The following is a 57671-nucleotide window of genomic DNA, read 5'->3' as shown; positions in this document are numbered from 1 at the left end:
TCGGAGTAATTATGGGGAAAAATCTGAACAAACACAAATGTCCGTTTAAATACCGTGTGAAGCAGATTACATCCATACTCTCTCTGCTGTTATCCGGAGAGGGAAGACAGGTGATTAAGATGTTTGGATGTATAAGCGGGATAGATAAAAAATTATTAAAGGACAGTGGGAAGAATTATCAGGGAGAGATTACGTTTTTTGCTGTTGATGCTGAATTTCGGGGCCGTGGAGTCGGAAAAGTATTGTTCCAAAATATAAAAACCTATATGAAACATGAAGAAATTCAAAGTTATTATTTGTTTACAGACACAAGCTGTAATTTCGGATTTTATGAACATCAGGGTATGAACCAGTGCAGGGAACATACCCATATTTTCACTGTCCGCAGCAGGCCTGCCAAAATGAAATTCTTTTTATTTGAACAGGAAGACAAACGCATGGTCTGAACTCTAATTGTCCATACATTCCTCAAACATCCGGTAGATTTTTGGATGTTCTTTCTTTACATTGACCGGCACCAGGTCTTTGCTGACCATCCCGTGAGAAGTGGTGCCGGTGGCGATCAGGGCACGGGGATTTTCCCGGATGACTTCATAGGAGAATTCCAGGCGCACCGGTGTAAGCCTTGTCAGTTTTATATGGATGGAAAGTTCGTCTTCATAAAAAGCGGCCTGTTTATACCTGACCGTAAGGCCGGTAAGTGGAGTGATAATGCCGGCTTTTTCCACGTCTGAATAGCTGATTCCTGAGGCCTTAATAAAATCAGTTCTTGCTACCTCAAACCAGACAGGATAGTTGCTGTGATGGGCAATCCCCATCTGATCAGTTTCCGCGTATCTTACAACGATTTTTGATGTGTACATAAAATCATCCTTTCTTAGCTTTGTCAATTCTATCAGTATATAATAAAACATCCTGACATGTCTAACCCATCTTTGCGGGAATCGTTGAATTTCTTAGATTTATATTGTATCATAAAAGAAACAGAAAGCAGAAAAGAAAGCAGGGAGAGCTTCTATGAAAAACAGGCTGAGAGACAACAGAGGATATACATTGGTAGAGCTGATGGCGGTGCTGGTTATTTTCGCCATTCTTCTGGCTATCGCCGGAGGAGGGATTGCAGCCTATCAGAAGCACTCTGCGTTCAAAAAGAACAATGAATATGCACAGACGATTTTCACGGCACTTCAGTCTTCCATGGCCCATGCAAAAGCAGGCGGAAGTCTGGATGAACTGTCCAAAGAACTTTCGGGTTCAGAGTATAAAGATAACCGCCTGAATGGGAAAATGATCGACGAAGGCGCTCCGGTTCCCGACGATGCTGAGGGCATGTATTATTTTTTCTTTCAAAAAGGCGAAAAAAGGACGGATTACGAAGGGGCTAAAAAGACGGTATATGAGATGATTGCGCCGTATATATATGACGCAGATGTATTAAATGCGTCTTTTTGCGTCGAGTTTGACCCCGACGAAGGGACGGCTCTGGGAGTCTGTTATTCAGACAAAGCAAAGAGTTTTTACTACGGAAATACCCAGTCCAAAGGCGGTGAGGGAAGCGCGGATATCAGCGGCAGGAGCAGAAATGACCGTTATGACCGGCTCGTAGGCTACTACGGAGTGGATTCTGTCTCTTCCACGCCGGAGCCGATGGAGGGGTCAGTTTTCAAAAGCCTTGAGCTGGTCAACAAAGAGACGCTTTCTATCCGATGGGAGTTGGAAGACGCATATCAGGCTTCTGCACTGGGCCTTGCATATGACATAAAACTTTACGATGCAGCGGACAACCGGCTTGTGTGTTCCTTCAAGATCAACGATCTCGATAAGGCGGAGACCATTCTGAAGGAAGAAGGCAGGGATAAAGAGCTTACATTGACCAGTGATGTTTCATTTTATGATGAAGACGAGAAGGTTACAGAGACAAAAAAAGATTTGAAATTTATGGGTTATATCTCAAAGAAAGGGAAGATGATCCTCGTTCTGGATGCAGCAGATTTAGAAGCCGCATCTCAGGTAAACGAGAAATCGCCGGATTATGACGGCACATACAGCATACGCAGACTGGGATTTTCAGCGGGTCCCATGTATGCAAGAATGCAGGCCTCAGGAACCGGATACCGGCCCAGCCAGTGGGAGCAGACCAATACAGAACACTCATATTTTGCCAAAGAAGAGGCAAAGAAGGACGGCACAAAAATTTATGACCTTAAAAACCCAAGGCATCTTTTCAATCTTAGGTTTGAGGAGAAAGATGCGCCGGATGATACGGTTTTATACCGCCAGACAGGCGGCATCTTCTGGAACGGAGAGAAAGGCATGGCGGCAGGAGGTTTCCTTTTTGAGAAGACGAAACAGCTGTCAGAGACGGAGGAGGGGATCCCTTTTCCTTCGGCAAGTAAACTGAATAAGAAACATACCTTGCAGGGGATGGATGAAAATGACCAGTCCTATGCTGTTCAGTCATTTAAATTCGGAGCGAAGGACCAGAAAACTCCGGCCGGATTATTTGAAGTCAATGAAGGTACGATAAGGAATATGTTACTGAAACAGATATCTTCCCAGGGAACTGACTATGTGGGAACAGTCTGCGGAGTCAACTACGGGACACTGAAAAATATTTCTGTGGATAAAAAGAGCACGGTCAAAGGGAAAAAATTTGTAGGGGGCATCACAGGAAGTGATATCACAGGGAAACCCCTGGATACAGGAACGGAGAAGCTGATCTTAGTAGGTACCATGAGGACTTACGATTCTCTGAAAAACAGCGCCAGGGTTGAAGGAGAAAAGTTTGTGGGAGGCGTTGTCGGATATTTAAACGGCATCTGTATAGAAGATCCGTCTAAACCGGAGGACGTGCAGAGTATTTCTGTCAAAGAGTGCGAAAATTATGGCTATGTGACGGGAACCGGACAGTGTATCGGCGGAATTGTCGGATACAACAGGCTGTCATCCATTGAGAAGTGCTTAAGTGTTCCTGTTTTGACAAAAGAGGAGGAAGAAAAGCTTAGAGAAGCGGCGAAAAATTATCAGCTGAAGGGCGACTTCGTAGGAGGAATCGTCGGTCTCAATGATGACGGCATCATCACGAAATGCAGCACCGGAAAAGAGGATGAAAAGTCCTTTGTGGCAGGCAGGAGATACGTGGGAGGCATCTCCGGATTCCATATGAAGATCGAGAATTCAGGTGCCATAGATACAGAGCTTGTTATGGACGGAGACGGCTCTGCAAACTTCGCAAATGTGATCGGAAGCCAGTATGTGGGAGGAATCACAGGGGTGAACGGCAGCGTGCAGGGGAAAATCTCGGATATACTCAATCAGGATGTTAATCTTAACAATTTTATTGTCAATAAAGAAGAATACACGTCAAAAGCGGTTCTCAAAAACTGGACGAACAAGGGACTTGTGACGGCGAATGAGCTCTTTGCAGGAGGAATTACCGGTCTGAATACCGGGAAAATACAAAACTGTACGTCTCAGATGCAGACAGAGGAAAAAGACAAAGAGAAGATACAAAAACTTCTGCTGGAATATGGAGCATTAGGTATCCAGATCGGCGGTATTGCAGGCTACAATAACGGGCTGATTGAAAATGACAAGAGGACAGAAGTTACGGCATATGTAGCCGGGGATACCTATATCGGTGGGATTACAGGCTACAATGAACAGAAAGGAAAGATCCGAAATTTCTCTGAAATCAAAGGATTTATTTATGGAAAAGACTGTGTCGGAGGAGTTGCCGGAGCCCAGAAAGGCGGGGAAGATCTGAAAGGATTTGAAAACCAGGCGGATATTACGGCAGACTTCGGGGATGCCGGAGGAATCTGCGGACAGATGTCAGAAGGAACAACGGTTATAGACAGCGGCAACACTGGCAACATCAGTTCCGAATACGGAAATGCCGGAGGAATCTGCGGCAGTGGTGAAGATTTGGTCATCGAGGGAGCTTATGTAAAAGACTGCACAATTACTTCTGAGAGAAATACAGCAGGGGGAGTCATCGGCAGGATTTCAAAAGAGGGGCTGATCAGAATTTCATCTGTGAGGCCCGGAGTTGTGATTCAAAGCCCGAAAGAGACGGCAGGAGGCATGATCGGACTGGCAGAAAAGACCAAAGAAAATGGAAAGCTGGAGATTTTCGGGTGTAACAGCGCCGCCGCATTGGAGTCAGGCAGGGCAGGAGGCATAATAGGAGAGTCAGACCTTACATCGGGCAGCATGGAAATAATACAGTGCAGAAACTATGGCTTTCCGATCGGCAAAACGAAAATGTCCGGACTGATCGGCTCTAAGAAGGGTTCGGCTGAGAATTTAAAACTTTATCAATGCTTCGGTGTTTCTGATTTGGAATATCCTCTGGCCGGCGAACCGTTTGAACAGGCAGAAATATCCAAATGTTATTATTTTATTGCTGGGGATCAGACAGAAGGCAATGTGGGAATCGGTATTCCTCTGATGGTGGAAAAACAAGGAACCCAGTATTACAGGGCATCGGGAACCGAAGAAGGCAAAAAGGTTACGATCAGCAACTTTACCGTAGATCCGACGCTGCTTTCGGAAGCAAATCTAAAAGATTTTTATGCTAAGATCGAGCGCACAATCAATGGTTATTATAACGGCTTGAACTAAGAGGATGAAGAACTATGGAAAGACTCAGAAAAAGAAATGAAGGAAGTGCATTGATCTTTGTCATGTGTATCCTCTGTGTATTTATGGCGGCGGCATTGATTATGATTCTCGTGTCTTATCAGGTACTGACAAATGCCCAGCAGTCGGCAGTCAAAGACCAATGCAGGATTTCCGCGGTTTCGTTTAATAAACTGCTGGAAAAAGAGATTACTGCCCCGGAAGGACAGGGAATCAGAGATGACAACATCCGGTATTTTCTTTACGACCAGATAAAAAACGATAAGTGGGTCTACTACAATGAGAAAGAGGAAGGTCATGGCGAAAATGAAGCTTTCCGCACTCTGGACATTGAGATGATCCAGTCGGCGAAAGATACACTGGGAGACATCAAGGTTACGGTTTACTGGGAATCCCAAAAAGATGATCCCCTTGACAAGGCTGTACTTGTGACTAAAGTAAGCGCGGGTTCCAGAAAACAGGAATATCATATAACGACCAGGTATTCTTTAAAGGTAAACACAGGCGAGCCGGAACAGTGGATCTGGGCTACAAATTGGCAGGAGTGATTACATGAGAAAAATACGGATCAAGCATATTTTAAAAGGGCGAGACGGAATGACTCTGGTGGAAGTCCTGGCTGCATTTGCCATTCTGCTGATGGGCATCGCTTTTCTCTACAAAAGTACGGTGATGTCGTTAAACCAGATCAGGAAAGCGAGGGAAGTGCAGGAGCAGGCAGACCGGGCGGTTTCTGAATTTTATGAGAAGAAGGCAGAGGAGTCTTCGGAGAAACAGACCGTCGTGCTCACCGTAAAAAAACAGGACTCCGACACTGCTGTGTCCCAATGGGGTATGGAAGTGAAGGTTGGAGAAGCCAAGAGCAGCGATGGATATTTTATCTATTTCTTCGGGCAGGAAGGAAGTGAGAAATGATACGCCGGCGGATCAGGAGTAAATTACAAAAAGTACTTTTGCATGACAAGTCAGGAATGACCCTTGTGGAATTGATGGTTACCTTTCTGCTGCTGGGCATATTGATGGCAGCGGCCATCGCCACACTGTCTCCGGCGATGAATGTCATGGCGAGGATATCGAACATGAGCCGGGCCCAGGGGGTGGCAGATATTCTGATGGAAAAAGTCTGCGGGGAAGTGGGAAGCTCCACGGGCCAGGTACAGATCGACAGCGGAAATGAAAAGATTTCTTATACCGACAAGAAGGGGCGCTCGGTCATCATGTACGCAAAGGAGACAGACGGAGAAAAGAGGCTGGTGCTTCACTATCAGGCATCTTCGATAGCCGAGGGAGGAGCGGCAGCGACAAAGGGAGTTGACTGGACCTTTTCCAAGAAGATGTATATGAACCAGGAAATTAAGGAACTGAAGTTTGAACGGAAGGAAGATACCAATCTTGTAAAGATCACGCTGACGGTCCGGAATGTAAAGACAGGGCAGACGTATAGACGGACAAAAATCGTGGAGTGCTATAAGCTGGATGACACGGGTTTTATCGATGATACGGAATTCCCGCAGGAGGTTTAAATAAGGCAGAAAATGCCGCTGTTTTAAATCTCGATATTGTTTGACAAGTATAGGGATTCAGCATATAATTTAAATATGCATTTTGGCTAAATCAAAGGATAGGAAGGGAAAATTATGAAGAAAAAATTAAGTGATTTCAGACAAAAAATGAGGAAGGATAAAAAAGGGTTTACTCTTGTAGAATTGATCGTTGTGTTGGTTATTCTGGCAATCTTGATTGCATTGTTGGTTCCTACTTTGACTGGATATATTGATAATGCGAATAAGAAAAAAGTTGCATCAGAGGGAAGACAGATTCTAATGGCAGCTAAAACTATTGCGGCGGATGATTACAACAGTGATGAAGCTACAAAAAACTTGTGCGGTAAAACAATTACTACTTTAAATGTTTCTGCTGCTGGTGCAGCTACTGATGACCCCACGATTGAGAAACTTTCAGAAGTAAAGAACAGCAAATATACAAGTGTTTCTATTACATTTGATGCTGATGGAACGGTATCAAGGTTGGTTTACACAGGTAAAAAATTTACGGCAACATTCGATGGATCTGCATGGAGTACAACTAAGAACTAAGAATCGCTGAGATAGCATTTTTTGGAAAGCGGACGGTATAACTTGGTAACAAGAAGAAGGTTTAAAAATCACAAGTTTATAGAATATACAGAATGGATTTTGCTTCTGGTGCTGTTGTCTGTATTGTTCCTTGGAGTCATTCCTCGTGTCAAGACATCATTCCAGCGCCAAAAGGCCCGTGAAATCTTAAGAAACGCCAAAGATGTCCGTGTCTCAGCACAGATTTATTTCTACGATACATATGCAAAAGGAGAAGAAGTCCCTGTCGCAGGAAAACGCCAGGTGCTCTCCGGGGATGTGGAAAAGGACATTTTAAAAACTGCCAGGAGTCATGGAAGGATTGACACCATTGCCTATGACAGACGGGATGTAAAAGTGACGGACCTTGTCTATATTGAGGATGGCTACATCGTAAGCTACAAAGAAGTGAAGGGAAAACCAGTCTGGAAAGTGTACCGATTGAGCCGGATGATAGGGGATTCATAAGAGATTTAAGTAAAAGGGTGTCCCAAAAGTATTTTTACTTCTGGGGTATCCTTTTCTTTCGCAAAAGGGGGAAACATGGGACTTATCTATTTTATATTCTTCTGGATCGGAGCATCCGTCTTTTCCTTTGTGAATGTCTTAATTTACAGGGTGCCGAAGAAGATTTCTTTTGTCGGCGGCAGAAGCTTTTGTCCGTCCTGTAAAACCAGTTTAAAACCATACGATATGATACCGGTCTTCAGCTACATTCTCCTGAAAGGCAGATGCAGAAAGTGTAGCTCAAAGATCCCGGTCCGCTACATCTTTGTAGAATTACTTGGAGGAATTTTAGCTGTCCAGTGTGCGGCATCTGTTCCTCTGGATGAGTCGGGAGCGGGCATTTATCTTTTAAAAACAGTATTTTTATTAATAACAGGGGCTCTTTTGACTGCAGTGACATTTGTAGATATTGACACAATGGAAATTCCCAATGGCTTTGTACTGGCGTTAGCGTGTCTTGGAGCCGTGTCTCTTTTTTTGTTTCCGGAAATATCTCTGCCTATGAGAGTGATCGGCTGCTTTGCGGTCAGTGTTCCGATGCTGCTGCTTACGGTGCTGATCCCCGGGGCTTTCGGAGGCGGTGATATTAAGCTGATGGCCGCAGCGGGAATTCTGCTGGGGGCAAAGCTTACCGGAGCCGCATTTTTCTTTTCTGTGTTAGCCGGAGGGGTGTACGGAATCTATCTGCTGGCCGGAAAGAAAAAAGGAGGCAAAGACCATTTTGCGTTCGGACCATTTTTATGTCTGGGCATCTGGGCGGCCATTTGTTGGGGAAATGAGATCATCGGCTGGTATCTTGGCCTTTTGCCGTGAGATGATGCCTGAGGAGGGAAATCAAATATGCCGAAATATAAATATAAAGCGAAAGACAGTAGTGGAAAGTTGTCAAAGGGTGTCCTGGAGGCTGCCGATGAGCTGGCCTTATACCAGGCTCTGAGAACAGACGGAAAATATCTGGTTTCCAGCAAAGACTTAGAGGAAGGAAAATTAAAGTCCAAAAGAAAGATGAAGGCATCTGTGCTTGCAGATTTCTGCAGACAGCTGGGGACGCTCTTAAAAGCAGGCGTTTCCTTGGTCCGCTCCCTGAATATCATCGCCAACGAGATCGGAGTCAGAAGCACCGACAAAGAGACGTATCAGAATCTTTTAAATTCCATCCGCCAGGGAATTCCTCTCTCAGAAGCTATGGACGAACAGGGCAGGACGTTTCCGGTGCTTTTGGTCAGTATGATGCGCTCTGCGGAGGCCAACGGAAACCTGGACCAGACCTCACTGCGCATGGCGGAGCATTATGAGAAAGAAAACAGGCTCAACGGAAAAGTCAGGAATGCTATGATTTATCCGATCGTTCTGTCTGTACTGCTTGTAGGTGTGATCATTTTCATACTGTCATATCTTGTACCGCAGTTTCAGGATATTTTTGATACGATGGAATCCCTGCCGCTGCCCACTGTGATTTTGCTGGGACTGAGCGGAGGAATTCGGAAGTACTGGCCGTTTATTCTGCTGATTTTGGCGGCTGTGATCTTCGGAATCCGTCTCATACTCCGCATCCCAAAGGTGCGCTGGAAGAAAGACCAGCTGAAACTGAGGCTTCCGGTGATCGGAAAGCTCTTAAGAAAGATTTACACCGCAAGGTTCGCAAGAACGCTGTGTTCCCTGTATTCCAGCGGGATACCGATCATACAGGCAATGCAGATCGGAAGCTCAACGGTGGGAAACCGTTATATAGAAGAACAGTTCGGTCAGGCTGTCGACTCTATCCGCAGAGGAGAGTCCTTATCAGTTTCCCTGATGGAAATTGACGGGTTTCAAAAGAAACTTTCTTCGGCTATTCAGGTAGGGGAAGAAACAGGAAGTCTGGACGAAATGCTGGATTCCATAGCAGAAAGCCTTGAATTTGAGGCGGAGAGAGCTTTAGAGCGTCTTGTGACACTTTTGGAGCCGGTTTTGATTATCCTGATGGCAGTGATCATAGGATTTGTAGTGGTGGCAGTCATACTGCCGATTTATGAATCTTACTCTACGATTGACCAGGGATATTAAGGGGGGGCTTTTATGAAGACAACAGTATATTTATCGAATCACAGAGTGCAGATCGCTGTGGGGGAGGCAAAGAAGAGCAAAATAAAGATTCAGAACCTGGTACAGTTTGATCTCCGGGAAGGAAGTCTGATCAACGGAGTCATCACATCGGAAGACGGGCTGAAACATCAGCTGGAAAAAGCCTGGGAGAGCCACGGCATATCAAAGAAGATAAGTCTCGTCATAGACAGCACGCAGATTGCCGCAAAGCTCATGACGATTCCGAAGATGAATAAGAAAAAGACACTGGAAACAGTAAGAAAAGAATTGTCAAGCATTGAGAATCCGGAAAAGTATGTTTACGATTACCGCGTCTGCGGCATGGATAAAAAAAGCGGTATGGCAACAGTGCTTGGGGCGGCAGTACAGGAATCAATGTTAAAGAGTTATCTGGATGTATTTGCGGCCATGGGCGTGGAAGTAGAATCGGTGGATATTGCCCTGAATGCCCAGCTGAAAGCTTTTGACCGTATACAATCTTTGAAAAACGAGACCTTTATATTCTCAAAGCTCGATGCGGAGATCCTGATCAGCACCTTATTTGTGCAGGGTGCCTATAAATATCTGAACCGCACAAGGATTTTTGCAGAGCATGGAACCGACGGGATTGCCACAGAAGTCGGGAATACGACAAGTTCTATGATCCAGTTCCTTGCCACAGAGCAAAAAGGAGAAAAAATTAAAAGCATTTATTTGGGAGGCTTCCCGGAAGAAGACAGAAGAATCCTTACAGCACCTCTAAAGGATCTGGGTCTTCAGGTCGGACAGTCTTTTCCGCTGACGGGATTTGACATGCCCGACCAAAAGGAATTTTTAAATTTTATTTTTCCAATCGGTGCTTTTCTTTCAAAGAAAGGTCAGGACATCGACTTTGCCCAGAAGATCAGGGCCAGAGAGGATAACAAAACGTCTTCCAAAGTATATCCGGGTGTGTTTGCAGCGGCGGGTGCTCTGGTTTTGTGTATTGCCGTGTCAGCCGTCCTATTTGCCATGAATACGGTTAACAAGTCAAAGATCAGTGAAATGGACGCTTATATTGAAGACTCTAAAAATGAGGCAGACTACACCAATGCCAAAAATCTGGATCTGGAATTGGCAAACAAGCAGACAGGAAAAGAGCAGTTTGCAGTCGTAAAACAAGTTTTGGAATCTTATCCCCAGGCGAATTCAAGGGTGGAGAAGATGGTCAGAAACAGCGCCGGGACAACGGTTTCCATCACTGTAGACCGGTACGATTCCTCCACGGGAATGTACGAATTTGTCGCCATGGCTCCGAAAGTTACGAGTATTTATGATTTTATCAACCGTCTGAAAAAGTCTGAACTGTTTGCGGATCTAAAATACTCGGGCTACAATTATACAGAAGAAACAAGACAGTACGATATTCATATCAGCACTTATCTAAGTGAAAATGCAGGAAAGTAGGTGGATCAGCTATGGAAATAACGAGTCGTGACAAAAAAATATTAAGTGTGCTTTCCGTCGTGCTGATCCTCGTGGTCTTCGGAAACTTTGTGATCCGCCCGCTCCTTGCACAGCGCAGTGAGCTGGCTGAGGAATTCAAGGAAAAGCAGCAGACAAAAGAGACAATGGAGACGGCCATAGCCTCCATTCCCCAGAAGGAGGCCCGGCTGAAAGCTTCCAGGGCAGACTTTGAAAAGGAGACAAAGGATATTTATCCGATGATGGAGTCCCATAAAGTGGAGCGTATGATCACGAAGCTGATCTTAAACTGCGGACTTTCCTCCAGAGATTTTGAGATCTCTGCAAGGCCGTCTGTCAGCGTTCTCACGCCTTACATCGAGTCTTCTCTGGCAAAGAGCCTGGGAGTGAAAAGCAGCGGCGACAGCACAGCGGAGGACAGCAGCAAGACCGCTATTTCACAAAATGTACTCTATTCCTATCCTGTATCTGTCAATATTCTCGGTACAAAGGCGAATGCCAAAAAATTGATCGATAAAATATATGCGGATTATCCTTCCATTCGTATTGTGAGTTATGGAATGAGTTCAGAGACGGCGTTGACCACATCTAATAAAGTGATCGATGCGTCGACTCTGTCCTTGGTGCTGGAAGTCTATATGTGCAGGAAGTAATATCTGGAAAGCGGGGGAGATTATGAAGAATATTCCAATTGGAGAAGTTTTGCTGCAGTATGGATATATAACCAAAGAGCAGATTGACCAGGCGCTGGATTATCAGAAGGAACATCCGGGCAAGCGGCTGGGCACCATTTTGATGGAACTTCAGTTTATTACAGAACAGCAGATGCTGGAGGCTTTGGGGCAGAGGCTGTCACTCAGCCACATCAGTCTGGGAAGCTACCCGGTGAACAGCGAGGCGGTGGAAAAAATACCGCGGCAGCTGGCTTTTAAATACAACATTCTGGCTGTAGATATGAAGGATCATCAATTATACATTGCCGTGAATGATCCGCTGAATTTTTATGCTATGGAGGATATCCGCCAGCTGACCGGCATGCAGCTGAAAGTATTTCTGGCAGAACTCAGCCCTCTGAAAAAGGCCCTGGAATATTTTTACGCGGAAGTATCCGCAAGGCAGGCGGCCAGACAGGCTAATGAGACGACCCAGGAGGCAGAGGACATCTCCTTTTTGGACGACATGGATGAGGAGGCTGACAGCGATGCGCCAATCATCAAACTGTTGAATACTCTGGTGCTCCGGGCGTACAATACCAATGCCAGCGATATTCACATCGAGCCTTTTGAGAAAGAAACTGTGGTCAGGATGAGGATTGACGGAACCATCGTAGATTATGTGACGCTGAAGCGTTCCCTTCACGCATCTTTGACGGCCAGAATCAAGATCATGGGCGGCATGGACATAGCGGAGAAAAGGATTCCCCAGGACGGACATTTTAAAATGCGTCTGGAGGAAGACAACATCAACATGCGTGTATCCGTTATACCAACGGTTTACGGAGAAAAATCAGTGCTGCGGCTCCTGAGCAACCGGACGCCGATCGATCATAAAGAGCATTTCGGCATGAACAGCGAAAATTATGAGAAATTCCAGTCGCTTCTGAAATCTCCCAACGGTATTTTATATATAACAGGACCGACGGGAAGCGGAAAATCTACGACCCTTTATATGGTTTTAGAATATCTGTCCAAGAGAAATGCAAATATTTCCACGATCGAAGACCCGGTGGAAAAAAATATCGCAAGGGTCAATCAGATGCAGGTAAATAACACTTCCGGATTGACATTTGAAACGGGGCTTCGGGCGTTGCTCAGACAGGACCCGGATATTATCATGGTAGGGGAGACAAGGGATGCGGAGACTGCTTCGATTTCTGTCAGAGCCGCTATTACAGGACATTTCGTCCTTTCTTCCCTGCATACGAATAATGCAGTATCCTCTATTGTCCGTCTGGTCGACATGGGAGTGGAGCCGTATCTGGTTGCCAATTCCCTGATTGGATTGGTGGCTCAGAGACTGGTCCGGAAAGTGTGTCCGGACTGTGCCAAAAAAGTGAGGACCACAGAAGAGGATAGGAAGATTCTCGGAGAGGACATTGAGTATGTGAAAGAGGCAGTGGGATGTTCTAAATGCAGCCATACCGGATATCAGGGCCGTATCGCAGTCCACGAGATCGCGGTGATCGATCAGGGCATACGAAAAATGATTTCTGAGGGCAGACAGGTGGATGAAATCCAGGACTATGTGACGAGGGAGCAGGGCATGAAGACGCTGAAGGAAAGTGCCGCAGATCTCGTAAAAGAGGGGATCACTACAATGGAAGAATTCTGGAAGATTGCTTATTATGTATAGGAGGCGTTTATGACAATAGAAGAAATGATCGGCATGGCCAGACAAAGGGATGTATCGGATATTCATTTGTCTGAAGGGATGCCCGTTGCTTTTCGCAGCTGCGGACGCCTTGTGGACAGCAGAATCGAACTATCTGACGATGAGATCAGACAGATGATCTTAGGACTCCTGCCGGTGGGACAGAGAGAATTATTTGACCAGGGGGAGGATGCGGACTTTGCGCTCCAGACCCCTGATAAAAACCGGCAGAGGATCAATGTTTTCCGCCAGCAGGGAAAGATTGCGGCGACGATCCGTCTGCTCAATGATCATATTCCCACACTCAGTGAGCTGAAGCTTCCGAAGTGCTTAAAAGATCTGGCTGACCAGCCGAGAGGCCTGATTCTGGTCACCGGTCCCACGGGAAGCGGAAAGTCTACCACACTGGCAGCTATGATCGACTATATCAACAACAGCCGGGCGGAGCATATCATAACGATTGAGGACCCGATCGAATATGTCTATGACAGGCAAAAATCAATTATTCATCAGAGAGAGACCGGTGTTGATGTGAAGGATTTTGCCTCTGCGCTCAGATCTTCTCTGAGAGAGGACCCGGATGTGATTCTGGTAGGAGAAATGAGGGATTACGAGACGATCTCAGCGGCTCTGACAGCGGCAGAGACCGGACATCTGGTTATGTCGACTCTTCACACTACAGGGGCTGCTCAGACTATCGACAGGATCATCGATGCCTGTCCCGGAGAAAGTCAGAGCCAGATACGGACACAGCTTGCTGGAGTGCTGGCCGGAGTTGTGACCCAGTGTCTGATCCCGACACTGAGCGGGATGGAGAGAATCGCCGCGACGGAAGTGCTGATCGGCACAGACGCGGCGCTGAATCTGATCCGGGAAAATAAATGTCATCAGCTGAATACGATCATGCAGTCCGGAATGGCACATGGAATGCACACGCTGAACCGGGATCTTTCAAGACTGGTGGCGGAAGGTACTATATCGAGAGAATCGGCAAAGAAGTATACGAATGATATTCAGGACCTGGAACAATATCTGTGACATTTTCTATATGATTCCCGTTCGGCTCTTAGAATGCCTCTCTACAATCATATAGAAATGGATATAATGTCTGCAGGATAGAGAAATCATTCCGGAATGATTTCTTCTTTCTGCCGGCAGATAATCGGCGAAAATGTCCTGAAATTTGAAAAATATGATTGCAAATAATCTTGAATTGTTGTAATATATAACACGGACATTTAAATTACCGCTTTGCATCAGTAACTCAGTGGATAGAGTGACAGCCTCCGAAGTTGTTGGTCGCAGGTTCGACTCCTGCCTGGTGCATTTTGGAAACCGCGTATTTACGCGGTTTTTTCTATGTCCAAAAGTTTTGAGTGATATTTCGTGTGATACTTTTACTATACGGCATCATCCATGGAGTTCAAATTTGCAATCTGAGCTTCAAAAAAAGTATCCACTTTGGTGTCCGCTTCCTGGCGGTTTTTTGAAAATGTATGTCTGTACACCTTCTTCATAACCTTATCTGTTTTCCATCCCCCTCTCTCCAAAAAGTATTTTTCTGGAATACCAAGTAGATGCATGACAGATGCATTGATATGCCGCAGTCCATGGAACGTGATCTTTGGTAGCCCACTTTTTTGTATCATATAAGCAAAGCGGGAGGAAAGTGCCCTGGCACTTAATGATACAAGGATATCTCCGTGAACTTCATCCACTAATTTTTTAATATAGGGTGGCATTTTATGCCTCCGGAGACTAGTTTCCTCCTTTGCATCCGTTTTACGGACATCTTCCCGGTCCAGGGATACGACTACCTCCCTAATGGTGATATAGCCCTTATAGATGGATTTTGACTTCGTCAAACCCCGGATCTCTGACATCGTAAAACTAAACCACATGGTCAAAATGATATTGTATAAATAAAGTTGACACTCCATTCTCAAGGATTTGGTATATAAATAAAAGAATAAGGAGTGGACAAAAATGGCAGAAAATAGGCAATATGATCACGAGTACAAAGTACAGGCAGTCAAACTCCCAAAAGAAATTGGACAAGCGAAAGCTGCCAAAGAGCTAGGGATCCCCAAGAATACAATGTATGGCTGGATGAGGGCCAACCGTCTCGGCAATCTCGATCTTGGAGCAGGCTCACAGACCCCTCAAAGCGCTATGACGCTTAACGAAGAGCTCATCCGGCTCCGTCAGCAGGTTAAGGAACAGGACAAAGAAATCCGCCGCTTAAAGAAAGAAAATGACTTTTTGGAGAAAGCCAGTGCTTTTTTCGCCGCGAGCCGTCTGAAGTCAGCAAAAACGAAAGAATGAAGTTGATTGCTTTTTCAAAAAAAGACGGCGGATTGAAAGGAGAAATCGCTTTTTATTGCAGGATGCTGCATGTCAGCAGACAGGGATTTTATCAATATCTTGTTAATAAAGACCGTCCTTGGAAGTATCAGCCTCTGGCAGATGTTATGATGGAGATCCATGCGGAAGACGAATGTAATGACACCTAGGGGCGGATTCGTATGTATCAGGCGTTGATCCTTAAACAGCCTGAAAATATTGATATACCAAGTGAACGTACGATGGAAGCTGCATAGGTACAGAATCCTTGTGGAAAATGTGTCAACTAATCTTGACAAAATCATAATGTGAACTGTCCTCTCATTCCATGCAAATACAGAGAAAATTCGGGACTAGATGACCCTACGGGTAAAAGTGATACTGAGTTCAAAAAAAACAATACATCCCATTCATGCTAAAATTCTTGATTTAGAAGAAAAAGTAAAGAAAAAAGATTTCTGTAACTAAAAATGCCACTAATTTAGCTCGCACAAACTATATGGTTTGTGCGGGCTTTTTAATGCCTTTCCCTTTTTAAAAATGGTATAAGCGTATATTTACGTTTATATATTTCAGCCAATAGCAGAAAGGAGTTTCCCATAGTTAAAGATATCGTACCTGCGCTTACATTACTTGCAAATTATAGATCCTGAAGGTAAAATGCCATGAAAAGCTGATTTCATACAAATTCAATAAGGGTGCCTATAACGAAGTGGAATCTATCTATATAGAGAGGAAGTTGAAAATGAAATATGCGATTGGCCGCAGACTGATTGCTTTTACCTTGAAATCCCTGCTGATGCGGCACTGTCCGCAGAGCGTTTGGATGTTGGATTCTGGACAGACAAAGGAGCCTGTGACGACACTGCGGCTGCGTTTCTTGTAAAGATGCAAGGCAAGGAAGTATTCCTCTTTGGTGCCGCTGGTTTTGGAGGAGAAGCTGCCTATTTTGAAAAAATACTGAAAAACACTCTACACAAACTAAACAGTAGCAACACCATTGTCTGCACTCATATGTGTCAGGGGAAAATGCCTATGTCTGTGCGAGAGCGCTATGAGAAAATGCTCTCCGCGCCCATTCATGCTCCCAATTTAGAAGGAATGATTGAAAACTTTGATAAGGCTTTTTCTCACCCTGACGAGACAGATTTGATCGAGCTGAAAAATGCTGCATCAAAGTAAATTGCAAGAAAAAAGCAAGAATATAAACATAGCATTTTCATGGCACTATGTTAAAATATACTTACTTATACTTATAAAGGAGGGAATGTCTCGTGTCAAAAGCAACACTATTTGACAGTCGTATCAAAAAATACGCTTACCGTGAGGCATCAGAAATATATCGAGACATTGGCGCATCTCCGGATGGTCTACCCATTGAGCAAATCGAGGCGATGCGCGAGAAATATGGAGTGAACGGCTTCACTGAGCGAAAAAACGATACGACGATGCAACGATTGCGACGGGCATTTATTAACCCGTTTAATGTGATTCTTTTTGTTCTGGGCATTGTTTCTCTCGTTACGGATGTTTTCGTAGCCTCCAATTTTGCGAGAAATGCCACCACCGCCATTATCATCTTTTCCATGATCCTAATTAGCGGTGTAATTCGTCTGATTCAGGAGCTGCGGGCAAAGAGCGCTGCTGCTCAGATTGACCGCCTGATTCATGAAAGCGTCACGGTGAGGCGCGATGGGGAGTTAATGGAGATTCCCACCGAAGAATTAGTGGTCGGGGATCTTGTTCTATTCTCCGCAGGTGATCGTGTTCCGGCGGATATCAGATTGACGAAGATCACGGATCTCTTTATCTCCCAGGCTGCCATCACCGGCGAGAGCGCCATCCTTGAAAAGAGCTGCCGCAAACTCAGCTACGGCGAGCAGGAGACGCTGACACAGCTTGAAAACCTCGCTTTTATGGCAACAACTGTCATCAGTGGCAAAGGCGAAGGAATTGTGCTGGCCGTCGGCAAAGACACGCTGTATGGTAGCTTTACAAAGCCCGATTCTGACGACAAAAATTCCTTTCAAAAGGGTGCCAATTCCATTGCCTGGGTCATGCTCCGCTTCATGGCAGTGCTGGTGCCGATTGTGTTTGTGCTTCTCGGTATCACAGGCGGAAAATTGCTGGAGTCCTTTGCTTTTGCTCTGTCGGTGGCCGTCGGACTGATGCCCGAAATGCTGCCCATGGTTATTACAGCCTGCCTTGCCAAGGGCAGCCTTGCCATAAGTAAAAAGCAGACGATCATCAAAGACATCAATGCCATGCAGGGCTTTGGAAGTATGGATGTGCTTTGCATGGACAAGACTGGCACGCTAACCAATGAAAGTATCCTGCTGGAATATTACATGGATATTCTCGGCAATGAAAATACGGAAGTTCTCGATCTGGCATATCTGAACAGCTCCTATCATTCCGGCGTTCGCAACACTATTGACAACGCAATTCTTGCCTGTAAGACTATGCCGGGTTGTGAAACCCATTATACTGACCTTTTGGCCCAGTATCAAAAGGCGGACGAAATTCCCTTTGACTATGCCCGCAAGTTTGTCAGCACCCTTGTGCGAGATAGCGATGGTGAGTGTCAGCTCATTATGAAAGGTGACATTGGGCATATCGTTTCCCGTTGCAGCCATGTGGAATATCGGGGTGAAATTCTGCCGATTGAAAAGGATGGGATGCAGAGCGTATCTTCTGTGGTAGATGATATGCTCCAGGATGGTATGAAGGTCATTGCTATCGCACGGAAAAATGTAGGCCATCAAAGCAAAATTACACCCGTTGACGAATTTAATATGACTCTGGTGGGCTATCTGTCTTTCTTTGATGCGCCCAAGCAAACTGCAAAAGAATCCGTGGCAGCCCTCAAGAGGTTAAAAGTAACCCCTAAAATTCTGACGGGAGATCAGGCGGCCATTGCGGTGTCTGTCTGCCGCCGGGTGGGAATCTCCGCCGAGGAAATACTGACAGGTGCGGAGCTGGATGAAATGACGGACAGTGAGCTTAGCACGGCGGTTGAGAAAATCCATGTTTTTGCAGAGCTTACTCCCGGACAGAAAGTGCGTCTGGTTTCCGCTCTGCAGGAAAACGGCCATTCGGTGGGCTTCATGGGCGACGGCATCAACGATATTCCGGCGATGAACGAAGCGGATGTCGGTATCTCTGTGGATACCGCTGTTGACGCCGCCAAGGATGCAGCGGATGTAGTTTTGCTGCAAAAGGATCTCAATGTGCTAGAGCAGGGCATTCTGGAAGGGAGAAAGACATTTACCAATATGCTCAAATATATCAAGATCACCGCCAGCTCCAACTTTGGTAATATTTTCGCCATCGTATGCGCCAGCGCATTTTTGCCGTTTCTGCCCATGACATCCATCCAGATTCTGCTTCTGAATCTGCTGTACGATATTTTGTGTATTGTTCTGCCTTGGGACAATGTGGACGAGGAAGAAATCCTGTCTCCGAGAGATTGGTCGGGCAAAACTTTGGGACGGTTTATGATGTCATTCGGGCCGATCAGCTCTCTATTTGATATTGCGACCTTCTTGTTCCTGTATTATTTCCTGTGTCCCATGCTGTGTGGAGGAGCAACTTATCTGAATATTACCGATCCTTCTTTGCAGCTTCAGTATGTGTCACTGTTCCAGACGGGGTGGTTTTTGGAATCCATGTGGACACAGGTGCTGATCTTGCATTTTCTGCGAACACCCAAAGTTCCTTTTATGCAGAGCAGGTCATCTACACCTGTGATTTGCATAACGCTTGCCGGAATCGTTGCCTTTACAGCTATTACCTTTACCAGCGGTGCGTCGCTGTTCGGCCTGACGAAGCTGCCACTTTGGTATTTTGCATTTTTGCTGATCGTAGCGCTTGTGTATATGCTGCTGACTACGGTAGCCAAATATTTCTATAAGAAAAAGTACCATGAGTTGATTTGAAAGGAGGAATTCATCGTGAAAAAGAATATCAGTTTTATCCCTATGGATTCCGCCCTTGAAATTTGGATGCTGGAAAAGCTGATTAAAGAGCCGCCGAAAAGTGACTGTGCAGAAGATTTACTGTCTGGCATCCGGGATATGATCAGCGGGGAGGTATCTTCTTTGCTTTTGGGAGCATCAGAAGAAACAGAGCTACCTGCCGGTATTCTGTCGGACGGGATTCTAATTGGAGAATTGGAGATTCATCCGAAAAGTAGAAAGGTTCTGCTGAAAGGTTCAGAAATCAGCTTGACCCCAAAAGAGTTTGACATTCTGTATTTTCTTTCCCAGAATCGGGGCGAGGTCTTTACTAAAGAGCAGATTTATCGTGCAGTCTGGGAAGAGGATTATCTGCTGGATGACAGCAACATCATGGCATTTATCCGAAAACTGAGAAAGAAGATTGAGCCTGATCCAGATGCGCCGAAGTATATTTTGACTATCTGGGGCATCGGGTACAAATTTAATGACCAACTATAACATAGGCGGACTGAGACCACTTTCGGTTTCAGCCCGCCTAAATTCTTGTCAAATCGCAAGGAAATCGCAAGGTTTTCGCCATGGGAGTCACCTTGCGATTGTTGTATTATTAAGCCTGTGCCTGTTGCAAGGTATTGTTCCGCGGCTTCAGCCGGTATACATCTCAAACATGTATGAAGAGAATAAAGCCCAAAGACATTTTGAGAGCGGCATTGGACCGCTTTGCCATGATTATCAAAAAGAATTATAAAAGAAGGAGGTATTAAAGTGGAGAGTAAATCGAATCCCGATAATGCCGCACAAAAGACTGCAATGCACGTTTCCAGTATCAGTATCATTGTAAATCTCCTTTTGTCTTTATTTAAATTGATTGCCGGAATCATCGCAAGATCTGACGCCATGATCTCCGATGCAGTTCATTCAGCGTCCGATGTGCTTAGCACAATTGTGGTTATCGTTGGAGCAAAAATGTCGAGCAAGGAATCCGATGCAGAGCATCCTTACGGACATGAGCGTATTGAATGCGTATCATCCATTATCCTCTCGGGTGTGTTGCTGGTAACGGGAATTGGAATCGGAATTGTTGGGTTGAAAAAGATTATTGCCGGCAGCACTGGGGATGATTTGACAGTTCCGGGAATATTGGCGCTTATGGCCGCCGTAGTATCCATTATTGTAAAGGAGTGGATGTACTGGTTCACCAGATCGGCCGCAAAGAAGATTAATTCCGGCTCTCTGATGGCAGATGCGTGGCATCACCGTTCAGATGCCCTATCTTCTATTGGTTCGTTTGCGGGGATTCTGGGGGCAAGGCTTGGCTATCCTATTTTAGATTCAATTGCCAGTGTTATCATTTGTGTGGTGATTGTGAAGGTGTCCATGGATATTTTCCGTGATGCTATCAATAAAATGGTAGATCATTCCTGCAATGATGCTACTGAAGATAAACTACGAAGTCTGATTGCCGCAATCCCTGAAATAAGGCGTATTGACCTGCTACAGACCCGCCTGTTTGGTATGAAAATATATGTGGATATTGAGATTGCCGTAGATGAAAACCTACGGTTAAAAGAAGCGCATTATATTGCTGAGCAGGTTCATTACTCAATAGAAAATTCCTTTCCAGAAGTAAAACACTGCATGGTTCATGTAAACCCAGCAAGCACTGTATCCGATGGCAGTACAAAGTAGAACATAGCAATCTATGAACTATTATCAACGTATTATTCTTTAAAATCTTGCCAAATCGCAAGGAAATCGCAAGGTTTTCGCCATGTGATTCTCCTTGCGGTTTTTATATACTGTTCGTGGTCGAAGGGAGGCGATTCGCATGTTTTACACCGATTTTGTTTTAAGAAACTCCCTCTCCTTGGCGCTTGGCTTTCTGATTGAATTGGAACGGCAGCTAACCGGCCATCCGGCAGGTATTCGTATCAATGTTCTGATTTGCATGGGAACCAGCTTCTTTACCTTGTTTCCAATGCTCTATGGCCCGGATCAGGTATTTCGTGTCGGGAGCAGTATTATATCCGGTGTTGGCTTTTTATGCAGCGGTGTGATTTTCAAGGACAGCGGAACAGTGCGTGGAATGAATACTGCGGCAACGCTATGGTGTACAGCTGCCATTGGCATTCTTGCAAGTACAGGGATGTATGCAATGGCAATCACCGCTGCTGGTATTTTGATTGGCTCCAACTTGATTTTGCGTCCTCTTGCAAGAAAGTTGAATCCAATCACTGCCGGTGATGAATCTGAAAAACAATATCGTATTTCGGTCACTTGTCAGGAAGATGCAGAGCAGGAAATTCGTCTGTTGCTTATTAACAGCAATCCTTGCAAAACGCTGTTCCTGGATAATCTGGAAAGCGGCGATGTTGTTGGTGACAAGGTTGAGATCATTGAGGAATACTGTTCTGCTAGAAAGCCTAAAAACAATGTTTTAGAGGGAATCGTTGGGCAGGCATTGGCAATCCCGGAAGTTGTAAGCGCTGGTTGGGAGGTGTTGTGAGTGAAGACGAAAATCAAAGATCACAAACTGGCAATTTTCTTTGCACTTTACTCCGTGTTCACAATAATATGCGGGTGTTTAAGCTGGATGTTCTCTAAACAGAGGATTTTGATGTTTCAGATGTGGTATCAGGTAACTGCTGTTATTTGGTTTATCCTTGCTGTTACAGTGATCATACTGCTCACCAGACTTCTGAGACTAAAAAATGAAATAAAATATTGGAAGGAGTGAGGAAATATGGATTTCACCTGCATCTTTTTCGGAGTTCTTTTTACTATTGCAGGTTTCTTGTTTGCTTGTGGGAAAGGACATATTCACCTGTCTGCGTGGAAAAATATGTCGCAGGAAGAGAAAGATAAAATTAAAATTATCCCGCTTTGCCGTAACATCGGGGAAGTCATTGTACTCAATGGCATTATCTTTCTGATGAAGGGGTTTTGGGCAGGATTTTCAAACCACTGGTTTGTGTGTGCGATGATAGCATGGCTAATCGTTGCAGGCTTTGATGTCTGGTATATCGGAAAGAGCAACCGCTATTATAGTCAATAATCCGCATTGCGGTTTCACATAGATATTTTATAAAACAGTGAGGTGAAAGGCATGGACTCTGACAGTAGTCCGCGAAGGCAAAGAGCAGCAGATGGGGATTCGGAAGTTCCGTGTCCCTCATGTGATTGCCCTGGCCTCTACAAAAATTCAAGGAGGTAAGTTTAATGAACAAGAAAGAAAACCGCATGGCTGTTCGTCAGTCTGTCGAAAAGACAGTCATTCGTGACGAACAGAACCGTCGCATTCAATTTGCTGCAACCAATCCCATTAAAGAGGTTTTGAAAAAACTTCATACCACACTTCGGGGATTAGATGCAGAAGCAGTACACGTAAGTCGTACCAAATATGGCACCAATAAAGTAACGCATGAAAAAAAGAAGTCCTTGGCAAAACGGGTGGCCGGTGCGTTTATCAACCCCTTTACAGCCATTCTGTTTTGTCTGGCTCTGGTATCAACCATTACAGATATGATTCTACCTTATTTTTCTCTGTTTGGCAGTACGCCGGAGGATTTTGATTGTCTGACGGTGGTTATCATTTTAACAATGGTGTTCATTTCAGGTACGCTTCGGTTTGTGCAGGAATCCAGAAGTGGAAACGCAGCAGAAAAGTTGTTAGCCATGATTACGACCACCTGCACCGTTACCCGTAAGAACCAGGAAAAAATAGAAATTCCTATGGATGATCTGGTGGTCGGAGATATTGTACATCTGTCTGCTGGAGACATGATTCCGGCGGATGTTCGTATTTTGGACGCGAAGGATTTGTTTGTCAGCCAGTCAAGTCTTACTGGAGAGAGTGAACCTGTTGAAAAAACGCCCAATGTGAGCGCACAGAAAGAGAGCGTGACCGATTACACAAACATTGCTTTTATGGGTAGTAATGTGATTTCTGGCAGCGCAACAGCTGTTGTTGCTTGTGTTGGCGATCATACTCTGTTTGGCTCCATGGCGTGCGCAGTTGCCGGGGAAGCGGTTGAAACAAGCTTTACCAAGGGTGTCAACGCCGTTTCTTGGGTGCTGATTCGTTTTATGCTCGTTATGGTTCCGCTGGTGTTCTTCGTCAACGGTATCACCAAGGGCGACTGGTTAGAGGCCTTCTTATTCGGCATTTCTATTGCTGTCGGTTTGACACCGGAAATGCTGCCGATGATTGTAACAACCTGTCTTGCGAAAGGTGCTGTTTCCATGAGCAAGAAGCAGACAATCGTTAAAAACCTCAATTCTATTCAGAATTTCGGTGCCATTGACATTCTCTGCACCGACAAGACCGGCACTCTGACCCAAGATAAGGTTGTGCTGGAATACCACCTGAATGTAAATGGCGAGGACGATACGCGAGTACTGCGTCACGCTTACATTAATAGTTACTTCCAGACCGGCTATAAAAACCTGATGGATTTGGCGATTATCAATAAGACGGAGGAAGAAGAAGCAGCAGATTCGCGTCTCATTGACCTGTCCGAAAACTATGTAAAGGTAGACGAGATTCCTTTTGACTTTACTCGTCGCCGTCTGACTACTGTGGTGCAGGATAAAAAGGGCAAGACCCAAATGGTAACAAAAGGTGCTGTGGAAGAAATGCTTTCTATTTGTACATTTGCAGAGTGTGATGGAGGAGTGCAGCCTCTGACGGATGACGTTCGTTGTCGGATTCTGGAGACAGTGGATGATCTTAACGACAAGGGATTTCGCGTTCTGGGGATTGCACAGAAAAGCAATCCGTCCCCAGTTGGCGCATTTGGTGTCAAAGATGAGTGTGACATGGTGCTGATTGGATATCTGGCATTCCTGGATCCTCCAAAAGAATCTACTGCGGATGCTATTAAGGCTTTGAAAGACCACGGTGTTACCACCAAAATTTTAACCGGTGATAACGACAAAGTGACTCGTACCATCTGCAAGCAGGTGGGGATGAAGGTTCGCAATATGCTTCTAGGTTCTGATTTGGAGCACATGAGCGATGTAGAGCTTGCAAGAGCGGCGGAGTCTACAGATGTATTTGCAAAGCTGACTCCTGACCAGAAGGCTCGTGTGGTTTCCGTTCTCCGTGAAAATGGTCATACGGTCGGTTTCATGGGTGACGGTATCAATGATGCCGCAGCTATGAAAGCCGCCGACATCGGCATTTCGGTGGATACTGCTGTCGATGTGGCAAAGGAATCTGCCGACATCATTCTGCTGGAAAAAGACCTAATGGTTTTGGAGCAGGGTATCATTGAGGGACGTAAGACCTACGCCAACATGATTAAATATATCAAGATGACTGCATCTTCCAACTTCGGCAATATGTTCTCTGTACTGGCGGCTTCCGCACTGCTGCCGTTCCTGCCGATGATGAGCGTGCATCTGATCTTCCTGAATCTGATCTATGATCTGTCTTGCACTGCCATTCCTTGGGACAATGTGGATGAGGAGTTCATTGCCAAACCACGTAAATGGGATGCTTCCAGTGTTGGAAGTTTTATGATCTGGATTGGGCCAACCAGCTCCATCTTCGATTTTACAACCTATATTTTCATGTACTTTGTATTCTGCCCGTTATTCGTATCGAACGGTGTGTTGTTCAATGATTTGCCCGCCCATTTCAGCGGTGCAGAGCTGGCAACGCTCCAGGCGCAGTATATCGGGATGTTCCAAGCCGGATGGTTCGTGGAATCTATGTGGAGCCAGACGTTGGTCATTCACATGATCCGTACTCCGAGGCTGCCTTTCATTCAGAGTCGTGCGTCCGCTCCGGTGACTTTGCTCACAATGGCTGGAATTACGGTTCTGACCATTATTCCGTTTACTGTGTTTGGAACTATGCTGGGATTTGTCGCATTGCCTGCAACATACTTTGCTTATCTGATTCCATGTATTCTGGTGTATATGATTCTGGCAACAAGTTTGAAAAAAGCCTATGTCCGTCATTTCGGCGAACTGCTCTAAGGAGGTGCAATGATGAACTGGAAAGAACTTTGGATGACCCTTTTCGGAACTACCGAATGGCTTGGTCTTAATATCGGTTTTTGGGTGGCTATGGCAGTTGTGATACTGATTGTCATTGTAATGAATGTAGTGTTTTGGTCTATGAAGCCAAAAGCAGACGCAAAAGAGTCTTATAAATAAGATGGCTGTATGAATGAAGCAAGGGAGATACACAGTTTTTTATTGTGGAATCTCCCTTATCTATTATCATCATATCAAGGCTCATTCAATCGTGGTAATTTCGTGGTAAAATAAGTGCTTTTTAATCATTGAATTACTTATAAATGCTGTATTTAAGCGGATAATTGGAAGTTCGATATAAAATTTCTACAGAATTATTTTATTTATTAAATTTCGTGTGATACGGAAGTGAAAATACACAACATAATAAGAAAAAACGCGTCAAAAAATGAAAAATTTTTCCTTATTCTTTTACAGGCTTTAATACGGAGATTTGGGATTTGTACCATTACTACAGTACTTTATAAATGGCGTAACACCTGATAAACCAAGGGTTTACATGAAGCTCAGATTGCAAATATAAATTATAGAGATATCGGATAAGTATTTCTGCGGAACCAGTTTGGAGCTATGAGCAAATCATGGCTCCATTTTTTTATTACAGATAAGAACGGACCTGACAGTGGAAGACGGGCAGGCTTTTAGAGCCCACCTGTTTTCTTGTGTGTCCGTTAAGCATCTTATATGCGATCAAGATGGGAGTGCATCCGAAAGAATCCACAGCTCAGAATATTGAAAATATCAAACGCCAGATCGGTGAGATCGCAGCCATCTATGACTGGGATATGGAAGTCAACACCACAGATCCTGAGTTTTACAAATGGACTCAGTGGATCTTTGTCCAGATGTTTAAAAAGGGACTGGCCTACGAAAAACAGATGCCGATCAACTGGTGTCCTTCATGTAAGACCGGACTTGCCAACGAAGAGGTAGTCAACGGCAAGTGCGAGCGCTGCGGAGCCGATGTGACAAAGAAGAATTTAAGACAGTGGATGTTAAAGATCACAGAAAATACAGACCGTCTTCTGGGAGACTTGGATAAACTGGATTGGCCTGAAAAATTTAAGAAAATGCAGGCAGAATGGATCGGAAAGAACCACGGTGCCGAAGTAGACTTTAAATTAGAAGACAGGGACGAGGCGATCACTGTCTATACCACAAGACCGGATACGCTCCACGCAGCAACTTTCATGGTTTTGGCGCCGCAGCACAAGCTGGCAGCAGAACTCGCCACTGACGAGACCTATCATTGTCCGAAGAAAACGATGGTGTATACTCCTTCCCTAATCTGGAAATTCATCTGAAAGAGCTGTGGACTTGCCACCCGGAAACACCTTGCTTTGCAAGTTGTTCCCGTCCGACAAGTTTTATTCATAAAACAATTATTTGTAGTACCCTATTTCGCAGATTACAAGATAAGGCACAGGTTTTCCCCTTAGATGATGATGACTATATAAGAACCCGTTTAACGCATTCATTAGAAGTATCGGCAATAGGAAAAAAGCTAGGCGAATATGTATTCAAAAAGCTAAAGAAAGAAAAGAGAGATTTATGGTTTGAAACCCATACAGAAAAAGAGTTTTCTGATGTCCTTCTATGTGCAGGTTTAGTACATGATATAGGAAATCCACCATTTGGCCATTTTGGAGAATATGCAATTCGTGAATGGTTCCAGACAAATCTTAGTCATTTGTATTTAGGAAAAGAACAAATAACAAACATACTGTCAGAATGGCAACTCCAGGATTTATATTCCTTTGAAGGGAATGCACAGTCTTTGCGTATATTGTCCAAAACGCCTTATCTGGGGAAAAAAACGGCTTTAATCTCTCATATGAAGTTCTGGGAGCAATTATGAAATACCCTATTTCTTCTGTCGATTTATTATACAATAACCCGAACAGTTATAAAAAAATGGGATATAACTTTTCCGAGCATGAATTATTTGAGGACATCAATGAAAAAATGGGATTGTACGGAAACCGCCACCCATTATCCTATCTTTTGGAGGCGGCGGATGATATTGCTTATAGAACCTCTGATGTGGAGGATGCTATGGTAAAAAAAGTAATAAGTTTTCAGGAGATTATAAAAACTTTCCAACATTACAGGACACAGGACGGTATATATGGGAGCCGTATTCAGGAATACATTAATAAATTATTGACCATATACGAGGAGGAATTGGCAAAAAATGAACGGAAGCCGGAATTAACTGCCGTTCAAAGATGGAATCAATATATACAAAGTATGATGATAATAAATGCCGGTGATTCTTTTATTAAGAACTACGAAGAAATCATGAAAGGCAAATTTAATGGAAGCTTGTTTGACGATACTGTATCTGGCGATATTATCTTGGCTATCGCAGAACTAAGCGAACGCCTGGTTTATACAAGTTCCATAAAAACCAGAACAGAATTATTTGGACGCCGGGTTATAAATTCATTATTGAATCAATTTATGCCAGCAGCGCTTGTCTATGATACGGAAGAAAACGCTACGTTTATAGAACAGAGGACAATAGACACCGTATCTGAATTTTATAAATCCATGTACCATAGCGAAGCATATAAAAGAAATGAACAGGAGAAGCTTTATTTAAGAATTTTGATGATTACGGATTATATAAGCGGTATGACAGATAGTTATGCCAAACGCTTATATCAGGAACTTTTTGCATAAATTTATATACCGCATCAAATTTTACATGTGAAATTTATAAAGCTGATTAGCAATTTTGTTCGTAATATCCAGAAACCGTAAATAATGAAATGCCAGCTGTCCACCGGCGGCTCCACCAAGCAGAAAATCTGAAACAGGTTCCCTGCTTTTTTACCCAAAACATGGAGAAATCTTTCGGTTGAAAATGTCGGGGATGGGCCAACCAGGAATTGTCAATTATCTGAATGACCAGGGCGTGTTATCCTTTATGGAGTATAAGCATAGCATTGGAATTAATATTCAGGATAGTTTCAAGATACACAAACAGGCTGAGTGGAGTGCCATGTCAGTGAATCGTATTCTGGAAAATGAGGTATATATCGGAACACTGATCCAGGGGAGACATACCATACCGAACCATAAGATCAAAAAATTTATGGATAAGCCGGAAAAGGACTGGATAAGGATTGAGCAGAACCATGAGCCAATCATAACTGACCCAGAATTTGCTTTAGTGCAGAGACTGTTGGGGTTGGATACGAGGACCTCTCCAAATGAGGAAAAGGTATATCCGTTATCCGGTCTTGCTGTCTGCGGTGACTGCGGGGCATTGATAGAAATAGCAAAAATCAGCATTTTCTAGTAGATATAAATATTGTAGCCAAATAATGTGATTGTTATTTTTGAATTTCTAGGTTGTAGCTTTTATTTAAAATCTCAATTATTTTATTTATTAAATTTCGTGTGATACGGAAGTGAAAATACACAACATAATAAGAAAAAACGCGTCAAAAAATGAAAAATTTTTCCTTATACTTTTACAGGCCTTAATATGGAGATTTGCGATTTGTACCATTACTACAGTACTTTATAAATGGCGTAACCCCTGATAAACTAAGGGGTTACGCCATTTTATGGTTTGGCATTTATAGATTTTTTAAATTGATTTTAATAGTGAAACTCTTTTTAAGCTGTTTTTAGAAAATGCATAGTGGTAGGTTCGACTCCTGCCTGGTGCAGTTCTAAAAACCGCATATATATGCGTTTTTTTATTCTTTTTAGGCAAGATTTGTCCAGTAGATATGATGTCCATTTTCTATATGATTGGAGGCGGTCAGGATGAAGATGAGGAATGAGTACACGTGTCCTTTGGAATTGACACATGACATTATAAAGGGCAAATGGAAGCCGATTATTTTATGGGAGCTCAGCAAGGGCGGCAGTTCTCTTTCAGTTCTAAAAAAGTCCATCCGGGGAATCAGCCAGAAAATGCTGGTGCAGCATCTGAAAGAGCTTCAGGAATGGGGAATGATCGGAAAAACGATAAATGACAGCTATCTATTGAAATCGAATTACTTTCTCACGAAACGAGGGAAAAAGATTTTTGAAGCCGTATCAATTATGCAGGATGTTGGGATCGAGATGATGATTGAGGATCACAGGGAAGAATTTTTAAAAGAAAAAGGGCTGTTATAGTTACAAAAAAGTAACTGATTTACCATAACTCCTGCCTGTCTTATAATGTAGACATAGGTTAAGGAGGTAAGAAAATGAGAGATCCAGTGAAGATGATTGGAAACCTGATCGATAAGCAGGGAGTGTCATTTATCAGTTCTGTGGATGAAAATGGTTATCCCAATACGAAGGCTATGCTGCCGCCGCGGAGAAGAGAGGGTATCAAGGTATTTTATTTTACCACGAATACGTCTTCTATGAGAGTCAGCCAGTATAAATACAGTCCTAAAGCCTGTATTTATTTTTGTGACAGACGGTTTTTTTGGGGCGCTATGCTGACAGGTACTATGGAGGTACTGGAAGACAGCTTCTATAAAGAGATGATATGGCAGGAAGGTGATACCATGTATTACCCGGAAGGTGTCACAGACCCGGATTACTGTGTTCTGCGCTTTACTGCGGAGCAGGGGAGATATTACAGCAATTTCAGTTCTGAAAATTTTGAGGTTGAATAACCGGAAACTGCTGTAATAAAGACAGGAGAAAAAGAAGATGGATTACATAAATCAAAGAGTGCATGAATTGTATTGGAAGAATGATTATAACTGTGCAAGAACCATGCTGTTTTGTTTGAGAGAAATATTTGAAGTTACACTGGAAAAACAAACCATTATCTCGGCTGCAGGTTTACATGGCGCCGGCGGCTTCCGTGCACAGTGTGGTCTGGTTGAGGGCGGATTAATGTTTATAGGCATTTATTATCATTTTTTGGGAAGATCAGAAGAAGAAACTGTCACAGCTTGTTATAAATTTGCAGATACTTTTCGTAAGAGGTTTGGTTCATTAACCTGTTATGAATTAAGGCCAGGCGGATTTACCCCTAATGATCCTCCGCATATGTGTGAAGAGCTTACCTGCCAAGCTGTTGGATTTGCGTGTGATTTTATGAAAGACGCAATATGACATTTTCACCAGATGAGCAGGAGCTGCAGGCGAAGTGTGAATTTAGTGAATCGAACCTCGTTGCCTCCGAACTGGTGACAATGGACATAGTTTCTTCTGGAGAAGGCTAATGAATAAATATTCCTTAAAAATAAGAGGCTTGGTCAGCCATCATTTTTTAGTAAGTGATGGCTAATCAAGCCTTGCCATCTGCCCTTTCATCGTTTATACTTAACAAATAACTTGAATGAAAATTGGCAGATATGTCTAAAAATAAAAGAAGCGCATAGAAATATGCGGTTTTTTCATTACTCGGCGAAATCATAAGGAGAATTCCATTGAAGATCATCAAAAGAATCATTCTGTTTATACTTCTGATCCTCATTTTAACAGGCCTTTTAGCGGTATATGCAGTAAAAATAGAACCTTACAGACTGGCAGTACGAGACTATGATTTGAAGAATGGAGCGGCATCGGCAGAACTGAAGCTGGTCCATATATCTGACATCCAGGTGAGTGAAGCATATTCGGAAGAACGGCTGGGAAAGTTAGTGGATAAGATCAACGGACAGTCGCCGGATATTGTTGTCTTTACCGGGGACCTCTATGACAATTATGCTGCTTACCACCCTGAGAAAAAAGTAGAAAAAGCACTGTCTGCCATAGAGGCCAGGTATGGAAAATATGCGGTCTGGGGAAACCGGGATTACGGAGGAGGCGCCATGAGGGCTTATCCGAGAGTCATACAAAACGGAGGATTTAAGCTGCTCGCCAATGCATCTGAGACCGTCCGCCTCCCCAACGGAAAAACGATTGGAATCGGCGGGCTGGATGACGTACTGTTCGGAACACCAGACTATGAACTGATGGGGTCGCAGGAGTTAAAAAACTGTGATTACAAAATATTGCTGATGCACGAACCGGATGCTGCAGAGCGTCTCCCTGAAAACAGTGCCGACCTGATTCTTGCGGGGCACAGTCACGGCGGACAGGTCAAGCTTCCGTTTTTTAAGATGAAAACGTCTCTTGCCAAAAAATATACGGATGGGTTTTATACAGTGAACGGGATGAAGCTTTTTGTCAACACAGGGATCGGGACATCTCACTATCCCATACGGTTTCTCGTTCCTCCGGAAATTGATGTATTTCGTATTTCAATCTGATTCAAAATCAGGTATATTAGACTTAGAGGTCATTAATGCCGGCAAGGAGGGGAAAGATGAAGCAGACAATCAAAAATAAAAAAGGGTTTACGCTGGTGGAATTGGTCGTAGTGTTAGTGATCATCGGTATTTTTGCTGCGATTGCGATCCCTTCATTTACCGCATACCTGCGAAAGCAGAAAGAATCAGATGCCAAGTCGGAGTGTAAGCTTATCGTGGCGTCTTCACAGAGTGCGTATATGGAACTGTATGCGAAAAACCGTCTGACCTCAGTGGGCGCGGACAAGAAGCAAATCTTAAAAATGGCCGGCACCGGCGGATCTTTTCAGGGCAGCATCTTCTTCGATGAAAATGAAATGAAGATCCAGACTCTTACCTATAAAGCGGAAAACGGCCTTTGTGTGAAATACAACAAAGATGCCGATGTTAAATATGTGATTTCTGATGACAGTGCTTTGACCCCCTTGGAGGAATATGTAGAAGAATACAAAAAACTCATGGATCAGCTTTACAAAGAGGGAAAAGTAAACAACTGGGCCAGCAGAGAGCTGCTGATGAAGTATATGTATGACCATGGCAATGGATATATGCCGGTCGATTCCTCATTTCTTAAATCAAAATATTTTGACGAACTGGAAGACCAGCTGTACTGGCAGCCCTATTATCTGTCATCCAAAGGGGTATCGGGGTCTTTCGGCTCCTTACTGATCGCTACGAAAAGCGACGGATCGAATCCGAATAACATGCACGGGCAGTGGAAAGCATATCTTGTATATTATGACGGGAAAATATATGAGACGGGTAAGACTACAACCAATGGAGCGGGTACCCACCCTGAGTATATAGGAGTCTCCTCTCTGGCTACAATTAAAAATCTGGATGACGTCCATGATTTTCTCATAAGCCTTGGATTCCGGGTACAAAGTTAGAAAGCCTGAGAGATTGAAAGACCGCATTCTGTCTGTTTTCCTGTGAATTACACGGGATTGGACGGAACGCGGTCTTTATTTTATGTTTTCTTTGTATCAAAAAAAGGGATATGCTATAATAAAAAAAACAATCTAGATGGAGGCATGGTAAGTGAAGCTAAAGAAATCAACAGTCATTGTCATCGTATTGAGCTGGATTTTATTTTTTTGCGCTTGTTTTTTGATTTTCCTGAAACTGGACAAGGAACATACGGAAAAAATCACAAATGAGAAGATTTTCAGGGAAGAGACAGAAGCCTCAGAGAAAAAAAACACCGATGCTGTTGCAGCATCCCAGCCGGTGGAGCCTGAGACAGAGAAACTGCTGTCATTTATGAATGAGTACTATAAAAAGCTCAGGGCAGGTGACGAGAAGGGCTTAAAAGGCATGGTGGAAGACCCGAAAGATCTGGTTTCCAGCCGGGTAGTAAAGAAGCTACATAAGTATGTGGAGTCATATGAGAACCTCTCATTCCACACTGAAAAAGGCGCGGATGAACAATCGTTTATCGTTTATGCTGCTTACAGTACAAAGATCCGGGGGATCAAAACACCTGCACCAGGCATGAGCCAATATTATATTGTAAAAAAGGGCCAGTCTTATCTGCTCTATAACAATGAGAAACATTATACGGCGCAGATGAAAAATGCTCTGAATGCCGGTCTGGCAACAGAAAAAGTAAAACAGCTGATCAAAGAGACCAACGATGCCTTTGAGAAAGCGCTCAAATCTGATAAAAAACTGAAGAAGTTTTTTGATAAAGGCAAGTCATGATGAAGTTCTATATTTTTATTTTACAGAAGAACAGGGATACACTGTATGTCCAGGCTATGGAAGAATATTTGAAACGTCTGGGGAAATATTGTACAATAGAAGTCAAGTATGTAAAAAAAGAGAAACAATTGGGAAGAATCTTTGATAAGGAAGGAAAGCATTTTCTGGTCACAAGTTCTGAAAACAGTTTGGAGAGCACTGCATTTGCAGAAGAAATCAGCCGTTGGATGCTAGACGGCTGTTCTAATATCTTTTTTTATATTGGCGGATTCAGCCGGAAGCATCATGTTTCAGAGTTTTCCGTATCTTCTTTTGATATGGCACCTGAATTATGCGCTGCTGTTCTTTTGGAGCAGATTTACCGGGGATACCGAATCATGAACTGCCAGCCTTATCACAAATAAATAAAGGAGTTTACAATGGAATTTAAGACACCGAAATTAGAAGATAAAAAAATGTTTGATGCATATTTTGACAAAATCAATTACCGGAGTGCCGATTTTTCGGCCGCGACACTGATCCTGTGGAAAGATCATTATCACATGACATATGCCATAACAGAGGATATGCTGATCATCCGGTCAAAAGACGGAGAAGGGTGCACGTTCAGCTATCCGATCGGAGGCGGGGATGAGAAGAAAGCCGTGGAGGCCGTCATGGAATACTGCAGGGAAGAAGGAATCCCATTTGCCATGCATGGTATCCTGAAGGAAACAGAAGAAAAGATGAAAGAGATGTTCGGGGATATTTTTACAGTGGAATATGACCGGGATCTTTTTGATTATATTTACGAACGGGAATCTCTGGCAACGCTGAGGGGCAAGAAGCTTCACGGCAAAAGAAATCATATCAACAGGTTTAAGGAAAATCACGACTGGTCTTACGAATCTTTAAATGATGAAAATGCCCTGGAAGCCCTGACCATGCTCATGGAATGGAAGATGGCAAACGAGGCTACCAAAGCAGAAGACGCCGACAAGCATGAAGAGATCTGTGCTGCCAAGAATGCTCTGATGTATTATAAAGACCTTGACTTAAAGGGCGGGGTGCTGAGAAGTGACGGAAAGATTATTGCGTTTGCCATAGGGGAGGGAACAACAGAAGATACCTTTGTTGTTCATTTTGAGAAGGCGTTCGGAGAGATACAGGGAGCCTACCCGATGATCAATCAGCAGTTTATTCTGCACGAAGCCATGGATTATCAGTTTATCAACAGAGAGGAAGATTTGGGGGAAGAAGGACTCCGGAAGGCAAAACTTTCTTACCGTCCTTCGGAACTGCTGGAAAAAGGCCTGCTAAAATATAAGTAATTCATTGACACTATTGGTCTATAAATGTAGAATTATTATAATATAACGATTAGGAGGTACTTTCTATGAAACATTTAATCGATCCGATGGATTTGTCTGTGGATGACGTCGACAGGCTTTTGAATCTTGCGGATGATATTTCTTCCATGCCGGAGAAGTACAGGGAAGTATGCAGATATAAGAAGCTGGCAACACTATTTTTTGAACCAAGTACCAGGACAAGGCTCAGTTTTGAAGCGGCTATGCTGGAGTTAGGAGGCAGTGTACTTGGCTTTTCTTCTGCTAATTCTTCCTCAGCAGCAAAAGGAGAAAGTATCGCCGACACAGCGCGGACTGTGGCCTGCTACGCAGATATCATCGCTATGCGCCATCCGAAGGAGGGAGCTCCGTATGTCGCTTCCAGACATGTGGACATCCCGATCATCAATGCAGGGGACGGAGGACACAACCATCCGACCCAGACACTCACCGACCTTCTGACCATAAGGAGGGAAAAAGGAAGACTTAAAAATCTGACCATCGGATTCTGCGGGGACTTGAAGTTCGGGCGCACCGTGCACTCTCTGATCAAAGCCCTTTCAAGGTATGAGGATATCAGTTTCATCATGATCTCTCCGGAGGAGCTTCAGATACCGGAATATCTGAAAAAAGACGTATTTGAAAAGAAGAATATTCCGTTCCGTGAAGTCAGGAAGATGGAAGAAGTCATGCCGGAACTGGATATCATATATATGACCAGAGTTCAGAGAGAACGATTTTTTAACGAGGCCGATTATGTCCGATTAAAGGACAGCTACATTCTGGACCCTGAGAAGTTAAAGAAGGCAAAAGAAGACCTGTCCATCCTGCACCCGCTGCCGAGAGTCAATGAGATTTCTGTCAAAGTGGACGAGGACCCGAGAGCCTGCTATTTCAGACAGGCACTGAACGGCAAACACGTGAGGATGGCACTGATCATGGATTTATTGGGGGTTACGGCATGAACATAGACAGTATAAAGAACGGAATCGTTTTAGACCATATCACAGCCGGAAAAGGCATGGATATTTACTATCAGCTGGGACTTGACAAACTGGACTGCAGTATCGCGATCATTCAGAATGCCAAGAGCAATAAACTTGGCAAGAAAGACATCATCAAGATTTCCAATAACTTTGATATCGATCTGGATGTGCTGGGATATGTAGACCCCAATGCCACCGTATGCATCATTGAGGACGGAAAGCTGAAATCTAAACATAAGGTCGGGCTTCCGGAGGTCATCACCAACATTGCAAGATGCAAAAATCCGAGGTGCATTACTTCCACAGAGCAGGAGATCGATCATACATTCAAACTTGTGGACAGAGAAAATAAGGTTTACAGATGCATTTACTGTGAATCAAAGTTAAAAAATAATTAATCTGGAGTGGCTGCCAATGGAGCAAAACAGTAAAACAAAAATAAACCGTGTAAAAAAAGATATCAGCAATCCCAAGAGTTTTACGGCTCCCGATGAACTCCGTCAGCAGCTGATGGAGACGATGAAGAGCCTGTACAGCGATGAAGATATAGAGATGGTGAGCAGGGCCTACGATATGGCTTTTGAAGCCCATAAGGACCAGAAGAGGAAGTCCGGGGAACCCTATATTATTCATCCTATTTGTGTCGCCATTATCCTGGCCGAACTGGAACTGGACCGGGAGACGATCATTGCCGGTTTGCTGCACGATGTGGTGGAAGACACAGACGTGACATATGAAGACGTAGTCCGGGAGTTTGGGGTGGAGGTTGCCCAGCTTGTGGACGGTGTCACGAAGTTGGGCCAGTTAAGTTATTCCAAGGACAAGATCGAAGTACAGGCGGAGAATTTACGGAAGATGTTCCTTGCCATGGCCAAGGACATCAGGGTCATACTGATCAAACTGGCAGACCGTCTGCACAACATGCGCACCATGCAGTTTATGAAGCCTGAAAAGCAGAAGGAAAAGTCCAGAGAGACTATGGACATCTATGCGCCTATCGCCCACAGGCTTGGTATTTCCAAGATCAAGGTGGAACTGGACGATTTGTCTTTGAGATATCTGAAGCCGGATGTCTACAAGGAACTGGAACATTCCCTGGACTCCCAGAAGGTACGCAGGGAAGCTTACATCAAAGAGATCGTCGATGAAGTCAGCGGTCATATTGAGCGGAGCGGCATCAAGGCGGAGATCGACGGGCGGGTGAAGCATTTTTTCAGCATTTATAAGAAAATGGTGAATCAGAATAAGACTCTGGATCAGATTTACGATCTGTTTGCGGTGCGGATCAAAGTGGATACGGTCAAGGACTGTTATGCGGCTCTGGGAGTAATTCATGAGATGTATAAGCCTATTCCCGGGAGATTCAAGGACTATATCGCCATGCCAAAACAGAATATGTACCAGTCGCTCCATACGACGCTGATCGGGCCGGAAGGACATCCTTTTGAAATCCAGATCCGGACATTTGAGATGCACAGGATCGCTGAATACGGTATTGCCGCCCATTGGAAGTACAAAGAAAAAAGCAGCAGCGTGGGCGTCAACAAAGAAGAGGAAAAGCTGAGTTGGCTTCGGGAGATCCTCGAGTGGCAGCAGGACATGGACGATAATAAAGAGTTTTTGTCTCTCCTCAAGACGAATCTGGACCTGTTTGCGGAGCAGGTTTACTGTTTTACCCCAAACGGGGATGTAAAGAGTCTTGCCAACGGCTCCACACCGATTGATTTTGCTTACAGTATTCACAGTGCGGTAGGAAATACGATGGTAGGAGCCAGGGTCAACGGCAGGCAGGTGCCGTTTGAATACCATCTCCAGAACGGAGACCGGGTGGAGGTGATTACCTCACAGAACTCCAAGGGCCCCAGCAGGGACTGGTTAAATATCGTGAAATCCACCCAGGCTAAGAGCAAGATCAATCAATGGTTTAAGACTCAGTTTAAAGAAGAAAATATTGTCAAAGGCAAGGAGATGCTTGAGAAGTACTGCAGGGGCAAGAGAATTGAACTGTCAAGCTACTTAAAGCCGGAATACATTAAAAAAGTACAGCTCAAATATGGATTTAAAGACTGGGAGTCTGTGTGCGCAGCCGTGGGACACGGCGGACTGAAAGAGGGCCAGGTTGTCAATAAGCTGGCGGAGGAGTTCAATAAAGAGCAGAAACAGAAGATTACAGATGAACAGGTTTTGGAGGCGGCAGAACATGTCAGGGAACGGCGTCCGGAAGAGAAACAGAAGGGCGGAATCGTTGTCAAAGGGGTGGACGACGTGGCAGTGCGGTTTTCCAAATGCTGCAATCCGGTTCCCGGAGATGAGATCGTCGGATTCGTCACAAGGGGACGGGGAGTATCCATTCACAGGACAGACTGTGTAAACTTATTAAGCATGTCAGAGACCGACCGCTCCCGCCTGATCGAGGCAGAATGGCAGGAAGGATCTGAGGGCTCCGGACAGACCTATACCACGGAAATTTCGATTTATGCAAACAACCGGAAGGGAATGCTTGCAGATGTATCCAAAGTGTTTTTGGAGCTGGACATCGACATTCTGACGATGAATGTTTCAAATTCCAAAAAAGGAAGGGCTACCCTCAGCATGTCCTTTGACATCAACGGAGTTGCCCAGTTAAATCAAGTGATCGCAAGGATACGCAATATTGAAGGTGTGGTAGACATAGAGAGAAAGGTAGGATAGTTTTTCAGACATGAACGAAAATATTATTTTGATCGGAGCAGGTCTTGGACAGATGCAGACAAACTGTTATATCGCCGGCAACCGCCAGACGAAAGAAGCGCTTGTATTTGATCCGGGAGACGAAGGATACCGGGTGATGGAAATGCTTGAAAAAGAGGGGCTTGAGCTCACGGCAGTCCTTCTGACACACGGACATTTTGACCACGTGATGGCTCTTCCTTATCTGCAGGAGCAAAAGCCGGGGCTGCCGGTTTATCTGCATGAGGATGAGGAAGATGTACTGAGAGAGCCCTCCCTGAATCTGACTTCTATGTTTGGGGAGCCTGTTTCTATGGATGCTGATCATCTCGTAAAAGATGGCCAGATTTTGGATCTTTTAGACACGGAGATACACTGTATTCATGTGCCAGGACATACAAAAGGCGGAGTCTGCTATTATTTCAAAGAACAGGGGTGGCTGATTGCGGGAGATACTCTGTTTCGCCAGAGCATCGGGCGGACAGATTTTCCTACCGGAGATACAGATGCACTGCTGTCAGGCATCCGGGAAAAACTATTCGTTCTGCCGGATGAGACGGAAGTGTATCCGGGACATATGAACAGCACGACCATTGGACTTGAAAAACGGACGAATCCGTTTCTTATGCAGCCATGATCGGACTGATTCAGAACGAAACCCTGTATGAATACGATATCAGAAGCCTGATTCTGGCATTCTGCATTGGAGAAAAGATAGAATTGTCTTCGGAAGGAGATGACAATTCTATCTATGATTTTATATGCAGGGTCTTCTGCGATGAGGAGGAAACACTTCTGGAACTGAGGACCGGGGAATCTGTCATTTCCGAGAAAGTCAGAGGAGACTTCAGGGACAAGAGGAACTTCAAAAACAGCCTGAAGGCGGCTCTGTACCGTCTGCTGTCCTGTTATTTTCAAAAAGAACTGCCCTGGGGAACATTAAACGGCATCCGTCCCACAAAGCTTGTGTTTGAGGACTGCCTGCGGGGGAAATCCAGGGCAGATATGCAAGCGAAACTGTGCCGGGATTATCTGGTCAGCGAAGAAAAGGCAGATCTTTGTGTATCTGTGGGAATAAAAGAGACAGAACTGCTGAAAAATATCACCTATGAAAGCGGATACAGTCTGTATGTGGGGATTCCGTTTTGTCCAAGCACATGCCTGTACTGTTCTTTTACGTCGTATCCGATTTCGGCATACAGGGAGTATGCAGATCATTACCTAGACGCCCTGATCCGGGAGATCCACTATATAGGAGAGCAGTACAGGGACAGGGAGATGATCAGCCTGTATGTGGGAGGGGGAACACCTACTACCCTTTCTCCAGAGCAGCTTGAGCGTCTGTTTGGAGAGCTTAAACGATGCTTTGATTTTGGCAGGGTCCGTGAGATTACGGTGGAGGCCGGAAGACCCGACAGCATCACCGCGGAAAAACTTTCCGTACTCTCGGAAAACGGAGTTACAAGGATCAGTATCAATCCCCAGACGATGAACAATGATACACTGAGAAAGATTGGGAGAAACCATACGGCGGAGGATGTGGCTGACAGCTTTCATGCTGCCAGAAAAGCAGGATTTGACAACATTAACATGGACACGATCTGCGGACTTCCTGGAGAAGGAATCCGGGAACTTGAGACAACCTTTAAGGCTCTTGGGGAACTGGAGCCTGACAGCATCACGGTCCACGCGCTGGCGATCAAGAGAAGCGCTCCCCTGAATCAAATGAGGGATCAGTTTTCTTGCGGTGCCGATGACGAAATGATCCGGTTTGCACAGCGGGCATGCTTTGATCTGGGAATGGAACCTTATTACATGTACCGGCAGAAAAATATTCCCGGAAATTTTGAAAATACAGGCTTTTCTTTGGAAGAAAAAGAATGCCTTTATAATATACTGATTATGGAGGAACTGCATGATATTATTGCAGCAGGTGCCGGCGCTTCATCTAAGATTGTCGGCGGCAGAAGAAACATCCAGAGGGTGGAAAACCTGAAGGATGTCAGACAGTATACGGAACGGATCGAAGAAATGATTTTACGGAAAGATAAATTACTAAAAAGTATGTGTTAGGTGGTGTTATGATATGCCGATGAAATATGAATCCCGGGATGTAGAGACTCCGATTCAGGTCAGTCTGGACGATTCCATCGAACATGGGATCGTTGTGAGCAACCTCGCATATAACGTGGGAAAAGAATTAGGACTGGATGAGGCAGTCTGCTATGATCTGGCAGTGGCGGGCCTGCTGCATGACATCGGAAAAGTCCGGCTGAATTTTTACATGAATGAAAAGGAAGAACAGATTCTTGCAGTAGATGAGACACGCTACCTGCGCATGCATTCTACGATCGGCCATTCGATTCTGGTCGAACACGGCTATGATAATATTGTGCTGGATGCGGTTTTGTACCATCATGAACATTATGACGGCACAGGATATCCGAGCAATCTAAAGAGAGATGAGATCCCGCTGGTGGGCAGGATCATGCATGTCTGCGATATTTTTGGGGCCCTGATCGCCAACCGGGATTACCGGGAGGGATTCTCTGTAGAAACCGCTCTGGAAGTCATGATCGAGGAAGTAAAGAATTTTGACATGAAAGTGTTTCTCGCATTTCAGCGGGTTGCATTTTCGAAAGAAATGCTTAGAATATTAGAAAAGAGTAATCTGCACGATACAGATACAATAAAAGGAGGAACTGCGAATGATAACACAAGCACCGAGAGGGACGAAGGACTGGTTCGGGGAGGAGATGCAGAAACGGACATATCTGGAGAATGTGTTCAAAGACCTGTGTGAGACATATAATATTCATGAAATCATTACCCCTGTTTTTGAGCATACCGTACTGTTTCAGCGAAGCGTGGGAGAGACAACGGATGTGGTCCAGAAAGAGATGTATACTTTTGAAGATAAAGGAAACCGGAGCATCACCTTAAAACCGGAGGGAACTGCGGGTGCCATCCGCGCTTATCTGGAACACGGAATGCAGAACGAACCACAGCCGGTAAAGATGTTTTATATTACCCCGGCTTTCCGATATGAAAAACCACAGAGCGGAAGACTCAGACAGCACCACCAGTTCGGGATTGAGTTTGTAGGGGCAGAAAGTCCTCTGGCAGAAGTGGAACTGATCACACTGGTAACAACGTTTATCAATAAGATTGGGCTCAGTGATGCGAAACTTCACATCAACAGCATCGGATGTTCAAACTGCAGAAAAGATTACAACGAAGCTCTTCTTGCATATCTTCACAGACATGAGGACAAACTTTGTCCAACCTGCCGGGAGAGGATGGAGAAGAATCCTCTGAGAGTCATCGACTGCAAGGTCCCTTCCTGCAAAGAGATTATCAAGGATGCACCGAGAACGATCGACTATCTGGACGAAGAGTGCAGAGAACATTTTGAAGAGCTGAAAAGCCTCCTGGACAGCCTGAATATCCCTTATGAAGTGGACACAGGGATTGTCCGCGGGCTCGATTATTATACAAAGACCGTGTTTGAGTTTGTAAACGGAGAAGGGTTTACTCTGTGCGGCGGAGGAAGATATGACAACTTAGTCCATGAGATCGACGGGAAAGCGTCTATGCCTTCGGTGGGATTCGGCATGGGAGTAGAGCGTATCTTATTTTTCCTCGAAGAGGAGGGAGCAGAACTTCCGGCGGGAAGACCACTGAACCTCTATGTGGGAATTCTCGGAAAAGAAGCTAAGGCAAGAGCCTATGAGATCGTTTCCGGTCTGCGCATGGAAGGATTTAAGGTGGAGACAGACTACCTTGGACGAGGAGTAAAGGCACAGATGAAATATGCAAATAAGCTCCGGGCACAAAACACGATCATTATTGGCGAGAATGAATTAAAAGAAAATAAAGGAAGACTGAAAAACATGGAATCCGGAGAAGAGATAGAAATCTCTTTGGACGATATAAAAAATGCATTATAAGGACAATCGTTTTATAGTGCACAGAGGCAAAAGCTTCTCTGATTATTTGAGATCAGAGAAGCTTTTTATTTTTGTGAGATTTCATGAAATTTATAAAAAATGGAATGTTCTGTGAAGCAGATGCAGACCTGTTTCAGCGAATAGGATCAATCAGAAAAATAATATAAATTTCAGCGTTTTGCACAAAAAATATAGAGTATCATGAGACTTGTTCATGCAAATGGGCTTGACAAACGATAAAATTGGTCCTACCATAAGGGGCAACAAGGGGATTGGTAGAACCAATTTATTTGGAGTGTAACTCGTCGTCCTGAACAGAAAGGAGATTCTGCTTGTGATGTTCATAAAATTTATTTTGGCTTTGCTTCCTATCCTTTGGCTGATGCTTGCCTTAAGCGGCCTTAAAATGCCCGGATACAAAGCCTGTCCTATTTCACTTGCGATCACACTAGTTCTTGCACTGCTTCTTTGGAAAATGCCGCTTGTCGATGCTCTTACCGGAACTTTGGAAGGAGCGGCCATGGGAATCTGGCCGATCTGTCTCGTCATCATCGCGGCCATTTTCACTTACAACCTGACGGTACATACAAAAAATATGGATTTAATTAAACGGATGCTGACCAGCGTATCCAGAGACAAACGGATTCTGATCCTGATCATTGCATGGGGATTTGGAGGATTCATGGAAGGGATGGCCGGCTTTGGAACGGCAGTTGCGATTCCGGCCAGTATCTTATGCGGACTTGGTATCAGCCCGATCTTCGCTGCAACGGTCTGTCTGGTTGCCAATGCAACGCCTACGGCGTTCGGTTCGATCGGTATTCCGACAATCACGGCGGCTTCCGTGAGCGGCCTGGATCCCAGAGGCGTGGCAGTTGCCGTAGTTATGCAGCTTGCAGTCCTGGTAGTCCTGACACCGTTTCTGATGATGATCATGACAGGGGGATCTGTCAAAGGCCTGAAGGGGATCGGCATGATCACACTGCTCTCCGGACTGGGATTTATCATTCCGGAATACCTCACTGCAAAGTTTGTAGGCGCTGAACTCCCGGCGGTGATCGGCTCTGTATGCAGTATGGTCATTACAATCCTGGCGGCAAAGCTTTTAAAGAAAAAAGAAGACCCGGAATACATTTTGAAAGATCTTGATGACTCGGAGCATTCCGGCAGTAAGCCTCTTGGATTAAAAAAGGCAGTTCTCGCATGGCTTCCGTTTCTGCTGATCCTCCTGTTTCTCCTGATCACTTCCAGTCTCGTCCCTGCTGTCCACGATCCGCTGGCGAGCGTAAAGAGTTCTGTTCAGATCTATACAGGTGCCGGAGCCGTCCCATATACCTTTACATGGCTGGCAACACCGGGTGTCCTGATCTTCCTGGCAGCGCTGATCGGAGGAAAAGCACAGGGGGCATCCTGGAAAGAAATCGGAATGGTATTGAAAGACACCCTGATACAGATGTCCAAGACAGTGCTTACGATCGTATCCGTTCTGGCAACAGCAAAAGTCATGGGATACAGCGGGATGATCAGTGACATTGCAGCACTGATAGTGGCGGTCACCGGCTCTTTTTATCCATTGGTGGCACCGCTGATCGGTTCGATCGGAACCTTCGTGACAGGAAGTGCTACATCCTCAAGTGTCCTGTTCACCGGCCTGCAGGTCCAGACAGCCCATACACTTGGAATGAACGATGTCTGGCTGGCTGCGGCCAATACAGTAGGATCCACGGCGGGAAAGATCATCTCACCCCAGAGCATTGCCATTGCTGTGGCAGCCACGGGAACAGTGGGAAAAGAGAGCAGCATACTGAACGGGTCCATGAAATACTTCATTCTGTTTATCGTACTATACGGAGTGATCGCATTTTTGGGACTTAGATTTATTTAAGACATTCTACGGAGGTGACTTATGAAAACGATAAACCTTCCCTATGGAAAAGGGAAATTAACGATTGAGATCCCGGAGGAACGGCTGGCGGGAATCCTCTTATCAAAAGCTCATGACTATCAGGCCAAAATGGAGGAAGAAGAACTGGTAAAAGATGCCCTGCTGCATCCGGTGGGAACACCGAGGCTTAAAGAGCTGGTCAGGGGAAAAGACAATATTGTGATGATTGCCAGCGACCATACCCGTCCGGTTCCGAGCAAGGTGATCATGCCGGCTGTTTTGGAGGAGATCAAGCAGGGAAATCCCGGCGCAAAGGTGACAGTTTTAATCGCCACAGGGTTTCACCGTCCTACCACAAGGGAAGAACTGATCTCAAAATTTGGAGAAGAAACAGTGGATCACCCGGACATTAGATTCGTGGTGCATGAAAGCGGAAAACAGGAAGATATGGTAAGTCTGGGGAAACTTCCGTCCGGAGGGGAACTTCTGATCAATAAAATCGCCTGGGAAGCCGATCTTCTGATCTCGGAAGGATTCATTGAACCTCACTTTTTTGCAGGTTTTTCCGGAGGAAGAAAGAGCGTGCTGCCGGGAGTCTCCAGCAGAACAACAGTACTGGCCAACCACTGCTCGGAGTTTATTGATGATCCCCATGCCAGAACTGGAATTCTTGAAGGAAACCCTATTCACAGAGATATGATCTACGCGGCCGGAAAGGCAAAACTTGCTTTTATCATAAACGTTGTGCTGGATGAAAATAAAAAGGTGATCGAGGCATTTGCCGGACATTATGAAAAAGCTCATGAAAAGGGATGCCGGTTCGTGGATCAGCTTTCAGGAGTGGACGCAGTACCTTCCGATATTGTCATATCCACCAATGGGGGATACCCTCTGGATCAGAATATTTATCAGTCAGTCAAGGGCATGACGGCGGCGGAAGCCACCTGCCAGCCGGGCGGAGTGATTATTATGGCTGCAAGCTGTATTGACGGACATGGTGGTAAGGAGTTGTATGATACTTTTGCAAAAGAAAAAGATAAGGAAAAGATCATGCAGAGATTCCTGGCTACAGACAGGAACTCTACTGTGCCTGATCAATGGGAGTCCCAGATCTTATGCCGTATCCTGTTAAAGTATAAAGTTATCCTGGTGACACAGGCTCCGAAGGATATGGTAGAGGAGATGCAGATGGACTATGCTGACAGCGTAGAAGATGCGATCCGCATGGCCGATGAATATTTGGGCAGAGAAAACAGTAAGATCACTGTAATACCGGACGGCGTAGCAGTGATTGTAAGAAATAGAAACTGAGATTTTTTAGAGGAGGAGAAGATGAGCGAATATGAATATGGCAGAGTGACACAGGAGATCATTGACCGTCTGAATGAGATTACACCCAGACGTGTCTATACGGGAGACGAGATCAATGATGATTTTACCCATGACGAAATGTCAATCTACGGAAAGGCAAAACCCGAAGCGGTAGTAGAACCACTGACGACAGAAGAAGCTGCAGCGGTAATGAAGCTTTGTAATGAACACAAAATTCCTGTGACGCCAAGCGGGGCCAGAACCGGGCTGGTGGGAGGAGCTGTCAGCATCCATGGAGGAATCATACTGTCCATCACAAAGATGAACAAGATCCTCGGCTATGATAAAGAAAATTTTGTCGTGACCATACAGCCCGGAGTTCTGTTAAATGACCTGGCGGAAGATGCAGAAAAACAGGGGCTTTTGTATCCGCCGGACCCGGGAGAAAAATTTGCGACCGTAGGCGGAAATGTAGCAACCAATGCCGGCGGCATGAGGGCAGTAAAATACGGTACGACGAGAGATTATGTCAGGGCGATGACCGTCGTTCTTCCCACAGGTGAGATTGTCAAATTGGGGGCGACAGTTTCTAAAACCAGTTCCGGATACAGCCTGCTGAATCTGATGATCGGATCGGAAGGGACATTGGGAGTCATCACAGAGCTGACGCTGAAATTGATTCCTCAGCCCAAAGCGGTCATCAGCCTGATCATTCCTTATGAAACATTGGAAGACTGCATTGCAACAGTGCCTCAGTTTTTCATGAACCATCTGCATCCGCAGGCTCTGGAGTTCATGGAAAAAGATGTCGTCATGGATACGGAGAAATTTCTGGGAAAGAAGGTTTATCCAAAAGAAATGGAAGGCGTGGAAGTCGGTGCGTATCTGCTGGCTACCTTTGACGGAGATTCGGAAGAACAGCTGGAAGATATCATAGAGGCAGCCTCTGAGATTGTCTTGGAGGCGGGAGCCATTGATGTTCTGGTAGCCGATACACCGGCACTGAAACGTGACGCGTGGGCTGTGAGAAGCGCTCTTTTAGAGGCCATTGAGGCGGATACTGTACTTTTGGATGAATGTGATGTGGTAGTGCCCACAAATAAAATCGCAGAGTTCCTGACCTACACAAAATCACTGGAAGCGGAAGCAGATTTCCGGGTAAAAAGTTTTGGTCATGCCGGGGACGGAAATCTGCATATTTATACATGCAGCAATGACATGCAGGAGGAGGAATTCAGAAAGCAAGTATCAGTATTTATGAAAAAAGTATACGAAAAAGCCACGGAATTCGGAGGACTGATCTCCGGAGAACACGGCATCGGACACGGAAAGCTCGACTATCTGGCAGAATCTGTGGGACCGGTCAGCATGCGTATCATGGAAGGCGTAAAAACTGTTTTTGATCCGAATATGATCCTGAATCCGGGCAAAGTCTGTTACAAGCTGTAAGGAAAATACAAACCATTGATCAATTTAAAAGGAGAAATCAATTATGGCATATTTAATTTCAGAAGAAGCAAACGATTTACTGCAGGACGTAAGAGAGTTTTGTGAGAATGAAGTCAAAGAACAGTGTAAAGAATTTGACCGTTCAGGAGAATGGCCGAAGGAGATCTATGATAAAGCGATTGAGATGCAGCTTCATTCTCTTGAGGTTCCGGAAGAATACGGCGGACCCGGACTTTCCAGAGTGGATGTGGCTGCGCTGATCGAGGAGATGGCTATCGCGGACGCAGGATTTGCCACCACGATTTCTGCCAGCGGGCTGGGAACAAAACCGGTTTTAATCGCAGGGAACGAAGAACAAAAAAAGCATGTCTGTGATCAGATCATCGAGGGCGGATTCGGAGCATTCTGCCTTACTGAGCCTGGAGCAGGTTCCGATGCAGGAGCAGGTACAACAACTGCAGTGAAAGACGGAGACGAATACATACTGAATGGAAGAAAATGCTTTATCACAAACGGCGGAATCGCTTCCTTCTACTGTATTACGGCTATGACCGATAAAAGCAAAGGTGTAAAAGGCATCTCCATGTTCCTTGTAGATGCAGGAACACCGGGACTGAGCACTGGCAATGAAGAAGATAAGATGGGAATTCGTACATCGAATACCTGCGATGTGGTTTTGGAAGACTGCCGGATTCCGGCCAAAAACCTGATCGGAGCGGAAGGAAAAGGTTTTGGCATTGCTATGAAGACTCTTGACCAGGCCAGGGCATGGATGGGATGTGTCGCAGCAGGAATCGCACAGAGGGGCATCAATGAGGCTATTGCCTACGGAAAAGAAAGAATCCAGTTTGGAAAACCGATCATCAAAAATCAGGCACTGCAGTTTAAGATTGCGGATATGGCGATCAAGACAGAGACAGCCCGCCAGATGGTTGCCCATGCACTGACAAGGATGGATCTTGGACTTTCTCATTCTAAGGAAGCAGCTATTGCAAAATGCTACGCCAGTGATATTGCCATGGAAGTGGCATCAGAAGCCATTCAGATGTTCGGCGGATACGGATACAGCAGAGAATATCCGGTAGAAAAACTTCTCCGTGACGCGAAGATCTTTCAGATTTTCGAGGGAAGCAATGAAATCCAGAGAATCGTCATTGCGAACAATACCATCGGCAGATAAGAAATTGACCGGACAAAGGAGTGAAGATTATGGAAATTTTAGTATGTGTGAAACAGGTGCCGGATGATTCTGTGGAAGTACATTTGACAGCAGAAGGGAAGCCGGATCTTGCAAACATCACACCTGTAGTCAATGCGTTTGACACCTATGCGCTGGAGATGGCTGCACGCCTGAAGGAAGCCGGGGAAGGGGAGATCACCGTCCTGTGCATCGGCGGTGAGGAAGCCAGAAATTCATTAAAAAACTGTCTCGCAGTAGGAGCAGACCATGCATATTTGGTACGGGATGACCGGTTTGACGGTTCGGATTCCAGGGGAATCAGCCATATCCTGATGTGTGCCGCCAAAAAGATTGAGGAAGACACCGGAAAGAAGTTTGATCTGATCTTCTGCGGGAAAGAGGCTACCGACGCTGCCCTGGGACAGGTGGGAGCAGAACTCTCCGAACTGCTGGGCACCGGTGTTATCACCAACGTGATCGGGGTCGAATTCGAAGAAGGACAGGTGTGCGCCAAACAGGAGACGGAAGAAGGCTACCGTCTTATCGAGACAGCGTCTCCGTGTGTTCTGACTGTTACAAAACCGGATTATGACCCGAGATATCCGACGATTAAAAATAAGATGGCAGCCCGGAAAAAGCCGATCGGTACGATCAAGGCAGAAGATCTGTCTATGCTGGAACTCGAAAAAACAGGGGAGGACGGGGCCTTTGTAAAAACTCTTAAACTGTATGAACCGCCGAAAAAAGAGGCCGGAATCAAGATCCAGGAAGAGACAGCGCAGGATTCAGCATTTAAAGCAGTTGCCATGATGGCGGATGCGAAAGTATTCTAAGGAGGAGTTTGCAATGAATATGACAGAATATAAGGATATCGTGGTTTATATTGAGACTGCGGACAAAAGTCCGGTAAAGGTCGGTTTGGAAATGCTCTCTCCTGCCAGAAAAATCGCTGAAAACACGGGCGGGAAGGTCAGAGCAGTTCTGATCGGAGACGGAATTCGGACAGCCGCCCAAAAAGCTGCCGAATCCGGTGCCGATGAAGTGATCTTAATTGAAGACCCTCAATATGAAAGCTTTCATCTGGACTATTTTACCAACGTAATGGAATCAGTAATCAAAGAAGAGAAGCCTGTTGCAGTGCTGGTAGGAGGAACTCAGGACGGCAAGGATCTTGCTCCAAGACTGGCTGCCAGATTAAAGACTGGATGTGTTTCTGACGTCATGGATCTAAGGACAGAGGATGGAAAAATAGTCTATACCTGCCCGCTTTATGGAGGAACGGTACTTCAGGATGTGGTAATGGAAACATCCGTGCCGCAGATTGCGGTGCTGCGTTCCGGCGCCTTTAAAAAAACAGAAGAAGCCCAAAAAGGAACGATCACAGAGAAAAAAGTCCCGGTTACGGATGAAAAAGTCCGGCTGAATATAAAAGATGCAGTCAAAGAAATTTCTGAGGCTGTCAATTTGGAAGAGGCAGAAGTCATTGTCTCCGGCGGACGGGGAATGGGCAGCAAGGATAACTTTGCCCTGGTCAAAGAACTGGCTGATCTGCTCGGCGGAGTGGTTGGGGCCACAAGGCCGGCCATCGAAGACGGATGGATCTCCAGGGTACACCAGGTAGGGCAGTCAGGAAAAATCGTAGCGCCGAAGCTTTATATCGCGTGCGGTATTTCCGGCGCGACACAGCATGTCTCCGGAATCATGAATTCCGATTATATAGTAGCTATCAACAAAGATGAAGATGCGCCTATTTTTGAAGTGGCCAACATCGGCATCGTAGGAAATGCAGTAAACGTGCTTCCGGTTATGATCGAAGAGATCAGGAAGAAAAAGGAAGCAGAATAAATCAGCGTGTTTCTATGCTTAATGCATATTGACCATCTTAATGCACCTTCTGTTTCGGAGTTATCCGGGACAGAAGGTAATCCTCTTTTATGAAAAAAACAGCGAAAAAGCTGGAAATAATAGAAATTCCCTTGATTTGATGAAACCTGGACGGTATAATTCTCTCCAAACGGTTTTAAAGAAAGAGGGATAGAGATGCAGCAGACAAAAGCTTACGAAAAAGTGATTGAACATATTAAGAAACAGATCATCAATCATGATTTGACGATCGGTGAAAAATTACCTCCCGAGAGGGAAATCTCGGAACAGCTGGGCGTCAGCAGAAATTCTGTGCGTGAGGCGATCCATATGCTGGAGATGATGGGGTTTATATCCAGCCAGCAGGGAGCGGGAAATTATGTTTCCTGTAATTTTGAAAAAAACCTTGTAGAATCAATGTCCATGATGTTCATTCTGCACAAACTTGACTATGGCTCCATCACACAGCTGCGTTTCGCGCTGGAGATGCAGGCCTTTGTGCTTGCCGTGGACAACATCAGCAAAGAGGAGATTCAGAAGATTGGCGAGTATATACTGAATCTGGACCGGGGCAAAACTGAGGAAGAATGCGTGATCTGGGATAAAAAGATTCATTATGCGATAGCAAAGGCTTCCCACAATGTCCTGATTATAGATATTTTACAGGCATTATCCGATGTGCTGGATACTTATATCACAGATATGCGGAGAGAGATCTTCAAGGATGACAACAAGGAAAAGCTGCAGCAGGCACATAAAGAAATTGCAAAATGTATGATTGAAAAAGACCTGGAAGGCGGAAGAAAAGCAATCGAGGATCACTTTGACATCATCAACAGCACGCTGGAGCGCATGAAAACGAGATAAACTTGTGCATTATGACGAAAAAGTCATAAGATTAAAAAAAAAGCTGGACGGATAATACAAAAGAAGTTATAATAAAGATAAATTGGTAGGGCCAATATAGAGAACAGGGAACCTGGAAATGATGTTTCATTTCCAATTATTTTTCAGACGATTGGTAGGACCAATCGTGAAAGCAGGAGGAAAAGCAGATATGAATATTTTAGTTTGTATCAAACAGGTGCCGGAGTCCAATAAGGTAGAGGTTGATCCAAAAACGGGAGTCCTGAAAAGAAACGGGGCAGCGTCCAAAATGAATCCCTATGATCTCTACGCGTTGGAGACAGCCATGCGGTTAAAGGAAGAACTGGGAGGGGAAGTCAGTGTGATCACAATGGGACCTCCTCAGGCGGCTCAGGTGATAAGGGAAGCCTATGCGATGGGAGCCGATCACGGAACTTTGATTTCCGACCGGAGATTCGGGGGAGCCGATGTGCTGGCCACAAGCTATACCCTGGCTCAGGGGATCAAAAAGATGGGAGATTTTGACCTGATTCTGTGCGGGAAACAGACCACAGACGGTGATACAGCCCAGGTTGGACCGGAGATCTCCGAATGGCTTGGTATCCCGAGTGTATCAAATGTAAGAAAAATCACCGAGGCAGACGGACAAAATATTACAGTTGAGATGGATATGCCGGACGACATTGAGATCACAAGGATTGCCTATCCCTGTCTTCTGGCAGTGGATAAAGACATTTTCCAGCCAAGACTTCCTTCTTACGTGAGAAAAACCGAGAAAGCAGATACGGAAATCACTATGCTCAGCCTGGATGACATGGACGACAGAGATGAGACTCATTACGGACTGAATGGTTCACCCACACAGGTTCAGAAGATTTTCCCTCCGGAAACGAACCACCATAGGGAACTCTGGAACGAGGAAGGCAGTATCCTTTCAGAAAAACTCTTTCAAAAAGTGAAAGAACTGAAATTTGTATAGGAGGAATTACATATGGCAAAGTTAGAAATCAATCAGGAAAAAATAACAGATCTCAGTGAACTGATGAAAATTTGTCCGTTTGGGGCAATGGAAGAAAAAGACGGAAAACTGGAGATCAATTCGGCCTGTAAGATGTGCAGACTGTGTGTAAAGAAGGGACCGGAAGGAGCCGTCACTTATGTGGAAGACCAGAAGGCAGAGGAGATTGATAAATCCTTATGGAATGGAATCGTAGTATATGTTGACCATGTGGACGGCAAAATACATCCGGTGACTTATGAACTGATCGGAAAGGCAAAAGAACTGGCCAGAAAGATTTCTCATCCTGTGTACGCATTGTTCATTGGAAGCGATATTAAAGAAGAGAGCAGAGAACTGCTGCATTATGGAGTCGATCAGGTATTTCTGTATGATGACCCGGAGCTGAGCCGTTTTAAAATAGAACCGTATACGTCAGTCTTTGAAGACTTTATACAAAAACAACATCCATCCGCTGTCTTAGTAGGTGCAACAACGGTCGGAAGACAGCTGGCCCCAAGAGTAGCAGCCAGAATGAAAACCGGGCTTACAGCGGACTGTACGATCCTTGAGATGAATGAAAATACAGACCTGTCCCAGATACGGCCTGCCTTCGGCGGAAATATTATGGCACATATCACAACACCCAATCACCGTCCCCAGATGGCAACCGTCCGCTATAAAGTGATGAATGCTCCGGAACGGATGGAGGAAGAACAGGGTGAAATTGTAGAATGTTCCATTGAAAAGGGCAAACTCAAGACAAATGTTGAAGTTCTTGATATTGTGCTGAAAGAAAAGGAAAAGTTCATAGAATCTGCCGATGTACTTGTGGTTGCGGGACGCGGTGTTAAAAAAGAAGAGGATCTTTTGATGCTGGAAGAATTGGCAGACCTTCTTGGCGGGCAGGTGGCATGTACAAGGCCTGTGGCAGAGAACGGCTGGCTGGACGCAAAACGGCAGGTAGGCTTAAGCGGCCGTACCGTCCGGCCGAAACTGATCATCACCTGCGGGGTATCCGGCGCTATTCAGTTTGTTGCCGGCATGGATCATTCAGACCAGATCATTGCCATTAATAAGGATGAGAAAGCTTCTATTTTCAAGGTAGCCCATTACGGTCTGGTGGGAGATTTATATGAGGTCATTCCTCAGTTCATTGAAAAAATTAAAGAGAGTCAGGGGGCATAGCTATGGGATATAAAAGATTAGATGAAAAAGATCTTAGATACATAAAGCAGGTAATCGGTGATGACGAACGTATTTTATTCGGAGAAAATATAAATGAAGAATACAGCCATGATGAGCTGAGCGGTACCCAGAGCTATCCTGACGTCGTAGTGAAGGCAGCAAATGCAGAAGAGATTTCAAAGATCATGTCCTATGCATATGAACACACGATTCCGGTCACTCCAAGGGGAGCGGGCACAGGGCTTGTGGGATCTTCTGTGGCAATAGAACACGGGATTATGATGGATACCAGCCTGATGAATCAGATCCTTGAACTGGACGAAGAAAATCTGACGGTAACCGTGGAGCCTGGAGTGCTCCTGATGGAGCTGTCAGCATTTGTGGAGGACCATGACTTTTTCTATCCGCCGGACCCGGGTGAGAAATCTGCAACGATAGGAGGAAATATCAGTACAAACGCCGGTGGAATGCGGGCAGTAAAATATGGAGTTACGAGAGATTATGTCCGGGGACTGGAAGTGGTTCTGCCCAACGGAAAGATTGTAGAATTCGGAGGGAAAATCGTAAAGAACAGTTCCGGTTATGCGATGAAGGATCTGATGGTAGGGTCTGAGGGAACACTGGGAATTATCACGAAAGCAGTTCTTAAACTGCTTCCGCTTCCGAAAAAAGCGATCAGTCTTCTGATACCGTTTAAAAATCTCAACTCGGCGATACAGACGGTGCCGGAAATCATCAAGTCCAAAGCGATTCCTACCGCAATCGAATTCATGCAGAGAGAGGTTATTGAAGATGCTGAAGAATATCTGGGCAAAAAGTTCCCGGACCATCAGGCAGACGCATACCTTCTTCTGAAATTCGACGGAAATTCGGCCGAGGAGATCGAAGCGGACTACGATAAAGTCGCAAAACTCTGTTTGAGTCAGGGCGCGCTGGATGTGCTGATCTCTGATACAGAAGAGCGGGACGAATCCATCTGGAAAGCCAGAGGTGCATTTCTGGAAGCGATCAAAGGATCTACCACCTATATGGATGAGGTGGATGTTGTCGTTCCAAGAAATAAGATCAGTGAGATGGTGGAGTATATGCACAATCTTCACAGCGAAGTGGATATCAGGATCAAGAGCTTTGGCCATGCGGGGGACGGAAATCTCCATGCTTATATTTTGAAGGACGATCTGACTGAGGAACAATGGCAGGAGCGGATGACACTGGCCATGGATAAAATATACCGGAAAGCGAATGAATTAAGCGGTCAGGTGTCCGGGGAACACGGCATAGGATATGCCAAGAAGCCATATCTTAATGAGTCTTTAGAAGAAGAAACAATGAATATCATGAGGGGGATCAAAGCAGCCTTCGACCCGAAAAATATTCTGAATCCTCACAAAGTATGCCAGGTATAAATTTCATATAGACTGTTTCATAAAAAACCGGCGGAGAACATGTGTCTCCGCCGGTTTTTATGGTATTAATCCTGTTTTACGAGAATCTGCTCGATCTCTGCCACGTAGAGAGTATGGTAGTCTTTATCCGCATACCACTGAGCATCCAGTGCTTTTGCGTCTCCTATAAATCCTTCCGGGTCCATCGGCTGACTGTACAGCTTTCTGCAGATCAGAACAATTTTTGCTTCCTCAAAGTAAGGGATGCCGTTGGCATCGGTCGGTGTAAGTCTTGTCTTTGAAATTTTATCTTCGGTCCGTCCTGACACACTTCCGAGATACGTCAGGTCTTTCTTAAATGCTTCATCATAGAATGACAGCGAGAAAGTTTCAGAGTTATCGATAAATTCTTTCGTATAGCGCTGCGGACGGATCACAGATACTGCCACGTCCTTGCCCCACATGACTCCGAATCCACCCCATGATGCGGTCATCGTATTAATTCTGCCTTCTTCATTTTTGGCGGTTACCAGCATCCAGTCCTTCCCTATGAGACGGAAGGCACTCTGGTCAAAATCTTCTGGTGCAACAATTGCATATTCACTCATGTTACTTGCCTCCTTTTTTGTGTAATTACCATTATAATGCAAAAATGATGCAATGTCTATAAAACCTGCAAGTTTCATTGAAATCCTGCCATCCCTTATGCTATAATGACAGACAGGTTTAATATATGTAAGGAGGAAGCAGCATGGCAGAGTCAATGGCCGGGTTATCACGGAGCCACCGGTGTACAGAAGTGGGCCGTGAAAATATCGGCGAGAAAGTAACCGTCATGGGATGGGTACAGAAGAGAAGAAATTTGGGAAGTCTTATATTTGTAGACTTAAGAGACCGTTCAGGATTATTGCAGCTGGTCTTTGATGAAGATACATTGTCAGGTGAAGATTATGAAAAAGCCAATTCCCTGAGAAATGAATATGTGATCGCGGCGGCAGGGGAAGTGCAAAAACGAAGCGCCGCTGTCAATGAGAATTTAAAGACAGGGGATATCGAGATTAAAGTGACAGACTTAAGAATCCTGTCAGAGTCAAAAACGCCGCCGTTTCCTGTGGATGCGGAACAGACCGTAAAAGACGAACTGCGGCTCAAATACCGCTACCTGGATTTGAGAAGACCGAACCTTCAAAAGAATCTCCTCGTGAGGAGCCAGGTAACAAAAGCGGCAAGAGACTTTTTAGCAGAAGAAGGATTTTTGGAGATTGAGACGCCGATCCTCGGGAAAAGCACGCCGGAGGGGGCCAGGGATTATCTCGTGCCGAGCCGTGTGCATCCGGGAAATTTTTACGGACTTCCCCAGTCACCGCAGCTGTTTAAGCAGCTTTTGATGTGTTCAGGAGTAGACCGTTACTATCAGATCGCAAAGTGTTTCAGAGATGAGGATTTAAGGGCGGACCGGCAGCCGGAGTTTACACAGATCGACATGGAGCTTTCTTTCGTCGATGTAGATGACGTGATCGATGTCAACGAGCGCCTGTTAAAGAAAGTGTTTAAAGAAGTGCTGGACGTGGATGTGCAGATCCCGATGAAGCGTCTCACTTATCAGGAAGCCATGGACCGGTTCGGTTCCGACAAGCCGGATACAAGGTTTGGAATGGAACTCATTAACGTATCGGAAACAGTGAAAGACTGTGATTTCATGGTCTTTAAAGGAGCATTGGAAAACGGAGGCTCCGTGCGGGGACTGAACGCAGAAGGCCTCGGGGATCTGGGACGCAAGAAGATCGATGCTTTTGTAGACTTTGCCAAAGAGTTCGGGGCAAAGGGACTCGCCTATATCCAGCTGAAGCAGGATGGAAGCGTAAAATCTTCTTTTGCCAAGTTTATGAAAGAGGAAGAAATGACGGCGCTTATCGATGCGATGCGGGGGAAACCCGGAGATCTGCTTCTGTTTGCGGCCGACAAAGACTCTGTCGTCTATGATGTCCTCGGAAACCTTCGTCTGGAGATCGGAAAAAAATATGAGATGATCGATGAGTCCTTATATAATTTCTTATGGGTCACAGAATTTCCTCTGCTGGAGTGGAACGAAGAACAGAACCGCTATACGGCGATGCATCATCCGTTTACCATGCCGATGGAAGAGGATTTAGAGTACATTGAGACAGAGCCCGGAAGAGTCAGGGCGAAAGCTTACGATATTGTTTTAAACGGCACAGAGCTCGGAGGGGGATCCGTGAGGATTCACCGCAATGATATCCAGAAAGCCATGTTTAAGGCTCTTGGATTCAGCGAGGAGGATGCCAATGAAAGATTCGGATTCCTCCTGGAGGCTTTCCAGTACGGAGTGCCGCCTCATGCAGGTCTTGCTTACGGCCTGGACCGTCTTGTCATGTGGATGACAGGGGAGGACAGTATCCGTGACGTCATTGCATTCCCGAAAGTAAAGGACGCTTCCTGCCTCATGACACAGGCACCGGGAGGGGTGGACACAGAGCAGCTTGATGAGCTTGGAATAGATTTGAAAGAAAACGATACGAACGAGGAATAAGGAGAAGCAGATTATGGAGAAAATGTTATTTAGCGGCGTGTTGTCAAACACAGATGTTGCACAGGTGGCGATCAAAGGGCTGAAGCACGAACCGGGAATCGCGGCGAAACTGTTTACCGCCATCGCGGACAAGGGGATCAATGTAGAACTGATTCTGCAGTCCATAGGGAGAAAAGACAGCAAAGACATCTCCTTTGTTGTGAAAAAATCTGATGCGGATGCGGCGGTGGAGACCTTAAAAGAAACCTTTCAGGAAGGCTCTTATAAAGAGATTGTTTCTGACAAAAACGTGGGTATCGTATCCATTGTGGGCGCAGGAATGATGTCCAACTCAGGGGCGGCATCGAAAATGTTTGAAGCTCTTTATAACAAAGGCGTCAACATCCATATGATCTATACTTCTGAGATCAAGATCACGGTCCTGATCAGAGAAAGCCGTGTGGAAACAGCAGTGGAAGCACTGAAAGAACAATTCCAAGATTAACATCATCAATATATAACAGGAGGACACGAAGATGTTCGATTTTAGTGAAGTTAAGAATTAT

58 protein-coding genes, 1 tRNA gene and 2 pseudogenes (2 of these 61 only partly in view) are annotated in these 57671 nt (G+C 45.0%); 58 read left to right on the top strand and 3 right to left on the bottom strand.

Features of this window, described 5'->3' with window-relative positions; translation table 11 throughout:
* A protein-coding gene (locus tag ANCC_RS09840; RefSeq protein ID WP_006566777.1) for a GNAT family N-acetyltransferase crosses the window boundary here: on the top strand, window positions 1-446 show its 3' portion. It extends 193 nt beyond the left edge of the window; 446 of the gene's 639 nt are visible here — the last part of the coding sequence; its start codon lies off the left edge, out of view; its stop codon occupies window positions 444-446.
* Between the two features lie 3 nt (window positions 447-449).
* On the opposite strand, the gene ANCC_RS09835 is transcribed toward ANCC_RS09840, so the two are convergent.
* Window positions 450-863, bottom strand: a complete 414-nt coding sequence (locus ANCC_RS09835) for an acyl-CoA thioesterase (RefSeq protein ID WP_039946546.1) — start codon at window positions 861-863, stop codon at window positions 450-452.
* A gap of 154 nt (window positions 864-1017) precedes the next feature.
* On the opposite strand from ANCC_RS09835, the gene ANCC_RS09830 reads away from it, so the two are divergent.
* From ANCC_RS09830 to ANCC_RS09770, 13 genes are all read left to right on the top strand, one after another.
* On the top strand, window positions 1018-4626 hold the full coding sequence (locus ANCC_RS09830) for a pilus assembly FimT family protein (protein WP_006566779.1): 3609 nt from the start codon (window positions 1018-1020) through the stop codon (window positions 4624-4626).
* Between the two features lie 14 nt (window positions 4627-4640).
* Window positions 4641-5192, top strand: a complete 552-nt coding sequence (locus ANCC_RS09825; protein WP_006566780.1) for a hypothetical protein — start codon at window positions 4641-4643, stop codon at window positions 5190-5192.
* 4 nt (window positions 5193-5196) lie between these two features.
* Window positions 5197-5559, top strand: coding sequence for a type II secretion system protein (locus tag ANCC_RS09820; protein WP_006566781.1), 363 nt, complete (start codon window positions 5197-5199; stop codon window positions 5557-5559).
* Window positions 5556-6167, top strand: a complete 612-nt coding sequence (locus ANCC_RS09815) for a type II secretion system protein (RefSeq protein ID WP_006566782.1) — start codon at window positions 5556-5558, stop codon at window positions 6165-6167. The genes ANCC_RS09820 and ANCC_RS09815 overlap by 4 nt, the downstream gene beginning before the upstream one ends.
* 114 nt (window positions 6168-6281) lie before the next feature.
* On the top strand, window positions 6282-6740 hold the full coding sequence (locus tag ANCC_RS09810; RefSeq protein WP_006566783.1) for a type II secretion system protein: 459 nt from the start codon (window positions 6282-6284) through the stop codon (window positions 6738-6740).
* 42 nt (window positions 6741-6782) lie between these two features.
* A complete protein-coding gene (locus ANCC_RS09805) occupies window positions 6783-7226 on the top strand; it encodes a hypothetical protein (protein WP_006566784.1) in 444 nt (147 codons plus the stop codon).
* Window positions 7227-7301: 75 nt separating this feature from the next.
* Window positions 7302-8078: a prepilin peptidase gene (locus ANCC_RS09800; RefSeq protein ID WP_006566785.1), complete on the top strand. Its 777-nt coding sequence runs from the start codon at window positions 7302-7304 to the stop codon at window positions 8076-8078.
* Between the two features lie 27 nt (window positions 8079-8105).
* Complete coding sequence (locus ANCC_RS09795) at window positions 8106-9311, top strand: type II secretion system F family protein (RefSeq protein WP_006566786.1); 1206 nt, start codon at window positions 8106-8108, stop codon at window positions 9309-9311.
* Between the two features lie 12 nt (window positions 9312-9323).
* Window positions 9324-10775 (top strand): pilus assembly protein PilM, encoded by a 1452-nt coding sequence (locus ANCC_RS09790; protein ID WP_006566787.1) that lies wholly within the window; start codon window positions 9324-9326, stop codon window positions 10773-10775.
* Window positions 10776-10786: 11 nt separating this feature from the next.
* Window positions 10787-11446, top strand: a complete 660-nt coding sequence (gene gspM / locus ANCC_RS09785; protein ID WP_006566788.1) for a type II secretion system protein GspM — start codon at window positions 10787-10789, stop codon at window positions 11444-11446.
* Window positions 11447-11468: 22 nt separating this feature from the next.
* On the top strand, window positions 11469-13145 hold the full coding sequence (locus ANCC_RS09780; RefSeq protein ID WP_006566789.1) for a GspE/PulE family protein: 1677 nt from the start codon (window positions 11469-11471) through the stop codon (window positions 13143-13145).
* Between the two features lie 9 nt (window positions 13146-13154).
* Complete coding sequence (locus ANCC_RS09775; protein WP_006566790.1) at window positions 13155-14201, top strand: type IV pilus twitching motility protein PilT; 1047 nt, start codon at window positions 13155-13157, stop codon at window positions 14199-14201.
* A 215-nt stretch (window positions 14202-14416) separates the two neighbouring features.
* Window positions 14417-14489: transfer RNA gene (locus ANCC_RS09770), tRNA-Arg, on the top strand.
* A gap of 74 nt (window positions 14490-14563) precedes the next feature.
* On the opposite strand, the gene ANCC_RS09765 is transcribed toward ANCC_RS09770, so the two are convergent.
* Window positions 14564-15028, bottom strand: coding sequence for a site-specific integrase (locus ANCC_RS09765; protein WP_147342250.1), 465 nt, complete (start codon window positions 15026-15028; stop codon window positions 14564-14566).
* A 121-nt stretch (window positions 15029-15149) separates the two neighbouring features.
* On the opposite strand from ANCC_RS09765, the gene ANCC_RS09760 reads away from it, so the two are divergent.
* The 41 genes and pseudogenes from ANCC_RS09760 to ANCC_RS09565 all read left to right on the top strand — a co-directional run bounded on the left by ANCC_RS09760 (window position 15150) and on the right by ANCC_RS09565 (window position 54596).
* Window positions 15150-15488, top strand: coding sequence for a transposase (locus ANCC_RS09760; RefSeq protein WP_006566792.1), 339 nt, complete (start codon window positions 15150-15152; stop codon window positions 15486-15488).
* Window positions 15485-15751: pseudogene (locus tag ANCC_RS09755) on the top strand (IS3 family transposase); the annotation flags it as partial. The gene ANCC_RS09760 and the pseudogene ANCC_RS09755, both read left to right, overlap by 4 nt.
* A 500-nt stretch (window positions 15752-16251) precedes the next feature.
* Window positions 16252-16392, top strand: coding sequence for a hypothetical protein (locus ANCC_RS17640; protein ID WP_006566794.1), 141 nt, complete (start codon window positions 16252-16254; stop codon window positions 16390-16392).
* Complete coding sequence (gene bilS / locus ANCC_RS09750; protein WP_006566795.1) at window positions 16329-16688, top strand: flavodoxin family protein BilS; 360 nt, start codon at window positions 16329-16331, stop codon at window positions 16686-16688. Before ANCC_RS17640 ends, bilS begins: the two co-directional genes overlap by 64 nt.
* A 92-nt stretch (window positions 16689-16780) precedes the next feature.
* Window positions 16781-19444, top strand: a complete 2664-nt coding sequence (gene mgtA / locus ANCC_RS09745) for a magnesium-translocating P-type ATPase (protein ID WP_006566796.1) — start codon at window positions 16781-16783, stop codon at window positions 19442-19444.
* 15 nt (window positions 19445-19459) lie between these two features.
* Window positions 19460-19963, top strand: a complete 504-nt coding sequence (locus ANCC_RS09740) for a winged helix-turn-helix domain-containing protein (RefSeq protein ID WP_006566797.1) — start codon at window positions 19460-19462, stop codon at window positions 19961-19963.
* Window positions 19964-20230: 267 nt separating this feature from the next.
* On the top strand, window positions 20231-21154 hold the full coding sequence (locus ANCC_RS09735; protein ID WP_006566799.1) for a cation diffusion facilitator family transporter: 924 nt from the start codon (window positions 20231-20233) through the stop codon (window positions 21152-21154).
* Between the two features lie 139 nt (window positions 21155-21293).
* Window positions 21294-21971, top strand: coding sequence for an MgtC/SapB family protein (locus tag ANCC_RS09730; protein WP_006566800.1), 678 nt, complete (start codon window positions 21294-21296; stop codon window positions 21969-21971).
* Window positions 21972-22202 carry a hypothetical protein gene (locus ANCC_RS09725; protein WP_006566801.1) on the top strand — a complete coding sequence of 77 codons (231 nt, stop codon included), beginning with the start codon at window positions 21972-21974 and terminating at the stop codon, window positions 22200-22202.
* A 6-nt stretch (window positions 22203-22208) separates the two neighbouring features.
* Window positions 22209-22520 (top strand): DUF3784 domain-containing protein, encoded by a 312-nt coding sequence (locus ANCC_RS09720; protein WP_006566802.1) that lies wholly within the window; start codon window positions 22209-22211, stop codon window positions 22518-22520.
* 164 nt (window positions 22521-22684) lie between these two features.
* The gene (gene mgtA / locus ANCC_RS09715) at window positions 22685-25450 is read left to right on the top strand and encodes a magnesium-translocating P-type ATPase (protein ID WP_006566803.1); all 2766 of its coding nucleotides are present in this window, start codon (window positions 22685-22687) and stop codon (window positions 25448-25450) included.
* Window positions 25451-25459: 9 nt separating this feature from the next.
* Window positions 25460-25630, top strand: a complete 171-nt coding sequence (locus tag ANCC_RS09710; RefSeq protein WP_006566804.1) for a hypothetical protein — start codon at window positions 25460-25462, stop codon at window positions 25628-25630.
* A 563-nt stretch (window positions 25631-26193) separates the two neighbouring features.
* Window positions 26194-26796: pseudogene (locus ANCC_RS09705) on the top strand (class I tRNA ligase family protein); the annotation flags it as partial.
* On the top strand, window positions 26760-27368 hold the full coding sequence (locus ANCC_RS09700) for an HD domain-containing protein (RefSeq protein ID WP_006566806.1): 609 nt from the start codon (window positions 26760-26762) through the stop codon (window positions 27366-27368). The pseudogene ANCC_RS09705 and the gene ANCC_RS09700, both read left to right, overlap by 37 nt.
* On the top strand, window positions 27365-28195 hold the full coding sequence (locus ANCC_RS09695) for a hypothetical protein (RefSeq protein ID WP_006566807.1): 831 nt from the start codon (window positions 27365-27367) through the stop codon (window positions 28193-28195). Before ANCC_RS09700 ends, ANCC_RS09695 begins: the two co-directional genes overlap by 4 nt.
* 178 nt (window positions 28196-28373) lie before the next feature.
* Window positions 28374-28817 (top strand): recombinase family protein, encoded by a 444-nt coding sequence (locus tag ANCC_RS09690; RefSeq protein WP_022261165.1) that lies wholly within the window; start codon window positions 28374-28376, stop codon window positions 28815-28817.
* A 476-nt stretch (window positions 28818-29293) separates the two neighbouring features.
* Window positions 29294-29650: a winged helix-turn-helix transcriptional regulator gene (locus ANCC_RS09685; RefSeq protein ID WP_006566810.1), complete on the top strand. Its 357-nt coding sequence runs from the start codon at window positions 29294-29296 to the stop codon at window positions 29648-29650.
* 74 nt (window positions 29651-29724) lie between these two features.
* Complete coding sequence (locus ANCC_RS09680; RefSeq protein WP_006566811.1) at window positions 29725-30144, top strand: pyridoxamine 5'-phosphate oxidase family protein; 420 nt, start codon at window positions 29725-29727, stop codon at window positions 30142-30144.
* 37 nt (window positions 30145-30181) lie between these two features.
* Complete coding sequence (locus ANCC_RS09675) at window positions 30182-30592, top strand: C-GCAxxG-C-C family protein (RefSeq protein WP_006566812.1); 411 nt, start codon at window positions 30182-30184, stop codon at window positions 30590-30592.
* A gap of 317 nt (window positions 30593-30909) precedes the next feature.
* Window positions 30910-31734 carry a metallophosphoesterase gene (locus ANCC_RS09670; protein ID WP_006566814.1) on the top strand — a complete coding sequence of 275 codons (825 nt, stop codon included), beginning with the start codon at window positions 30910-30912 and terminating at the stop codon, window positions 31732-31734.
* A 56-nt stretch (window positions 31735-31790) separates the two neighbouring features.
* On the top strand, window positions 31791-32663 hold the full coding sequence (locus ANCC_RS09665) for a prepilin-type N-terminal cleavage/methylation domain-containing protein (RefSeq protein WP_009289545.1): 873 nt from the start codon (window positions 31791-31793) through the stop codon (window positions 32661-32663).
* A gap of 151 nt (window positions 32664-32814) precedes the next feature.
* The gene (locus ANCC_RS09660) at window positions 32815-33477 is read left to right on the top strand and encodes a hypothetical protein (protein WP_006566816.1); all 663 of its coding nucleotides are present in this window, start codon (window positions 32815-32817) and stop codon (window positions 33475-33477) included.
* Window positions 33474-33881, top strand: coding sequence for a 23S rRNA (pseudouridine(1915)-N(3))-methyltransferase RlmH (locus ANCC_RS09655; protein ID WP_006566817.1), 408 nt, complete (start codon window positions 33474-33476; stop codon window positions 33879-33881). Before ANCC_RS09660 ends, ANCC_RS09655 begins: the two co-directional genes overlap by 4 nt.
* Before the next feature lie 15 nt (window positions 33882-33896).
* On the top strand, window positions 33897-34787 hold the full coding sequence (locus ANCC_RS09650; RefSeq protein ID WP_006566818.1) for a DUF2156 domain-containing protein: 891 nt from the start codon (window positions 33897-33899) through the stop codon (window positions 34785-34787).
* 65 nt (window positions 34788-34852) lie between these two features.
* Window positions 34853-35770, top strand: a complete 918-nt coding sequence (pyrB, locus tag ANCC_RS09645; RefSeq protein ID WP_006566819.1) for an aspartate carbamoyltransferase — start codon at window positions 34853-34855, stop codon at window positions 35768-35770.
* Window positions 35767-36189 carry an aspartate carbamoyltransferase regulatory subunit gene (locus tag ANCC_RS09640; RefSeq protein WP_006566820.1) on the top strand — a complete coding sequence of 141 codons (423 nt, stop codon included), beginning with the start codon at window positions 35767-35769 and terminating at the stop codon, window positions 36187-36189. Before pyrB ends, ANCC_RS09640 begins: the two co-directional genes overlap by 4 nt.
* A 16-nt stretch (window positions 36190-36205) precedes the next feature.
* Window positions 36206-38482 carry a RelA/SpoT family protein gene (locus ANCC_RS09635; RefSeq protein ID WP_006566821.1) on the top strand — a complete coding sequence of 759 codons (2277 nt, stop codon included), beginning with the start codon at window positions 36206-36208 and terminating at the stop codon, window positions 38480-38482.
* Between the two features lie 10 nt (window positions 38483-38492).
* Complete coding sequence (locus ANCC_RS09630; RefSeq protein ID WP_006566822.1) at window positions 38493-39137, top strand: MBL fold metallo-hydrolase; 645 nt, start codon at window positions 38493-38495, stop codon at window positions 39135-39137.
* On the top strand, window positions 39134-40573 hold the full coding sequence (gene hemZ, locus ANCC_RS09625; protein WP_006566823.1) for a coproporphyrinogen dehydrogenase HemZ: 1440 nt from the start codon (window positions 39134-39136) through the stop codon (window positions 40571-40573). Before ANCC_RS09630 ends, hemZ begins: the two co-directional genes overlap by 4 nt.
* A gap of 13 nt (window positions 40574-40586) precedes the next feature.
* On the top strand, window positions 40587-41303 hold the full coding sequence (locus ANCC_RS09620; protein ID WP_006566824.1) for an HD-GYP domain-containing protein: 717 nt from the start codon (window positions 40587-40589) through the stop codon (window positions 41301-41303).
* On the top strand, window positions 41209-42450 hold the full coding sequence (hisS, locus tag ANCC_RS09615) for a histidine--tRNA ligase (RefSeq protein WP_009289549.1): 1242 nt from the start codon (window positions 41209-41211) through the stop codon (window positions 42448-42450). Before ANCC_RS09620 ends, hisS begins: the two co-directional genes overlap by 95 nt.
* A 337-nt stretch (window positions 42451-42787) precedes the next feature.
* Window positions 42788-44335 carry an L-lactate permease gene (locus tag ANCC_RS09610; RefSeq protein WP_006566827.1) on the top strand — a complete coding sequence of 516 codons (1548 nt, stop codon included), beginning with the start codon at window positions 42788-42790 and terminating at the stop codon, window positions 44333-44335.
* A gap of 21 nt (window positions 44336-44356) precedes the next feature.
* Window positions 44357-45646 (top strand): nickel-dependent lactate racemase, encoded by a 1290-nt coding sequence (larA, locus tag ANCC_RS09605; protein ID WP_006566828.1) that lies wholly within the window; start codon window positions 44357-44359, stop codon window positions 45644-45646.
* A gap of 21 nt (window positions 45647-45667) precedes the next feature.
* Window positions 45668-47095, top strand: a complete 1428-nt coding sequence (locus ANCC_RS09600; protein WP_006566829.1) for an FAD-binding oxidoreductase — start codon at window positions 45668-45670, stop codon at window positions 47093-47095.
* Between the two features lie 43 nt (window positions 47096-47138).
* The gene (locus tag ANCC_RS09595) at window positions 47139-48275 is read left to right on the top strand and encodes an acyl-CoA dehydrogenase family protein (protein ID WP_006566830.1); all 1137 of its coding nucleotides are present in this window, start codon (window positions 47139-47141) and stop codon (window positions 48273-48275) included.
* A gap of 29 nt (window positions 48276-48304) precedes the next feature.
* The gene (locus tag ANCC_RS09590) at window positions 48305-49108 is read left to right on the top strand and encodes an electron transfer flavoprotein subunit beta/FixA family protein (RefSeq protein WP_006566831.1); all 804 of its coding nucleotides are present in this window, start codon (window positions 48305-48307) and stop codon (window positions 49106-49108) included.
* 13 nt (window positions 49109-49121) lie between these two features.
* The gene (locus tag ANCC_RS09585; protein ID WP_182483082.1) at window positions 49122-50120 is read left to right on the top strand and encodes an electron transfer flavoprotein subunit alpha/FixB family protein; all 999 of its coding nucleotides are present in this window, start codon (window positions 49122-49124) and stop codon (window positions 50118-50120) included.
* Window positions 50121-50315: 195 nt separating this feature from the next.
* Window positions 50316-51005 carry a FadR/GntR family transcriptional regulator gene (locus ANCC_RS09580; protein ID WP_006566834.1) on the top strand — a complete coding sequence of 230 codons (690 nt, stop codon included), beginning with the start codon at window positions 50316-50318 and terminating at the stop codon, window positions 51003-51005.
* Window positions 51006-51195: 190 nt separating this feature from the next.
* Entirely contained in the window at window positions 51196-51984 is a 789-nt protein-coding gene (locus tag ANCC_RS09575; RefSeq protein WP_009289555.1) for an electron transfer flavoprotein subunit beta/FixA family protein, read from the top strand.
* Window positions 51985-51996: 12 nt separating this feature from the next.
* Window positions 51997-53190, top strand: coding sequence for an electron transfer flavoprotein subunit alpha (locus ANCC_RS09570; protein WP_006566836.1), 1194 nt, complete (start codon window positions 51997-51999; stop codon window positions 53188-53190).
* A 2-nt stretch (window positions 53191-53192) separates the two neighbouring features.
* On the top strand, window positions 53193-54596 hold the full coding sequence (locus ANCC_RS09565) for an FAD-binding oxidoreductase (protein ID WP_006566837.1): 1404 nt from the start codon (window positions 53193-53195) through the stop codon (window positions 54594-54596).
* 65 nt (window positions 54597-54661) lie between these two features.
* On the opposite strand, the gene ANCC_RS09560 is transcribed toward ANCC_RS09565, so the two are convergent.
* A complete protein-coding gene (locus ANCC_RS09560) occupies window positions 54662-55183 on the bottom strand; it encodes a flavin reductase family protein (protein ID WP_009289559.1) in 522 nt (173 codons plus the stop codon).
* Window positions 55184-55326: 143 nt separating this feature from the next.
* Between ANCC_RS09560 and aspS the strand changes: the two genes are divergently transcribed.
* The 3 genes in view from aspS to glyA are tightly spaced (at most 31 nt apart) and all read left to right on the top strand, a layout consistent with a single transcriptional unit that may run on beyond the window.
* On the top strand, window positions 55327-57126 hold the full coding sequence (gene aspS, locus ANCC_RS09555) for an aspartate--tRNA ligase (protein ID WP_006566839.1): 1800 nt from the start codon (window positions 55327-55329) through the stop codon (window positions 57124-57126).
* Between the two features lie 13 nt (window positions 57127-57139).
* Window positions 57140-57610: an ACT domain-containing protein gene (locus tag ANCC_RS09550; protein WP_006566840.1), complete on the top strand. Its 471-nt coding sequence runs from the start codon at window positions 57140-57142 to the stop codon at window positions 57608-57610.
* Window positions 57611-57641: 31 nt separating this feature from the next.
* On the top strand, window positions 57642-57671 hold the 5' portion of the coding sequence (glyA, locus tag ANCC_RS09545) for a serine hydroxymethyltransferase (protein WP_006566841.1). The gene runs 1206 nt beyond the window's last position; the window shows 30 of its 1236 coding nt (coding positions 1-30); it begins with the start codon at window positions 57642-57644; the stop codon falls past the right edge of the window.

The organism is Anaerostipes caccae L1-92 (assembly GCF_014467075.1).
Classification (GTDB): Bacteria; Bacillota; Clostridia; order Lachnospirales; family Lachnospiraceae; genus Anaerostipes; species Anaerostipes caccae.
Note: the sequence above shows the minus strand (reverse complement) of the source record. Positions and strands in the feature narration are given on the sequence as shown.

Bases quoted from the DNA above. Each gene is read 5' to 3' on its own strand.
- ANCC_RS09790 (WP_006566787.1), top strand. From the start codon at position 9,324: ATGAAGACAACAGTATATTTATCGAATCACAGAGTGCAGATCGCTGTG.
- ANCC_RS09565 (WP_006566837.1), top strand. From the start codon at position 53,193: ATGGGATATAAAAGATTAGATGAAAAAGATCTTAGATACATAAAGCAG.
- ANCC_RS09685 (WP_006566810.1), top strand. From the start codon at position 29,294: ATGAAGATGAGGAATGAGTACACGTGTCCTTTGGAATTGACACATGAC.
- ANCC_RS09575 (WP_009289555.1), top strand. From the start codon at position 51,196: ATGAATATTTTAGTTTGTATCAAACAGGTGCCGGAGTCCAATAAGGTA.
- ANCC_RS09680 (WP_006566811.1), top strand. From the start codon at position 29,725: ATGAGAGATCCAGTGAAGATGATTGGAAACCTGATCGATAAGCAGGGA.
- ANCC_RS09550 (WP_006566840.1), top strand. From the start codon at position 57,140: ATGGAGAAAATGTTATTTAGCGGCGTGTTGTCAAACACAGATGTTGCA.
- ANCC_RS09675 (WP_006566812.1), top strand. From the start codon at position 30,182: ATGGATTACATAAATCAAAGAGTGCATGAATTGTATTGGAAGAATGAT.
- hemZ (WP_006566823.1), top strand. From the start codon at position 39,134: ATGATCGGACTGATTCAGAACGAAACCCTGTATGAATACGATATCAGA.
- ANCC_RS09580 (WP_006566834.1), top strand. From the start codon at position 50,316: ATGCAGCAGACAAAAGCTTACGAAAAAGTGATTGAACATATTAAGAAA.
- ANCC_RS09570 (WP_006566836.1), top strand. From the start codon at position 51,997: ATGGCAAAGTTAGAAATCAATCAGGAAAAAATAACAGATCTCAGTGAA.
- ANCC_RS09775 (WP_006566790.1), top strand. From the start codon at position 13,155: ATGACAATAGAAGAAATGATCGGCATGGCCAGACAAAGGGATGTATCG.
- ANCC_RS09600 (WP_006566829.1), top strand. From the start codon at position 45,668: ATGAGCGAATATGAATATGGCAGAGTGACACAGGAGATCATTGACCGT.
- ANCC_RS09720 (WP_006566802.1), top strand. From the start codon at position 22,209: ATGGATTTCACCTGCATCTTTTTCGGAGTTCTTTTTACTATTGCAGGT.
- ANCC_RS09795 (WP_006566786.1), top strand. From the start codon at position 8,106: ATGCCGAAATATAAATATAAAGCGAAAGACAGTAGTGGAAAGTTGTCA.
- hisS (WP_009289549.1), top strand. From the start codon at position 41,209: ATGATAACACAAGCACCGAGAGGGACGAAGGACTGGTTCGGGGAGGAG.
- ANCC_RS09635 (WP_006566821.1), top strand. From the start codon at position 36,206: ATGGAGCAAAACAGTAAAACAAAAATAAACCGTGTAAAAAAAGATATC.
- ANCC_RS09630 (WP_006566822.1), top strand. From the start codon at position 38,493: ATGAACGAAAATATTATTTTGATCGGAGCAGGTCTTGGACAGATGCAG.
- ANCC_RS09825 (WP_006566780.1), top strand. From the start codon at position 4,641: ATGGAAAGACTCAGAAAAAGAAATGAAGGAAGTGCATTGATCTTTGTC.
- pyrB (WP_006566819.1), top strand. From the start codon at position 34,853: ATGAAACATTTAATCGATCCGATGGATTTGTCTGTGGATGACGTCGAC.
- aspS (WP_006566839.1), top strand. From the start codon at position 55,327: ATGGCAGAGTCAATGGCCGGGTTATCACGGAGCCACCGGTGTACAGAA.
- ANCC_RS09820 (WP_006566781.1), top strand. From the start codon at position 5,197: ATGAGAAAAATACGGATCAAGCATATTTTAAAAGGGCGAGACGGAATG.
- ANCC_RS09695 (WP_006566807.1), top strand. From the start codon at position 27,365: ATGAAATACCCTATTTCTTCTGTCGATTTATTATACAATAACCCGAAC.
- mgtA (WP_006566803.1), top strand. From the start codon at position 22,685: ATGAACAAGAAAGAAAACCGCATGGCTGTTCGTCAGTCTGTCGAAAAG.
- ANCC_RS09760 (WP_006566792.1), top strand. From the start codon at position 15,150: ATGGCAGAAAATAGGCAATATGATCACGAGTACAAAGTACAGGCAGTC.
- ANCC_RS09585 (WP_182483082.1), top strand. From the start codon at position 49,122: ATGAATATGACAGAATATAAGGATATCGTGGTTTATATTGAGACTGCG.
- ANCC_RS09655 (WP_006566817.1), top strand. From the start codon at position 33,474: ATGATGAAGTTCTATATTTTTATTTTACAGAAGAACAGGGATACACTG.
- ANCC_RS09810 (WP_006566783.1), top strand. From the start codon at position 6,282: ATGAAGAAAAAATTAAGTGATTTCAGACAAAAAATGAGGAAGGATAAA.
- ANCC_RS09730 (WP_006566800.1), top strand. From the start codon at position 21,294: ATGTTTTACACCGATTTTGTTTTAAGAAACTCCCTCTCCTTGGCGCTT.
- ANCC_RS09610 (WP_006566827.1), top strand. From the start codon at position 42,788: ATGTTCATAAAATTTATTTTGGCTTTGCTTCCTATCCTTTGGCTGATG.
- ANCC_RS09560 (WP_009289559.1), bottom strand. From the start codon at position 55,183: ATGAGTGAATATGCAATTGTTGCACCAGAAGATTTTGACCAGAGTGCC.
- ANCC_RS09815 (WP_006566782.1), top strand. From the start codon at position 5,556: ATGATACGCCGGCGGATCAGGAGTAAATTACAAAAAGTACTTTTGCAT.
- ANCC_RS09780 (WP_006566789.1), top strand. From the start codon at position 11,469: ATGAAGAATATTCCAATTGGAGAAGTTTTGCTGCAGTATGGATATATA.
- ANCC_RS09590 (WP_006566831.1), top strand. From the start codon at position 48,305: ATGGAAATTTTAGTATGTGTGAAACAGGTGCCGGATGATTCTGTGGAA.
- ANCC_RS09640 (WP_006566820.1), top strand. From the start codon at position 35,767: ATGAACATAGACAGTATAAAGAACGGAATCGTTTTAGACCATATCACA.
- ANCC_RS09665 (WP_009289545.1), top strand. From the start codon at position 31,791: ATGAAGCAGACAATCAAAAATAAAAAAGGGTTTACGCTGGTGGAATTG.
- ANCC_RS09620 (WP_006566824.1), top strand. From the start codon at position 40,587: ATGCCGATGAAATATGAATCCCGGGATGTAGAGACTCCGATTCAGGTC.
- ANCC_RS09835 (WP_039946546.1), bottom strand. From the start codon at position 863: ATGTACACATCAAAAATCGTTGTAAGATACGCGGAAACTGATCAGATG.
- ANCC_RS09800 (WP_006566785.1), top strand. From the start codon at position 7,302: ATGGGACTTATCTATTTTATATTCTTCTGGATCGGAGCATCCGTCTTT.
- ANCC_RS09710 (WP_006566804.1), top strand. From the start codon at position 25,460: ATGATGAACTGGAAAGAACTTTGGATGACCCTTTTCGGAACTACCGAA.
- ANCC_RS09830 (WP_006566779.1), top strand. From the start codon at position 1,018: ATGAAAAACAGGCTGAGAGACAACAGAGGATATACATTGGTAGAGCTG.
- gspM (WP_006566788.1), top strand. From the start codon at position 10,787: ATGGAAATAACGAGTCGTGACAAAAAAATATTAAGTGTGCTTTCCGTC.
- ANCC_RS17640 (WP_006566794.1), top strand. From the start codon at position 16,252: ATGAAATATGCGATTGGCCGCAGACTGATTGCTTTTACCTTGAAATCC.
- ANCC_RS09650 (WP_006566818.1), top strand. From the start codon at position 33,897: ATGGAATTTAAGACACCGAAATTAGAAGATAAAAAAATGTTTGATGCA.
- ANCC_RS09595 (WP_006566830.1), top strand. From the start codon at position 47,139: ATGGCATATTTAATTTCAGAAGAAGCAAACGATTTACTGCAGGACGTA.
- larA (WP_006566828.1), top strand. From the start codon at position 44,357: ATGAAAACGATAAACCTTCCCTATGGAAAAGGGAAATTAACGATTGAG.